Source organism: Burkholderia sp. Cy-637, from assembly GCF_011753175.1.
GTDB lineage: Bacteria > Pseudomonadota > Gammaproteobacteria > Burkholderiales > Burkholderiaceae > Burkholderia > Burkholderia gladioli.
In genome coordinates this window covers 1-56,655 of the sequence record NZ_VWWC01000013.1, presented here as the reverse complement: position 1 = coordinate 56,655, position 56,655 = coordinate 1, and the positions used below count along the sequence as shown (strand labels likewise).

53 protein-coding genes and 1 pseudogene (1 of these 54 only partly in view) are annotated in these 56,655 nt (G+C 68.2%); 39 read left to right on the top strand and 15 right to left on the bottom strand.

From position 1 onward, the window contains the following. The 6 genes from F3J10_RS06430 to F3J10_RS06405 all read left to right on the top strand — a co-directional run. Window positions 1-873: the 3' portion of a sugar ABC transporter substrate-binding protein gene (locus F3J10_RS06430; RefSeq protein ID WP_046579248.1), read on the top strand. The gene continues 363 nt to the left of window position 1, outside the view; 873 of the gene's 1,236 nt are visible here — the last part of the coding sequence; its start codon lies beyond the left edge, outside the window; its stop codon occupies window positions 871-873. A 79-nt stretch (window positions 874-952) separates the two neighbouring features. Beyond that, window positions 953-1,825 (top strand): sugar ABC transporter permease, encoded by an 873-nt coding sequence (locus tag F3J10_RS06425; RefSeq protein ID WP_167241717.1) that lies wholly within the window; start codon window positions 953-955, stop codon window positions 1,823-1,825. Further along, window positions 1,822-2,667, top strand: a complete 846-nt coding sequence (locus F3J10_RS06420) for a carbohydrate ABC transporter permease (RefSeq protein ID WP_025098402.1) — start codon at window positions 1,822-1,824, stop codon at window positions 2,665-2,667. The genes F3J10_RS06425 and F3J10_RS06420 overlap by 4 nt, the downstream gene beginning before the upstream one ends. Further along, window positions 2,664-3,815 (top strand): lactonase family protein, encoded by a 1,152-nt coding sequence (locus tag F3J10_RS06415; protein WP_167241705.1) that lies wholly within the window; start codon window positions 2,664-2,666, stop codon window positions 3,813-3,815. The genes F3J10_RS06420 and F3J10_RS06415 overlap by 4 nt, the downstream gene beginning before the upstream one ends. Before the next feature lie 137 nt (window positions 3,816-3,952). Further along, on the top strand, window positions 3,953-5,947 hold the full coding sequence (locus F3J10_RS06410; RefSeq protein WP_240155411.1) for a beta-galactosidase: 1,995 nt from the start codon (window positions 3,953-3,955) through the stop codon (window positions 5,945-5,947). Between the two features lie 66 nt (window positions 5,948-6,013). Then, window positions 6,014-7,831 (top strand): RICIN domain-containing protein, encoded by a 1,818-nt coding sequence (locus F3J10_RS06405; RefSeq protein WP_167241704.1) that lies wholly within the window; start codon window positions 6,014-6,016, stop codon window positions 7,829-7,831. Window positions 7,832-7,885: 54 nt separating this feature from the next. On the opposite strand, the gene F3J10_RS06400 is transcribed toward F3J10_RS06405, so the two are convergent. The 3 genes from F3J10_RS06400 to F3J10_RS06390 form a co-directional block, all read right to left on the bottom strand. Further along, window positions 7,886-8,869: a hypothetical protein gene (locus F3J10_RS06400; RefSeq protein ID WP_167241702.1), complete on the bottom strand. Its 984-nt coding sequence runs from the start codon at window positions 8,867-8,869 to the stop codon at window positions 7,886-7,888. A 157-nt stretch (window positions 8,870-9,026) separates the two neighbouring features. After that, window positions 9,027-9,626 carry a TetR/AcrR family transcriptional regulator gene (locus F3J10_RS06395; RefSeq protein ID WP_167230776.1) on the bottom strand — a complete coding sequence of 200 codons (600 nt, stop codon included), beginning with the start codon at window positions 9,624-9,626 and terminating at the stop codon, window positions 9,027-9,029. Window positions 9,627-9,727: 101 nt separating this feature from the next. After that, window positions 9,728-10,642 (bottom strand): LysR family transcriptional regulator, encoded by a 915-nt coding sequence (locus F3J10_RS06390; protein WP_167241700.1) that lies wholly within the window; start codon window positions 10,640-10,642, stop codon window positions 9,728-9,730. A gap of 132 nt (window positions 10,643-10,774) precedes the next feature. On the opposite strand from F3J10_RS06390, the gene F3J10_RS06385 reads away from it, so the two are divergent. Next, on the top strand, window positions 10,775-11,968 hold the full coding sequence (locus F3J10_RS06385; RefSeq protein ID WP_167241697.1) for a M20 aminoacylase family protein: 1,194 nt from the start codon (window positions 10,775-10,777) through the stop codon (window positions 11,966-11,968). Window positions 11,969-12,018: 50 nt separating this feature from the next. On the opposite strand, the gene F3J10_RS06380 is transcribed toward F3J10_RS06385, so the two are convergent. Continuing rightward, on the bottom strand, window positions 12,019-12,918 hold the full coding sequence (locus F3J10_RS06380) for a LysR family transcriptional regulator (RefSeq protein ID WP_167241695.1): 900 nt from the start codon (window positions 12,916-12,918) through the stop codon (window positions 12,019-12,021). Window positions 12,919-13,099: 181 nt separating this feature from the next. On the opposite strand from F3J10_RS06380, the gene F3J10_RS06375 reads away from it, so the two are divergent. Then, entirely contained in the window at window positions 13,100-14,062 is a 963-nt protein-coding gene (locus tag F3J10_RS06375) for an aromatic alcohol reductase (RefSeq protein WP_167241693.1), read from the top strand. Between the two features lie 16 nt (window positions 14,063-14,078). On the opposite strand, the gene F3J10_RS06370 is transcribed toward F3J10_RS06375, so the two are convergent. Next, entirely contained in the window at window positions 14,079-14,255 is a 177-nt protein-coding gene (locus F3J10_RS06370; protein ID WP_025100145.1) for a DUF1328 family protein, read from the bottom strand. A gap of 419 nt (window positions 14,256-14,674) precedes the next feature. Between F3J10_RS06370 and F3J10_RS06365 the strand changes: the two genes are divergently transcribed. The 4 genes from F3J10_RS06365 (at window position 14,675) to F3J10_RS06350 (ending at window position 19,314) form a co-directional block, all read left to right on the top strand. Continuing rightward, on the top strand, window positions 14,675-15,430 hold the full coding sequence (locus F3J10_RS06365; RefSeq protein WP_166913440.1) for an SDR family oxidoreductase: 756 nt from the start codon (window positions 14,675-14,677) through the stop codon (window positions 15,428-15,430). 139 nt (window positions 15,431-15,569) lie between these two features. After that, the gene (locus tag F3J10_RS06360; protein WP_167241690.1) at window positions 15,570-16,100 is read left to right on the top strand and encodes a sugar dehydrogenase complex small subunit; all 531 of its coding nucleotides are present in this window, start codon (window positions 15,570-15,572) and stop codon (window positions 16,098-16,100) included. Window positions 16,101-16,187: 87 nt separating this feature from the next. Further along, window positions 16,188-17,861: a GMC family oxidoreductase gene (locus tag F3J10_RS36515; RefSeq protein ID WP_167241688.1), complete on the top strand. Its 1,674-nt coding sequence runs from the start codon at window positions 16,188-16,190 to the stop codon at window positions 17,859-17,861. Window positions 17,862-17,871: 10 nt separating this feature from the next. Next, window positions 17,872-19,314, top strand: a complete 1,443-nt coding sequence (locus F3J10_RS06350) for a cytochrome c (RefSeq protein ID WP_240155409.1) — start codon at window positions 17,872-17,874, stop codon at window positions 19,312-19,314. Window positions 19,315-19,377: 63 nt separating this feature from the next. On the opposite strand, the gene aldA is transcribed toward F3J10_RS06350, so the two are convergent. The 4 genes from aldA to F3J10_RS06330 all read right to left on the bottom strand — a co-directional run bounded on the left by aldA (window position 19,378) and on the right by F3J10_RS06330 (window position 24,282). Continuing rightward, window positions 19,378-20,814 carry an aldehyde dehydrogenase gene (gene aldA, locus F3J10_RS06345; RefSeq protein ID WP_166915737.1) on the bottom strand — a complete coding sequence of 479 codons (1,437 nt, stop codon included), beginning with the start codon at window positions 20,812-20,814 and terminating at the stop codon, window positions 19,378-19,380. A gap of 93 nt (window positions 20,815-20,907) precedes the next feature. Continuing rightward, complete coding sequence (locus tag F3J10_RS06340) at window positions 20,908-21,738, bottom strand: HpcH/HpaI aldolase/citrate lyase family protein (protein ID WP_275691669.1); 831 nt, start codon at window positions 21,736-21,738, stop codon at window positions 20,908-20,910. A 19-nt stretch (window positions 21,739-21,757) separates the two neighbouring features. Next, the gene (gene rhmD, locus F3J10_RS06335) at window positions 21,758-22,942 is read right to left on the bottom strand and encodes an L-rhamnonate dehydratase (RefSeq protein WP_025100140.1); all 1,185 of its coding nucleotides are present in this window, start codon (window positions 22,940-22,942) and stop codon (window positions 21,758-21,760) included. Between the two features lie 23 nt (window positions 22,943-22,965). Continuing rightward, window positions 22,966-24,282: an MFS transporter gene (locus tag F3J10_RS06330; protein ID WP_167241684.1), complete on the bottom strand. Its 1,317-nt coding sequence runs from the start codon at window positions 24,280-24,282 to the stop codon at window positions 22,966-22,968. Between the two features lie 378 nt (window positions 24,283-24,660). Here F3J10_RS06330 and F3J10_RS06325 point away from each other — a divergent pair, with 378 nt between their 5' ends. Next, window positions 24,661-25,443: an SDR family NAD(P)-dependent oxidoreductase gene (locus tag F3J10_RS06325; protein WP_025100138.1), complete on the top strand. Its 783-nt coding sequence runs from the start codon at window positions 24,661-24,663 to the stop codon at window positions 25,441-25,443. On the opposite strand, the gene F3J10_RS06320 is transcribed toward F3J10_RS06325, so the two are convergent. After that, entirely contained in the window at window positions 25,430-26,413 is a 984-nt protein-coding gene (locus tag F3J10_RS06320) for a LysR family transcriptional regulator (RefSeq protein WP_025100137.1), read from the bottom strand. The genes F3J10_RS06325 and F3J10_RS06320 overlap by 14 nt on opposite strands. Before the next feature lie 147 nt (window positions 26,414-26,560). On the opposite strand from F3J10_RS06320, the gene rhaM reads away from it, so the two are divergent. From rhaM to F3J10_RS06285, 7 genes are all read left to right on the top strand, one after another. After that, window positions 26,561-26,875, top strand: a complete 315-nt coding sequence (rhaM, locus tag F3J10_RS06315; protein WP_167241682.1) for an L-rhamnose mutarotase — start codon at window positions 26,561-26,563, stop codon at window positions 26,873-26,875. A gap of 17 nt (window positions 26,876-26,892) precedes the next feature. Beyond that, on the top strand, window positions 26,893-27,789 hold the full coding sequence (locus tag F3J10_RS06310) for an amidohydrolase family protein (RefSeq protein ID WP_167241680.1): 897 nt from the start codon (window positions 26,893-26,895) through the stop codon (window positions 27,787-27,789). 86 nt (window positions 27,790-27,875) lie between these two features. Further along, a complete protein-coding gene (locus F3J10_RS06305) occupies window positions 27,876-29,411 on the top strand; it encodes a sugar ABC transporter ATP-binding protein (protein ID WP_167241679.1) in 1,536 nt (511 codons plus the stop codon). A 17-nt stretch (window positions 29,412-29,428) separates the two neighbouring features. Then, window positions 29,429-30,451: an ABC transporter permease gene (locus F3J10_RS06300; protein WP_240155412.1), complete on the top strand. Its 1,023-nt coding sequence runs from the start codon at window positions 29,429-29,431 to the stop codon at window positions 30,449-30,451. After that, entirely contained in the window at window positions 30,444-31,439 is a 996-nt protein-coding gene (locus F3J10_RS06295) for an ABC transporter permease (RefSeq protein ID WP_167241674.1), read from the top strand. The genes F3J10_RS06300 and F3J10_RS06295 overlap by 8 nt, the downstream gene beginning before the upstream one ends. 108 nt (window positions 31,440-31,547) lie before the next feature. Next, on the top strand, window positions 31,548-32,576 hold the full coding sequence (gene rhaS, locus F3J10_RS06290; RefSeq protein ID WP_025100131.1) for a rhamnose ABC transporter substrate-binding protein: 1,029 nt from the start codon (window positions 31,548-31,550) through the stop codon (window positions 32,574-32,576). Between the two features lie 116 nt (window positions 32,577-32,692). Beyond that, window positions 32,693-33,007: a zf-TFIIB domain-containing protein gene (locus F3J10_RS06285; RefSeq protein ID WP_025100130.1), complete on the top strand. Its 315-nt coding sequence runs from the start codon at window positions 32,693-32,695 to the stop codon at window positions 33,005-33,007. Window positions 33,008-33,066: 59 nt separating this feature from the next. Here the strand turns inward: F3J10_RS06285 and F3J10_RS06280 are convergent, their stop codons facing one another. Next, window positions 33,067-34,791: a DUF3300 domain-containing protein gene (locus F3J10_RS06280; protein ID WP_167241672.1), complete on the bottom strand. Its 1,725-nt coding sequence runs from the start codon at window positions 34,789-34,791 to the stop codon at window positions 33,067-33,069. Window positions 34,792-35,066: 275 nt separating this feature from the next. Here F3J10_RS06280 and F3J10_RS36190 point away from each other — a divergent pair, with 275 nt between their 5' ends. From F3J10_RS36190 to F3J10_RS06240, 8 genes are all read left to right on the top strand, one after another. Next, entirely contained in the window at window positions 35,067-35,636 is a 570-nt protein-coding gene (locus F3J10_RS36190) for a DUF4148 domain-containing protein (protein WP_240155408.1), read from the top strand. A 72-nt stretch (window positions 35,637-35,708) separates the two neighbouring features. Further along, window positions 35,709-36,329, top strand: coding sequence for a reactive chlorine resistance membrane protein RclC (rclC, locus tag F3J10_RS06270; protein ID WP_167241670.1), 621 nt, complete (start codon window positions 35,709-35,711; stop codon window positions 36,327-36,329). Between the two features lie 217 nt (window positions 36,330-36,546). After that, window positions 36,547-37,197: a hypothetical protein gene (locus F3J10_RS06265; RefSeq protein ID WP_167241668.1), complete on the top strand. Its 651-nt coding sequence runs from the start codon at window positions 36,547-36,549 to the stop codon at window positions 37,195-37,197. A 541-nt stretch (window positions 37,198-37,738) separates the two neighbouring features. Continuing rightward, window positions 37,739-38,119, top strand: a complete 381-nt coding sequence (locus F3J10_RS06260) for an SH3-like domain-containing protein (protein ID WP_205200179.1) — start codon at window positions 37,739-37,741, stop codon at window positions 38,117-38,119. Between the two features lie 9 nt (window positions 38,120-38,128). Next, entirely contained in the window at window positions 38,129-38,764 is a 636-nt protein-coding gene (nthA, locus tag F3J10_RS06255; protein WP_166914918.1) for a nitrile hydratase subunit alpha, read from the top strand. A gap of 14 nt (window positions 38,765-38,778) precedes the next feature. Beyond that, window positions 38,779-39,114 carry an SH3-like domain-containing protein gene (locus F3J10_RS06250; protein WP_025100123.1) on the top strand — a complete coding sequence of 112 codons (336 nt, stop codon included), beginning with the start codon at window positions 38,779-38,781 and terminating at the stop codon, window positions 39,112-39,114. A gap of 97 nt (window positions 39,115-39,211) precedes the next feature. Next, window positions 39,212-40,267, top strand: coding sequence for a HoxN/HupN/NixA family nickel/cobalt transporter (locus tag F3J10_RS06245; RefSeq protein WP_167241664.1), 1,056 nt, complete (start codon window positions 39,212-39,214; stop codon window positions 40,265-40,267). 195 nt (window positions 40,268-40,462) lie between these two features. Further along, window positions 40,463-41,209 (top strand): haloacid dehalogenase type II, encoded by a 747-nt coding sequence (locus F3J10_RS06240; protein ID WP_167241662.1) that lies wholly within the window; start codon window positions 40,463-40,465, stop codon window positions 41,207-41,209. An 81-nt stretch (window positions 41,210-41,290) separates the two neighbouring features. Here F3J10_RS06240 and F3J10_RS06235 read toward each other — a convergent pair whose 3' ends face one another. Together F3J10_RS06235 and F3J10_RS06230 are read right to left on the bottom strand one after the other, a co-directional pair. Further along, entirely contained in the window at window positions 41,291-42,232 is a 942-nt protein-coding gene (locus tag F3J10_RS06235) for a DMT family transporter (protein ID WP_025100120.1), read from the bottom strand. Window positions 42,233-42,413: 181 nt separating this feature from the next. Then, window positions 42,414-42,650, bottom strand: a complete 237-nt coding sequence (locus F3J10_RS06230) for a hexameric tyrosine-coordinated heme protein (RefSeq protein WP_025100119.1) — start codon at window positions 42,648-42,650, stop codon at window positions 42,414-42,416. Between the two features lie 506 nt (window positions 42,651-43,156). Here F3J10_RS06230 and F3J10_RS06225 point away from each other — a divergent pair. The 8 genes from F3J10_RS06225 (at window position 43,157) to F3J10_RS06190 (ending at window position 50,705) form a co-directional block, all read left to right on the top strand. Then, window positions 43,157-44,185 (top strand): chitosanase, encoded by a 1,029-nt coding sequence (locus F3J10_RS06225; RefSeq protein WP_167232908.1) that lies wholly within the window; start codon window positions 43,157-43,159, stop codon window positions 44,183-44,185. A 305-nt stretch (window positions 44,186-44,490) separates the two neighbouring features. Next, window positions 44,491-45,507 (top strand): LacI family DNA-binding transcriptional regulator, encoded by a 1,017-nt coding sequence (locus F3J10_RS06220; RefSeq protein WP_167241660.1) that lies wholly within the window; start codon window positions 44,491-44,493, stop codon window positions 45,505-45,507. A 20-nt stretch (window positions 45,508-45,527) separates the two neighbouring features. Then, a complete protein-coding gene (locus tag F3J10_RS06215; protein ID WP_166914911.1) occupies window positions 45,528-46,481 on the top strand; it encodes a substrate-binding domain-containing protein in 954 nt (317 codons plus the stop codon). 16 nt (window positions 46,482-46,497) lie between these two features. Beyond that, window positions 46,498-47,280, top strand: a complete 783-nt coding sequence (locus F3J10_RS06210; protein WP_063617792.1) for an ATP-binding cassette domain-containing protein — start codon at window positions 46,498-46,500, stop codon at window positions 47,278-47,280. Next, entirely contained in the window at window positions 47,280-48,287 is a 1,008-nt protein-coding gene (locus tag F3J10_RS06205; protein WP_167241658.1) for an ABC transporter permease, read from the top strand. Before F3J10_RS06210 ends, F3J10_RS06205 begins: the two co-directional genes overlap by 1 nt. Beyond that, window positions 48,284-48,931, top strand: a complete 648-nt coding sequence (locus F3J10_RS06200; protein WP_043278644.1) for a TenA family protein — start codon at window positions 48,284-48,286, stop codon at window positions 48,929-48,931. The genes F3J10_RS06205 and F3J10_RS06200 overlap by 4 nt, the downstream gene beginning before the upstream one ends. 38 nt (window positions 48,932-48,969) lie before the next feature. Then, the gene (locus tag F3J10_RS06195; protein WP_025100112.1) at window positions 48,970-49,815 is read left to right on the top strand and encodes a BtpA/SgcQ family protein; all 846 of its coding nucleotides are present in this window, start codon (window positions 48,970-48,972) and stop codon (window positions 49,813-49,815) included. After that, a complete protein-coding gene (locus F3J10_RS06190; RefSeq protein WP_167241656.1) occupies window positions 49,812-50,705 on the top strand; it encodes a PfkB family carbohydrate kinase in 894 nt (297 codons plus the stop codon). The genes F3J10_RS06195 and F3J10_RS06190 overlap by 4 nt, the downstream gene beginning before the upstream one ends. Window positions 50,706-50,756: 51 nt before the next feature. On the opposite strand, the gene F3J10_RS06185 is transcribed toward F3J10_RS06190, so the two are convergent. Beyond that, window positions 50,757-51,347 (bottom strand): TetR/AcrR family transcriptional regulator, encoded by a 591-nt coding sequence (locus F3J10_RS06185; protein ID WP_105827340.1) that lies wholly within the window; start codon window positions 51,345-51,347, stop codon window positions 50,757-50,759. 102 nt (window positions 51,348-51,449) lie between these two features. Between F3J10_RS06185 and F3J10_RS06180 the strand changes: the two genes are divergently transcribed. Continuing rightward, window positions 51,450-53,708 (top strand): molybdopterin-dependent oxidoreductase, encoded by a 2,259-nt coding sequence (locus tag F3J10_RS06180; protein ID WP_167241654.1) that lies wholly within the window; start codon window positions 51,450-51,452, stop codon window positions 53,706-53,708. Window positions 53,709-53,998: 290 nt separating this feature from the next. Here the strand turns inward: F3J10_RS06180 and F3J10_RS06175 are convergent, their stop codons facing one another. Further along, window positions 53,999-54,313, bottom strand: a complete 315-nt coding sequence (locus F3J10_RS06175) for a hypothetical protein (protein ID WP_025102016.1) — start codon at window positions 54,311-54,313, stop codon at window positions 53,999-54,001. Window positions 54,314-54,547: 234 nt separating this feature from the next. On the opposite strand from F3J10_RS06175, the gene F3J10_RS06170 reads away from it, so the two are divergent. Then, entirely contained in the window at window positions 54,548-56,023 is a 1,476-nt protein-coding gene (locus F3J10_RS06170; protein ID WP_167241652.1) for a TolC family protein, read from the top strand. Between the two features lie 49 nt (window positions 56,024-56,072). Next, window positions 56,073-56,655: pseudogene (locus tag F3J10_RS06165) on the top strand (efflux RND transporter periplasmic adaptor subunit); the annotation flags it as partial.

The window sequence follows — 56,655 nt, the reverse complement described above, 5'->3', positions numbered from 1 at the left end:
TTCATCGGCTCGCTGCTCGCGCCCGGCGAAGTGGGCGGCAAGCTGTACGGGCTGCCGATCGCGGGATCGGCACGCGCGCTGTACTACAACAAGACCCTGCTCGCGAAAGTCGGTTATCCGAACGGACCGGCCAGCTGGGACGACGTGGTGGCCGCCGCGAGGAAGCTGAAGGCCCAGGGCATCGCGGGCTTCGGCCTGCAGGGCAAGGAGATCGAGACCGACGTGTATTTCTATTACGCGCTCTGGTCGTACGGCGGCGAGGTGGTCGGCAAGGACGGCAAGGCGGCCTTCAACGGCCCCGCCGGCATCAAGGCCGCCCAGCTCTACCGCTCGATGATCGATGCCGGCCTGACCGAGCCGGGCGTGACCGGCTACAACCGCGAGGACGTGCAGAACCTGTTCAAGCAGGGGCGCGTCGCGATGGTGATCTCGGCGCCGTTTCTCGCCCGGCAACTGAACAAGGAGGTGCCGAACCTGAAGTACGGCATCACCGGGATCCCCGTCGGCACCGTGCACGCGACCTATGCGGTGACGGACTCGATCGTGATGTTCCGCAATTCGAAGGTGAAGAAGAGCGCGTGGAAGTTCCTCGACTACCTGTTCACCAAGGGCCCGCGCGTGGAGTTCACGCGCACCGAGGGTTTCCTGCCCACCACCAAGGCCGAGGCGGCCGACCCCGCGCTGGGCGATGCGGATACCCGGGCCTTCGTCGCGCTGCTGCCGAGCGCGCATTTCGCGCCCACCATATCCGGCTGGGAAGACACCGCCCGGGCGGTCACGAACGCGGTGCAGGCGATCTACCTGGGACGCGCGCAACCGGCCGCCGCGCTGAACGCAGCGGCCAGCGAGGCGAACCATGCGCTCGGACACTGATGCGCGCGCCGCGGGGCTGGCTTCGGGCGAGGCGGTGCTCACGCGCCGCGCGCCGGTGAGGCGCCGGGGCGGCAGGGCCATGCCGCGCTCCACGCTGCCCTGGCTGCTGATCGTGCCGAGCCTGTTGCTGGCGCTGCTGATCATCTCCTATCCGGTCTTCAACATCGTCTACCAGTCGCTGCATGAGGTCTCGCGCTTCGGCACGGTTCGCGGCTTCAGCGGGCTCGACAATTTCCGCGCCGTGTTCGCCGATCCGGTCTTCATCGGCTCGCTGTGGCGCACCGTGTACTGGACCGCCTGCGTGGTCGGCGGGACCGTGCTGGTCTCGGTGCCGGTGGCGCTGGTGCTGAACCAGGATTTCCACGGGCGCGGCCTGGCGCGCACCATCGTGATGCTGCCGTGGTCGGTCTCGCTGACCATGACCGCGGTGGTCTGGCGCTGGGCCTTCAACGACGACTACGGCATGGTCAACGTCACGCTGCAGCGCCTGCACCTGATCGGCGCGCCGCTGCACTGGCTCGCCACGCCCGGGCTGGCCTTCACCGCGGAAATCCTGGTCGGCATCCTGGTCTCGATCCCGTTTACGGTGACGATCCTGCTCGGCGGGCTGTCCTCCATCCCGGCCGACATCTACGAGGCCGCGCAGATCGACGGCGCCGGCGCCTGGCAGCGTTTCCGGCGCCTGACGCTGCCGCTGCTGCGGCCGTTCATCAACATGGCGATCCTGCTGAACGTGATCTACGTGTTCAATTCCTTCCCGATCATCTGGGTGATGACGCAGGGCGGCCCCGACGAGAGCACCCATATCCTGGTCACCTACCTCTACGAGCTGGGCTTCCGCCTCGGCCACCCGGGGCAGGCGGCGGCGGTGTCGCTGATCATGCTGGCGATCCTGTTGCTGTTCTCGATGATCTACCTGCGCATCCAGCCGAAGCACGAGGAGGCCGCATGAACGCCAAGGGCAAGCGCACGCTGTGGTGCTGGCTGGTCCTGTCGCCGCTGGTGATCGTGATCCTGTTCCCGTTCGCGGTGATGCTGTTCACCGCGCTCAAGCCGGCCGACGAGGTGTTCGTCTACCCGGCGCGCTGGCTGCCGAACCACTGGCGCTGGCAGAACTTCGTCGACATGTGGCAGGCCGCCAACTTCGGCGTGGCGCTGCGCAACAGCCTGGTGATCAGCTTCCTGTCCACCGCGCTGGCGCTCGCGGTCAGCCTGCCCGCCGCCTACGCGCTGGCGCGCCTGCCGTTTCGCGGGCGCGGCGCCTATCGGCAGTTCCTGCTGCTCACCCAGATGCTCTCGCCGATCCTGCTGGTGGTCGGGCTGTTCCGGCTCGCCGCGATGATTCCCTACGGCGACGGCAACCTGGTCGACTCGAAGATCGGCGTGATCGTCTCGTACGCGGCGTTCAACATCGCCTTCGCGGTCTGGATGCTGTCCTCGTACTTCGAGACGGTGCCGCGCGATCTCGAGGAATCGGCCTGGCTGGAGGGTTGCGGGCGCGGCGCGGCGGTGCTCAAGGTGTTCCTCCCCCTGACCGTGCCGGCGATGGTGGTGGCCGCGATCTTCACCTTCATCAATGCCTGGAACGAGTTCGCCGTGGTCTACACGCTGATCCGCTCGCCCGAGAACAAGACGCTGACCGTGCAGGTAACCGACATGGTGGCCGGCAAGTACGTGGTCGAGTGGCAACTGGTGATGGCGGCGACGTTGTGCGCCACGCTGCCGGTGTCGATCGTGTTCGCCTGGCTGCAGCGCTTCATGGTCAAGGGCCTGGCGATGGGGGCCGTGAAATGACAGGCCCGGCGGAAAGCCGCCGGCGCGCCGCGAAGCCCGGCGCCAGGCCGATGCTGCTGGTCGGCAGCTATGCCGAGGGTGGCGACGACGGGATCCACGTCTACCGGTTCGATACGGCATCGGGCGCGCTCGAGCGCGTCTTCGCGATCCCCGCGGCGAATCCGTCCTATCTGGTTGCGAGCCGCGACGGCCGCCATGTCTATGCGGTCAACGAACTGCCGGGCGGCGGCGCCTCGCCCGGCATCGCCACCGTGACGGGGATGGTCAGCGCCTACGCGTTCGACGCCACGAGCGGCACGCTCACGCTGCTCGATCGCGTGTCCTCGCATGGCCAGGATCCGTGCCACCTGAGCCTGTCGCCGGACGGTCGCCACCTGGCGCTCGCCAATTACTCGGTCGCCGCCGATCCGGGCGGCAGCGTGACGGTCCTGCCGATCACCGCCGACGGCCGGTTCGGTGCCGGCGCGGCGAGCGTGCGCCTCAAGGGCAGCGGCCCGGTAAGCGGGCGGCAGGACAGCGCGCACGCGCATTCGGTGGTGTTCGCGCCGGACGGCCGTCATCTGTTCGCGCTCGATCTCGGCGCCGACCGGATCCTTCGCTGGCGCTTCCAGGGCGAGGCGCCGGACAAGCCCGCGCAGCTGGTCGATCCTGTCTGGCTGCAGGTCCGGCCCGGTTCCGGGCCGCGGCATCTGCGCTTCGGCCCGGAGGGGCGTTTTGCGTACGTGATGAACGAGCTGGACGCGAGCATCGATGTCTATCGCCATCACGACGGCCTGCTGAGCCTGGCCCAGCATGTGCCGATGACGGAGCCCGGCTTCGGCGGCGGCGTGGCCGGCTCGGCGCTGCACTTCTCGCCGGACCGGCGCTTCCTGTATGCCAGCAACCGCGGCGATGCCGACCAGATCCTCGTCTACGCGGTCGATCCTGCCAGCGGAATGCTGAAGGAGGCAGGGCGCCAATCCTGCCTCGGCAGGACGCCCCGGGAGTTCGCGATCGATCCGGGCGGCGGCTGGCTGATCGTCGGCAACCAGGGAAGCGACGCGTTGCGCGTCTTTCGCCGCGACCAGGAATCGGGACGGCTCGATCCCGAACCCGGCAAGGTCACGATCGGCAGGCCGGCGGGTTTCGCGTTCGTGTCGTCCGGGTAGATTTTTTCGCCGTTTCACTTAGTTTTGCTAATAAAAAATAACGAATCGGATGGGCTGGATCCCGGGCCGATCGCGTCACGGCCTTGAATAACAAGACTGGCGGCAACCACATCGCCGCCGATATCACGAGGGCAGGTATGGCTACGAGTCGAAGAAACTTCCTGGCATTGACGAGCTTGATGCCGGTGCTGGCCGCATGCGGTGGCGGCGATGATGGAAACGACGGCGGCGCGACACCGTTATCGGCCGGATCGACGGGAAGCGCGTCGTCATCGGCCGCCGCGATCGAGCCGCGGCCGAGCGTGCGCGCACGGCACACCTTCTCGTTCAGCAGCGACGGCGCGCAATTCCTGCTGGACAAGCAGGCATTCCAGATCCGCAGCGGCGAGATGCATCCCGCGCGCATCCCGGTCGAATACTGGCGTCATCGCATCCGCATGGCCAAGGCGATGGGGATGAACACCATCGCGCTCTACATCATGTGGAATTACCACGAGTCCGAACCCGGAGTATTCGACTTCCAGACCGACAACCGCGATATCGTCGCCTTCATCCGGCTCTGCCAGGACGAGGACATGTGGGTGCTGCTGCGCCCGGGGCCCTATGTCTGCGGCGAGTGGGACCTCGGCGGCCTGCCGTCCTACCTGCTGCGCTACTCCGATATCCAGCTGCGGGTCGATTCGGCCACCGACGCGCGCTACATGGCGGCCGTCTCGCGCTACATCGCGCGCCTGGTGCCGATGATCGCGCCGCTGCTGGTGTCCAGCGGCGGCCCGATCCTGATGATCCAGATCGAGAACGAGTTCGGCTCCTACGCGAGCGATCCGGCCTACATGGAGGAGGTTCGCCAGCTCTGGGTGCAGGGCGGGATCAACGGGCCGTTCTATACCGAGGATGGCCTGACGCAACTCGAGCAGAACCAGTCCAACGTGAAGGGCGGCGCGATCGCGCTCAGCGACGGCACCGCCGACGGCATCGCCGCGGCCCGCGCGCGTTATCCCGACGTGCCGGCGATGGCGGGCGAGGTGTACCCCGGCTGGCTCACGCACTGGGGCGATCCGGTGCTGCAGGGCACCGCCACCGACATCTCGGCCACACTGGACGCCCTGATGAGCCGGAAGCTGTCCTTCAACCTGTACGTGATCCACGGCGGCACCAGCTTCGGTTTCTTCTCCGGGGCGAACACCGATACGGGCAGCGGCGAGTATCAGCCGGACATCACCAGCTACGACTACGCCGCGCCGATCAGCGAGCAGGGCGTGGCCACCGAGCACTACACGCGCTACCGCAAGCTGATCGGCGGCTATCTTCGCGCGCCGCTGCCCGCCGTGCCCGATCCGGTGCCGACCCTGGCGCGCACCGACACGATCACGCCCGCGCCGTTCGCCTCCTTGTGGGACAACCTGCCGGCCGCCTTGCCGGCGGCCTCGACCGAGCGGCCCCAGCCCTTCGAGATGTACGGCCAGGCATTCGGCCTGGCGCTCTACCGCAAGACCTTGCCGGCCTACGCCGGCGGCGTGCTGACGGTCAGCGAGGTGCACGACTACGCGACGGTCTTCGTCGGCGGGCAGTATGCCGGCGGCATCTCCCGCGCGGCGCTGCCGGCCGACTACGCACGCAGCTTCAATCTCACGCATCACCAACCGCTGAGCCTGCCGGCCGGCCCGGCGAATTCGCCGGCGCCGGTCCTCGACCTGCTGGTCGAGGGCATGGGCCGGGTGAACTACGGCCATGCGATGGTCGATCGCAAGGGCATCCTCGAGTCGGTCTCGCTGCAATCCGGCGGCGGCAGCCAGGAACTGCTGGGCTGGGAGGTTCGCCTGCTGCCGCTCGACGCCGGGTTCCTGGCCGGCTTGCGGCCCGTCGTCAGCGACTCGCGCCGCGGCGGCCTGTTCTTCAGGACGACGTTCCAGCTCGACGCGAGCGCCGATACCTATCTCGACATGAGCCGCTGGACCAAGGGCCATGTCTGGGTCAACGGCCGCCATCTGGGGCGCTACTGGGCGATCGGGCCGCAGCACCGGCTCTATTGCCCGGCGCCCTGGCTGCGCCAGGGCAGCAACGAGGTGCTGGTGTTCGACCTGCACCAGACCGACAGCCAGCCGATCGCGTTTGCCGCCACGCTGGCCTGAGCACCCCGGCTGCCGGCCGCGGCCGGCGCTGGTTCGATCCGTTTCCAATCGAGAGGGAAATCCATCATGAAATCGATGCAAGGCCGGCTCGCGACGATCGCCGGCACCAGCCTGTTGTGCATGGCCGCGAGCGCCCAGACGGCGAGTTTCAGCGTAGGCCCGTCGGTGGCCGCGAGTCCGGTGTCGGATAGTCCGAACTCGCTGTTCATCGATCGCGACGGCAGCTTCTATGCGCAGAACGCGCTCTCGCAATACGACGACAATCCCGACAACCATTACTGGAAGTTCTACAGCGGCGCCGATGTCGACAATCTGAGCGAGGCCAGGGCCCATTCGCAGTACGACACGCGCGTGCTCTGCAACGACCGGAACCCGGTCGCGATCGCGCTGTTCGGGCAGCCCGTGACATCGCGCACCGGGTATACGCAGGCCGACTACTGCGACCTGGTCGGCGTGTGGGTGGATCCCGATTCGGGCAATTGGTACGGTGTGGTCCATAACGAACTGTTCGGCAACGATCCACGCGTCGACGCCATCTCGTACGCAATTTCCACCGACCAGGGCGCGAACTGGACGCTCCAGGACCCGATCCTGAGCTCGCCCTACGGCCGCGGCGACCCAAAGACGCCGTATTACTACTACGGCGACGGCGACCCGCGCCTCTACGTGGACAACGTGGGCGGCTATTTCTACATCTTCTATACGAGCCGCATCCAGGGGCAGAACGGCAATCCGGGCGGCTTCGACAACTACATGTGGGCACACGCGGCGCGCGCGCCGATCAAGGACAAGATGAAGCCCGCGTCGTGGCAGAAGTTCTACGCCGGAAAGTGGCAGCAGGTGCCCGGCACGAACTGGACCTGCGATGCCGCCACGGCCGCCGCCACGCCCTGCACGACGGCGCCGGTGTCCAGTTCGCTCGAATCCAACATCGCGGGACCGACCAGCGATCTCGCCGCGCAAGGCGGGCCGGCCGCCGACGGGACCGGCAGCGAGCGCTTCGTGCCACCGGCGCAAGGGGCGGGCGACCTGCTGTCCGCCGGCTACACGAACGGCACGATGCGCGTCATGAACGTGGCTTGGAACCTGTATCTGCAGAAGTACGTCGCCGTGGCCGAGGATCGCGCGATCACGAAGCCCGGCACGCGCGATTTCGACTACAACGGCCCCGCGTCGACCCTGAAGTTCTACGTCTCCGACGACCTGGCGACGCAGCAGTGGCGCTTCGCCGGCAGCGTGCCGTACCAGACCGCCTCCTGGTATCGCTGGTTCACCGACAGCGTCTCGAAGACCGCCTCCGACACGCTGGGCAATCGCTTCCGCACGTATTGCGTGTACGGCAAATGCCAGACCTACGGCGCGGAATATGCCGACGTGACGATCACGCCTGACGCGAGCCGCGATGCGGCGTCGCTCGCTTACGCCGATGCGGGCGGCATGCGCCTCGCCGTCAAGTCGGCCCCGGTGCAGGCCTACGTCGTGCATCCCGGCAACGGCGGCACCAACCTGCCCGCCGCGGCCTCGGGCGCCTGGACCTTGGGCGCGCTCGGCGACGGTTTCTTCACGCTGCAACTGGGCGGCCGCTATCTCGGGGTGGGGAACGGCAATGCGGGAAGAGCCTGGGGCGCGGCACCGATCTGGTCGTCCTCGGCCGGCGGCGCGCAGCAGCAGTGGTACTTCCAGAAGATCGGCAGCGGCGGCTCGGGCGGCTATCGCATCGTCAATCGCTACAGCGGCCTGGCGCTGAACGTGTCGGGCACGGCGCTGACATCGGACCTGGCCGGCGTGAGCACGGTGCCGATCCGCAACTGGGATGCCGCCGCCGGCGCATCGATCCCGGTCTGGCCGCAGGCGGGGCAGGCCTTGCGGCTGGTTGCGCGCTAGGCTTGCGATTGGCCTGCGCCATGCTTCCCGGCGCAGGCCCGATCGCTGCTGCCGTTACCTGCCGGCCGCGGACGACCGGGAGAACGGCGAGACCAGGCTCGACGCGGCGGTCGAACGGCGTTCGCTCAGGACTTGCGAGAGAAACAGCGCTTGCGGGTAAACCGACTTGATGAAGTCGACATACTGCGAGGTCCGCGCGCCGGTGGACAGGCTATCGCTGCCGCCGTTGGTGTCGGCGATGATGGTCCAGATACCGCTATGCAATTGCCACCACGCCGATCCGCTGTCGCCCGACGCGGTCCGGGTCCAGGCGTCGATGCCCTTGGACGGGTCTCGGCCGACCGATGTCTTGAACGCTGCGCCGATCCCGTGATCGTTTTCGAAGATCGACGAAATCGTCGCCGCCCCGGCGGCGCGGCGCGGGCCCGACTTCGGGAAATAACCGCCGTTCGAGCCGCCGGTGCCGGTTCCCCAGGAGCCATAACCGGCAAACCAGACTTCCTTGTTCAATTCGCCTTCGTTATCCGACAGGTCGTAAAGAACCGGGCGTGCCACCTTGCTGCCATTTTGATCGAGAATATCCGCGATCTTGGGCAATTGAATCAATGCAATGTCGGTGGAAGCGCCGCCGAAACCCGGCGTATTGGAAAAACGATATGGCCCGGTGGTATATGAGCCTTGACCCGAAGCGATGGTTCGCTCTTTCCAGTCGGTGAACTTGAAATTGCCCTTGCCCGTTTGCTGGGTCCCCTCGGTGCAATGCGCGGCCGTGAGCAGGAATACCGACTTGCCGTCCGCGGAATCGCCGAGCCAGGTGGCCGTGCAGGCGCCCCCGGGCGTGTCCAGGTGCCCGGCGGAAAGGAACTGCGGCGCATAGCTCTGTACGCGCTGGGGTTCCAGCGCCGTGGCGATGGTGCCCGGAATGTCCTTCAGGTTGCCGCCGTTCGCGGTAAATACGTCGTCGCTGATGACAATTGCCTGCGCCTGGGAAAGCGAGAGAAAACCCAGGGTTGCCAGTGTGAGCTTGGGAATATTCACAATAAATTCTCCGAATTGATAATTGCGAAGACTTCGCCAATGGAATTGGCGAACGCAATCTATCACGGGATATCGTGAATGTAATTCTTCGTAAAAATCGACATCAATTAATTAATTTATTATCGAGCCTTTGATAATTCGATCATTGCGGGGCATATCAGGCGTGGCCGCCATGCCGGGCCGCCACCGGCCAAACCCCCATCGCCACCTCGATCATCCGCTCCAGCACCTCGCGCCCGGCCCCCGCCTGGGGCAAGCCCAGCACCGCCTGGAACACGCCGAGGAAGTGCCAGGCCAGCGCCTCCACGTCCGTCTCGGCCGGCAGTTCGCCGCCGGCCACCGCCTCGTTCAGCAAAGCCATCAGCACCTCGCGCTGCCGCCGCGCGCCGTCGAGCGCGGCTTCCTGCCCGGCCGGCGGCAGGTCCACGCGCTCGGCGCAACTGCGCGTCACCAGGCAGCCCGGCGGGCGCTGCGCGGATGCCACCGGCAGCATGCCGCGCAGCAGCGTCTCCAGCTTCTCGCGCGCCGTGCTTCCCTCGGCCGAATTCATGCGGCGCAGCACGCGCTCGGTATAGGTGGCCAGCGCGACCTGGAACAGGCCGTCCTTGTCGCGAAAGCGCTGGTAGAGACTCGAGCGCGACAGGCCCGTCGCCTCGGTCAGGTCGCTGATCGAGGCCGCCGCGTAACCATGGCGCCAGAACACCTGGATCGCCGCGTCGATGACCACGGCCTCGTCGTATTGGGGCTTGCCGCTCATGAGCTTCTCTTTCGTGATGGGGAAGGCGCCGCGTGGCGCATCCGCTAGATGGATCGATCGTTCCATCATATAGCGAAACGATGACGATCGCCGCGCGCCGCTCAGGCCGCCGACAGCACGCGCACGATCTCCTTCCACAGATGATTGCCGGCGGGCGGCAACCGCCGGCCCGCGCGTGTGATCACGTAGCGGTCGAAGCCGCGCGCGATCGGGTGGTTGAGCGGAATCGCGCGCACCTCGCCGCGCGCGATCTCGCGGCTGGCGGCGCGCCGCGTCATGAAGGCGATGCCGAGCCCCTCGGCGGCCAGCAGCAGGGTGGTCGAGAAACGATCGCAGCGGAATCTGGGCGTCAGCACCAGCCGCTCGGCATCGAGCATCGCGTCGAGATGCTGTTGCACCGCGAACTGCGGCTCCAGGAACACCAGGTCCTGGTCCGCCAGATCGCCGATCGCGATCGTGTTGCGCCGCGCCAGGCGATGCCCGCGCGGCACGATCGCGCACAGCGGATCGCTCTGGATGCGCCGCATCTGCAAGGCCGGGTCGCGCTGCAGGCCGACCGCGAGGCAGATGTCGACCTGGTCCTCGCGCACCAGGCGGATCAACTCCGAGAGCGGCGCGCTGCGCAATTCCAGCGTGATGTCGGGAAAGCGCTGGCTGAAGGGCTTGAGCACGCCGCCGACGAATTCGGCCACGAAGCCCTCGGCGATGCCGATCGTCAAGCGCCCGCGCCGCAGCGCGCGATAGTCCTGCAACTGTTGCCGGAAGCGCCGCGCATTGCGTTCGCGCTCGCGATGGTAGTCGACCATCGCCAGGCCGACCTCGGTCAGCGCCACCGAGCGGCCCTTGCGCGATACCAGCGGCAGGTGCAGTTGGCGCTGCAGCAGCGCGATCTGGCGGCTGACCGTGGAGACGTTGACGTCGAGCGAATCGGCCGCGCCGCGCATGCTGCCGTGGGTGGCGACGGCCTCGAGATAGGCGAGGGTGCGTTCGCTGATGAGCGGATCGTCGTCGAGCAAGGCGGCTCCGTCTGTTGCAGGAAAAGCAACATACTCGCATGTGACGGCACCGCCTTCAAGGCGAGGCCGCGCGCATAATCGCGGCTCGTACCGCCGACAAGGCCATCATTTTCCGCCCGCAAGAGGCCGCTCATGAACCGACTGTTCTCCAGCCTGACCGAACTCGAACCGCTCGACGAGGACATGCGCTACCTGCGCCACGCGCTGCACCGCCAGCCCGAGCTGGCCTTCGCCGAGGAGGAAACGGCGCGCGAGGTGGCCGCGCGCCTGCGCGACTACGGCTACGAGGTGCATACCGGGATCGCCGGCACCGGCGTGGTGGGGGTGTTGCGCGCGGGCGGCGGCACGCGCTCGATCGGCCTGCGCGCCGACCTCGACGCCTTGCCGATCACCGAGGAAAACGGCTTCGCGCACGCGAGCTGCGTGCCGGGGCGCATGCACGCCTGCGGCCACGACGGCCATACCGCCATGCTGATGGGCGCGGCCCGGCACCTGGCGCGAACGCGTCGCTTCGACGGCACGCTGAACCTGATCTTCCAGCCGGCCGAGGAACGCGGCTACGACAGCGGCGCGAAGCGCATGATCGAGGCGGGACTGTTCGAGCGCTTCCCCTGCGATGCGGTGTTCGGCATGCACAATCATCCGGGCCAGCCGCAAGGCCGGCTGATGTTCCGCGCCGGCGATTTCATGGCGGCCGGCGATCGCGTCTTCATCACCATCGAGGGCAAGGGCGGCCACGCCGCGCGCCCGCACCAGACGCACGATCCGGTGGTGGCGGCCGCCGCGATCGTCACCGCCTTGCAGACGGTGGTGGCGCGCAACGTCGATCCCTCGCGCGCGGCGGTGGTCACGGTGGGCATGCTCAATGGCGGCCACGCGCCGAACGTGATCCCGCATCGCGTGCAGATGAGCCTGAGCGTGCGCTCCTTCGATGCCGACACGCGCGCGCTGCTGCGCCGGCGCATCGAGACCCTGGTTTCGATGCAGGCGGCCAGCTTCGAGGTGGAGGCGAAGATCGACTATGTCGAGGGCTACCCGGTGGTCCACAACCACGCGGCCGAGACCGCCTTCGCGATCGAGGTGGCGAGGGAGGTGGTGGGCGAGGCGAACGTCGAGGCCAACATGGAGCCGCTGATGGGCAGCGAGGATTTCGCCTACCTGTTGCAGGCCCGGCCCGGCTGCTTCCTGCGCATCGGCAACGGCCCCGCGACGGGCGGCCGTGTGCTGCACAGCCCGACCTACGATTTCAACGACGACAACCTGGTGGTGGGCGCCGCGTACTGGTCGCGGCTGGTCGAGCGCTATCTCGACCCCGCGCGCGCCTGAGCCGCGCGTCTCGGCAGGCCTGGTGGCGGCCAGGAGGAACGCGCCGGCGGCTAGGCCGCCAGGTCGGCCGTCACGGCTGACGACACCCAGTCGATGAAGGTGCGCACCGCCGCGTTCACGCGCGCCTGCGGATAGACGATCGAGACCGGCACGCTCGCGCAGCGCAGGTCGGCCAGCACTTCCCTGAGCCGCCCGCTGCGCAGGTAGGCGCCGGCCGCGAAGGCCGAGATCTGGATCAGGCCCAATCCCTCCAGCGCGCATTGCAGATACGCTTCGGTTTCGTTGACGGCATAGCGGCTCGGCAGCGTCATCGCACGCGCCTCGCCGTCCACCCGGAAACGCCAGTCGAGCGGCCGCCCGGTCGCGTTCGACAGGTAGTTGACGATGCGGTGCTCGCCCAGGGCATCGATCGAAGCCGGCTCGCCGTGGCGCTCCAGGTAGCGCGGCGAGGCGCAGGTGATCCACGCCAGCTCGCCGAGCCGGCGCGCCACCAGCGAGGAATCGGCCAGTTCGCCGGTACGGATCACGCAGTCGATGCCCTCGTGGATCAGGTCGGCCGGCCGGTCGCTCAGGCCCAGCACCAGCTCGATCTCGGGGTAGCGCGCCTCGAACTCCGCCAGCCGCGGCAGCACGCAGGCACGGCCGATCACGCCGGGCAGGTCGACGCGCACGCGCCCGCGCGGCGCGTGCGCCTCGCTCAGCAGGGCGCGCTCGGCGCTGGCGATCTCGCCGAGGATCGCGCGGCACGAGGCCAGGTAACGTTCGCCGGTCTCGGTCAGGCTCAGGCTGCGGGTGCTGCGCCTGAGCAGCGGCGTGCCGAGGTAGGCCTCGAGCTGCTTGACCGTGGTGGTGACCGAGGAGCGCGGCAGCGACAGCGTTTCGGCGGCCTTGCTGAAGCTGCGCGCCTCGACGACGCGCACGAAGGTCGTCATCGCGTGAAGTTTGTCCATGGGAGCCGGGCAGACGGGGAGGTTCCGCCACTCTAGCCGAAGATGGCCGCTACGCGAATCGCGCCGCCCCGCGGTTCCTCGCCCACGCGTTCTGTGTTCAAGCCGGCCGAACAATGGCCGGGCCGCCCGCCGCTAAGCTTCGCTCCTGTCCCGATACGGGCTTTGCGAATGGAGAACGAAGATGGCGAACACCGGCAATATCCAGCATGACGAAACGATCCTGGTCCTGGGCGCGGGCGAACTCGGCATGGCCATGCTGCGCGCGCTGGCACGGCGGGCAGCGGCGACCGGCGGTGGCACGCGCTTGAGCGTGCTGCTGCGCGCGGCCACCCTGGCCTCGACCGATCCCGCCAAACAGCGCGACCTGGCCGAACTGCGCGCGCTCGGCATCGCGATCGTGACGGGCGACCTGGCCAGCCAGTCGCGCGAGCAGCTCGCGGCGCTGTTCCGGCCTTACCACACGGTGCTCTCGTGCACCGGCTTCGTCGGCGGGCCGGGCGTGCAGCGCAAGCTGGCCGGCGCCGCGCTCGATGCCGGCGTGCAGCGCTATTTCCCCTGGCAGTTCGGCGTCGACTACGACCTGATCGGCCGCGGCAGCGCCCAGGACCTGTTCGACGAACAACTGGACGTGCGCGAGATGTTGCGCGCGCAACGAGCCACCGAGTGGGTGATCGTCTCGACGGGGATGTTCACGAGCTTCCTGTTCGAGCCCGGGTTCGGCGTGGTCGACCTGGCGACGCTCGCCGTGAATGCGCTGGGCAGCGAGGACACCGCCGTGACCCTCACCACGGCCGACGACATCGGCGCGCTGACGGCCGAGGTGCTGTTCGCCGAGCCACGCATCGCCAACCAGGTGGTTCGCGTGGCGGGCGACACCGTTACCTACCGCGAGCTGGCCGATGCGCTCGAACGCTGGAGCGGCCGGCGCGTCAGGCGCGAGACCTGGAGCGTGCCCGAGCTGCAGCGGCAACTGGCCGAGGCGCCCGGCGACGCGCTGCGCAAGTATCGCGTGGTATTCGCGCAGGGGCGCGGCGTGGCCTGGGACCAGCGGCAAACCTTCAACGCGGAGCAGGGCATCGCGGTGACGGGGCTGGAGGCCTGGATGAAAGCGCAACTGCCGAGCCCCGTCGCGACGCCGCGCTGAGAGCGGGCGCCGCGCGCTATTTGACGACGCGTTTGGCCACCACCACGCCGATCACCAGGAACACGATGCACAGCAGCAGGAACAGGCCGAACAGGAACTTGGCGATCGCGGCCGAACCGGCCGCGATACCCGTGAACCCGAACAGCCCCGCGACGATGGCGACCACCGCAAAAATCAATGCCCATTTCAGCATGTCGATCAGCTCCCGATAACGAATTGGTTGATTGGAATGTCGAGGATGGGTATCGACGACGGCCGCAAGCGGGTGCATGACGCGTTGCGGCCTGTTTTGCCGGCGCGAGGCCGGCGGGCTTCTCATGCAAATGGCGGGCCAGCTCGCGCGAATCGGCCGTCGGCGCGCTGCGCCGTCGATCCGGCGGGATCCTGCGGATGCGGCCCGACGGGTATATCGGGCGCCGGGGAAAGTCTGGAACAGGTAAATGTTACAAATTTCCATAACCCGAATTGCAGGAATGTTAGGACCGGAATTCGGACTGGGACGATGAGAAAAATTCACGTTACTCACGCAAAAATGTCGTAATTCCGGCGTGCAACACGGGCCCGCCTCCATGGAATAATTCGTGGCTCCTCGAATTGAATGGAGCCGTCGACATGTTCGATCTCGCCGCCAAAGTCGCCGTCGTCACGGGTGGAACCAGTGGAATCGGCCTGGGCATCGCCCGGGGTTTGTTGCGCGCGGGTGCGCGAGTGGCCCTGGTCGGGCGCGACGAGACGCGCGGCGCGAAAGCCCTGGCGCAGCTCGAGGCCGGCGACGCGGCCATCTACGTGCAGGCCGACATCTCGGTCGGCGAGCAGTGCAATCGCATGGTGGACGACGTCGAGCGGCATTTCGGCCGCGTCGACATCCTGGTGAACAATGCCGGCATGAATATCCGCCGACATGCGCAGGACTATTCGCACCAGGAGTGGCACCGGATCGTCGACACCAACCTGAGCAGCGCCTTCTACTGCGCGCAGGCCGTCTATCCGGCCTTCCTGCGCGCCAAGGGCGGCAAGATCGTCAATATCGGCTCGATGCTGTCCCTGTTCGGCACCACCCACGGCGCGGGTTATGCCGCGAGCAAGGGCGGCATCGTGCAGTTGGGCCGCGCCTTGGCGGTGGAATGGGCGCCGAGCAACATCCAGGTCAATACCCTGCTGCCGGGATGGATCGAGACCGAGCTGACGGCCGAGGCCAAGCAACTGTTTCCCGATCTCGAGGCAGGCATCCTCGCGCGCACGCCGCAAGGCCGCTGGGGACGCCCCGAGGACCTGGCCGGCATCACGGTGGCCCTGTGCTCGTCGGCTTGCGACTTCATCACCGGCACCGCGATTCCTGTCGACGGCGGTTATTCGATCCAGGGCTGAGGCGCCCGGCCGTCGCCGCCTGCGACGGCGCAGGATTGCGCCGAGGCCACGGCCCGCCGCGCCACCCGCGATTCGGTATCCTATGCGATGCATTCGACGTGTCGCCAAACGCGATCAAGAAGCCAGAGAGGCCATCGTCATGACTACCCCACATCACCGGGACGACTACGTTCCCTCGCAGGCCGGCCGCCGCTGCTTCGTGTTCGGCATGCTGTCGCTGGCCTCCTTGAGCGTGGTCGATCTGTGGACCGAGGTCCACGCCTCGTCCGCCACCGACCACGCAGGGCTCGACCGCTTCATGCAGGTCTCCAGGCTGGTGTCGCCGAGGGCGGCCGACCCGGCCACCGGCGCCGCGCTCTACCAGGCGCTGCGCGAGCGCGAGCGTGGTTTCGATACGAACCTGCAGGCCCTGGCCGAGCGGATCGCCGCGCGGCCCGGCATCGATGTCGACACGTTGGCCGCCGATCTCGATCGCAGCCGCCTGGGCGCGCTTCGCCAGACGCTGAATGCCGTCACCTCGGCCTGGTACCTGGGCGTGGTCGGCTTCCGCACCTATGCCTACCAGACGGCGCTGATGTTCGGCGTGGTCGCCGACGTGCTGAGCCCGCCGAGCTACGTGCGGCGCGGCCCGCTCTACTGGGCGACGTCGCGCGTGCTGCCGGCTGCCTGATTCGCGCTCGCGGACCCCGGCGGCACGAGGCGGCCTCGCGTCCGCCCATCGCCCTAATAACAAGCTATCCCCTCGGAAATCGCACCCATGAATCCCACATCGCTATCGGCCGACGTCGTGATCGTCGGCGCGGGCGCCGCCGGCAGTGTCGCGGCCCTGGAGCTCGCGAGCAGCGGGCTGTCGGTGCTCGTCCTCGACGCCGGGCCGCGCGTCACGCGCGGCGAGATCGTCGAGAACTTCCGCAACGCGCCGGTCACCACGCGCGCGCTCACCACGCCCTATCCGCCCAAGCCCTGGGCGCTGGCCCCGACCTTCTACGACACCGAGGGCAAGGTCCAGGACTACCTGCAGGTGAGCGGCCCCGACGGCGAGGCCTACCAGACCGATTACCTGCGGCTGGTCGGCGGCACCACCTGGCACTGGGCGGCTTGCGCGTGGCGGCACCTGCCCAACGACTTCCGGCTGCGCTCGACCTACGGCGTGGGCCGCGACTGGCCGATCGCCTATGAGGATCTCGAACCGTATTACTACCGCGCCGAGCTGATCTGGGGCGTGTGCGGCCCCGATCCGCTGAACGGGCCGGGACAGGAATACCTGGGTTCGCCGCGCAAGCAGAAATACCCGATGGACCTGATGCCGTGGACCTACACCAGCCGCGTGGTCGACGAGGCCGTGCGCCGCCATACGCAGTGCCGCGTGGTGCACGAGCCGGAAGGGCGCAACACGCGGCCCTACGCCGGCCGCCCGACCTGCGCCGGCAACAACAACTGCATGCCGATCTGCCCCATCGGCGCGATGTACAACGCGATCGAGACGGTCGTCGCGGCCGAGAAGGCCGGCGCGCGCGTGATGGAGAACTCCGTGGTGTACCGGATCGAGACCAATCCGGCCAACGACGAGGTGGTGGCGGTCCACTTCTACAACCCGGACAAGCAGAGCTTCCGCGTCACCGGCAAGCGCTTCATCCTCGCCGCGCACAATATCGAGACCGTCAAGCTGATGCTGTTCTCGAAGGACGAGAAGAATCCCCGCGGGATCTCTAACAAGACCGACCAGGTCGGCCGCTACATGATGGAGCACGCCGGCACCGAGGTGCAGTTCACCTGCGAGAACCCGGTCTGGATGGGGCAGGGGCCGCAACACAACGCGGCCATCGATACCTGGCGCGACGGCCCCTGGCGCACGGACATGGCCGCCTCGATCCATCGCGTCGACGAGATGAACATGACGGCCCAGGTCACCGCCGCCGCGCTCAAGCAGGGCCTGGTGGGCAAACGGCTGGAACAGGCGATCCGCCATGGCGCCGCGCGCCGCATCGAGATCTCCTCGCATCACGCGGTGCTGCCGAATCCCGGGAACCGTCTCACGCTGTCGGACAAGAAGGACATGCTGGGCATCAACTTCCCGAGCGTCCATTACACGATCGACGACTACACGCGCCGCAGCGCCGTGCGTACCGTGAAGGAGCTCTACGAGCCGCTGATCGCCGGGATGGGTGGCACCGACGTGAGCTACATCCCCGACGCGAACAATCCCTACCAGTTCTCGGCGGAGGATCATCCCGCCGGCGGCGCGCTGATGGGCAACGACCCGAATACCTCGGTGGTGGACGCGCAGTGCCGCTCGCACGAGTTGAAGAACCTCTACATCGCCTCGAGCGCGGTGTTCGTGAACACCGGCACGGCCAACCCGACCCTGACGATCGCCTCGCTGAGCCTGCGCGTGGCCGATACGATCAAGGCCGAACTGGCGCGCGCCTGAGGAGATGTCGATGAAGCAAGCTGGATTCCTTCGAGCGCTGCTGATCGCCGCGACGCTGCTGGCCGGCGGCGCGGCCTTGCCGGCGCACGCCGCCGATGCGGCCACCGCGCCGCCTTCGGCCGAGCTGCTCGCGCGCGGCGCCTATCTCGCCCGGGCGGGCGACTGCGCCGCCTGCCATACCGCGCCGGGCGGCAAGCCGATGGCGGGCGGCCTGCCGATCGATTCGCCGTTCGGGCAGATCTGGTCGAGCAACATCACCCCCTCGGTGCGCGGCGGGATCGGCGCCTACACGCAGGCGCAATTCGCCCGCGCGCTGCGCGAGGGCGTGCGCGCCGACGGCACGCATCTGTATCCGGCCATGCCCTATCCGTCCTACGCGGGCATCAGCGATGCCGACGTGACGGCGCTTTACGCCTACTTCATGCACGGCGTCGAGCAGGTGGACGTCGCATCGCCGGAAACGCGGCTCGGTTTTCCGTTCAACCAGCGCTGGCTGATGGGCGGCTGGAACCTGCTGTTCGCCAGCGGCCGGCCGGGCGCGCCAGTCGAGGGCAAGAGCGCGGAGTGGAACCGCGGCCGCTACCTGGTCCAGACGCTCGGGCATTGCGACGCCTGCCACACGCCGCGCAACACGGCGATGGGGGAAAAGCCCGGCCTGGAACTGTCCGGCGGGCAGGTTGGGGCCTGGCGGGCGCCCAACATCACCTCCGATCCGGTCAGCGGCATCGGTGGCTGGACGCACGCGGAGTTGGTGCAGTACCTGCGCACCGGGGCGGTGGCCGGCAAGGGCCAGGCGGCCGGCGGCATGGCCGAGGCGGTCGAGAAGAGCCTGCAATACCTGAGCGCCGAGGACCTCGCTGCGATCGCCACCTACCTCAAGGATTCGCCGCCGGTCCGGAACCCGAAGGATACGCGCGCGGCCTACGACTACGGCGGCAACGGCCAGGATTACGAGGCCGCCCTGCGCGCCGACAATCCCGGCATCGGCTTCGGTCGGCCCGGCCCCGGTTACGTCGCGCTGAACAGCGGCGCGCAGTTGTACAGCGCGAACTGCGCGAGCTGCCACCAGTCGCGCGGCGACGGCACGCCGGACGAGGCCTTCCCGTCGCTGACCCACAACTCGGTGCTGGGTCGCGACAACGCCGACAACCTGGTGATGGTGATCCTCGACGGCCTGCATATCTCGACGCAGGGCAGGGAGCGCCTGATGCCCGGCTTCGCCGATGAACTGAGTGACGCGCAGGTCGCCACGCTCGCGAGCTTCGTGATGCAGCAATACGGCAACCCGGCAGTGAGCGTGAGCGCCGAACGGGTCGCCGTGCTGCGCAAGGGCGGGCCGCCTTCGCTGTTGTCCTACGCGCCGGCCGCGGCGACTGCCGCGATCGCCGGCATCGCGGCCATCGTCGTGCTGATCGCCGGGATGCGCTGGTCGCGCCGCAGGCGCGGGTCCTGACGGGCCGCGCGCCGGGCGGGCACGCCTGATCGTTCGCGCGTGCCCGCCCGGCGATCCTGCCGCTCAAGCCTGCAGATACACCGCCTGCGTATGCGTGTACTCATACACGCCATGCTTGCCGTCCGCGCCGCCGATGCCGCTCTTGCGCACCCCGGCGTGGAAACCCTGCATCGCCTCGAAGTTCTCGCGGTTCACATAGGTCTCGCCGAACGACAGCCCGCGGATCGCGTGCATCGCCCGGTTCAGGTTGGCGGTATAGACCGAGGAAGTGAGGCCGTATTCGCAGTCGTTGGCCAGTGCGATCGCCTCGTCGAGGTCGTCGACGATCTGGATCGGCAGCACCGGCCCGAAGATCTCCTCGCGCATGATCGCCATGTCCTGGCGGCAGCCCGCGATCACGGTCGGCTCGTAGTGGAAGCCGCGGCCCAGGTCGGCGCGCTTGCCGCCCGTCACCACCGTGCCGCCTTGCTCGACGGCCTTCGCCACCTTGGCTGCCACCTTGTCTAGCCCGCCCTGGTTGATCAGCGGGCCCATCTCCACGCTCGCGTCGGCCACCGGATCGCCGTAGCGCGTCACGCGCATCGCCTCGCTGATGCGCTCGATGAAGGCATCGGCCACCTTGCGCTCGACGTAGACGCGCTCCGCGCAGTTGCAGACCTGCCCGGTATTGATCACGCGCGAATTGCGGATCGCCGTGACGGCCAGGTCGAGGTCGGCATCGGCCAGCACGATGGCCGGCGCCTTGCCGCCCAGCTCCAGGTTCAGCTTGGTGAGGTTGTGGGCGGCCGCGGCCATGATGCGCTGGCCGGTCGCCACGCTGCCGGTGAAGCTGATCATGTCGACGCCGGCATGCGCGCTCAGCTTCGCGCCGACGTCGCCCTTGCCGCTCACCACGTTGAACACCCCGCGCGGCAGGGCGGTCTTCGCCACCAGCCTGGCGAACTCGAAGCAGTTGTTCGGCGTCTCCTCGCTGGGCTTGATCACGATGCAGTTGCCCGTCACCAGGGCCGGCGCCATCTTGCGGGCGATCAGGAAGAACGGGAAGTTCCAGGGCAGGATGCCGGCCACCACGCCCATCGGCTTGCGGAACAGCAGCAGGGTCTCGCCGGCGCGGTCGCTGGGGATGATCTCGCCCTCGATGCGGCGCGCCCACTCGGCCATGTAGTCCAGGTAGTCGGCCGTGAAGTTGACCTCGACCTCGGCCAGCGCGCGAATCTTGCCGCCCTCGTTGACGATGCCGTCGGCCAGCCGCGCCACGTCGGCGCGCAGCAGGTCGGCCAGCTCGTGCAGCAGGCGCGCGCGCTCGATCGCGGGCCGCGCCGCCCAGGCCGGCTGCGCGCGCCGCGCGGCCTCGACGGCGCGGGCCAGGTCGGCCTCGGTGGCGACCGGCGCGTGCGAGAGCAGGGCGCCGGTGGCGGGGTTGCGGACCTCGAAATGCTCGGACGAGGCGATGAATTCGCCGTCGATGTATTGCTGGTACTGCGTCGGGGTGCTGGACATGCTCGTCTCCTGGCTGGGATCGGGATGCGTCGGATGTCGGGGGTGCTGCAATGCGGTGCAATGCGGTGCGATGCGCGATGCGCGATGCGGGGCTCAGTATGCGCCCGATGCGGCGGGGCCCGCGGCGGCGGCCGGGTCGCGAAAACGCGCCAGCGCCGCGTCGAGCGCCTCGCGCAGCAGCACGATGTCGATCGCCACCGCCACGAAGCTGGCGCCCCAGCCGAGGTAGCGGCGCGCGGCGTCCTCGGCCGGCGCGAGGATGCCGGCCGCCTTGCCGGCCGCGCGTGCCGTCTCGATGATGTGGCGGATCGCCTGCTGCACCTCGGGATGGCCCGCGTCGTCGGGATGGCCGAGCGCGCAGGACAGGTCGGCCGGCCCGACGAACAGGCCATGCACGCCTTCGGTGGCGGCGATGGCCGCCACCTTGTCGAGCCCGGCGCGCGATTCGATCTGCACGGTCAGGCACAGCGCCGCCTCGGCGCGCGCGAGATAGTCGCTCACGCGCCCCCAGCGCGTGGCGCGCGTGAGCGCCCCGCCGATGCCGCGAAAACCGCCCGGCGGATAGCGCATCGCGCGCACCAGCGCGGCGGCCTGCCCGGCGCTTTCCACCATCGGCACCATCAGCGTGGTGGCGCCGATGTCGAGCAGTTGCTTGATGCGCGCCGGATCGTGGTCGACCGTGCGCACCACGGGCCGCGTGCGATAGGGCGCGAGCGCCTGCAACTGCCGCAGGATGCTGTCCACCGCGTTCGGCGCATGCTCGCCGTCCACCAGCATCCAGTCGTAGCCGCTCTGCGCGATGATCTCGGTGGTGTAGCTGCTGGCGAAGCTGTTCCAGGTGCCCAGTTGCGGCGTGTGGTCGGCCAGCGCGCGCTTGAATGGGTTGTCGAGCGGGTCCATCGGTTCGTCTCCGGAAGAAGTCATGGGGCGTTCGGTGCGAGCCTCAGTGCGTGTAGGGCCGCTCAAGCTTGCAATCGGGGTTCAGGCGCACCCCGAAGCCCGGCTTGTCGAGCGCCGAGGCGCGCATCCGGCCGCGTTCCGGCACCGGCTCGTCGAGCAGTTGCGGGTGGAACATCGGCACCACCTGGTCGGCCTTCGGCGCCATCATCAGGAACTCCGAGAACGGGCTGTTGTGGCGCGTGATCACGAAGTGATAGCTGTAGACCGAGGAGCCGTGCGGCACCACCAGCGCGCCGTGCGCGTCGGCCAGCGCCGAGATCTTGATCAGCTCGGTGACGCCGCCGCACCAGCCCACGTCGGGCTGCAGCACGTCGCAGCAGCCCATCTCGAGCAGCATCCGGAAGCCCCAGCGGGTCGCCTCGTGCTCGCCGGTATTGACCAGCATGCCGGGCGGCACGGCCTTTCGCAGCGCCGCGTAACCCCAGTAGTCGTCGGGCGGCAGCGCCTCCTCGATCCACTTGAGCCCGTAAGGCCGGGCCGCGTGCGCGAGGCGCGTGGCGTAGTTGAGGTCGAGGCTCATCCAGCAGTCCCACATCAGCCAGAAATCGGGGCCGACGCGCTCGCGCATCTCGGCCAGTTCCTCCAGGTTGCGGCGCAGCCCTTCCTCGCCCTCGGCCGGGCCGTGGTGCAGCGGCATCTTCCCGCCGATGAAGCCCATCTCCTTGGCCAGGTCGGGGCGCGCGCCGGTGGCGTAGAACTGCAGCTCGTCGCGCACCGCGCCGCCGAGCAACTGGTGCACGGGTTCGTCGCGGATCTTGCCGAGCAGGTCCCACAGCGCCAGGTCCACGCCCGAGATGGTGTTGACCACCAGCCCCTTGCGCCCGTAGTAGAGCGTGCCGAAATACATCTGGTCCCAGATCTTCTCGATGTCGGTCACCTTGGCGCCTTCCACGAAGCGCGCCAGGTGCTTCTCGACGATAAAGGCGGCCGGCTCCCCGCCGGTGGTGACGGCGAAGCCGACCGTGCCGTCGCTGGCCTCGACCTCCACCACCAGGGTGCCCAGCACGTTGATGCCGAAGCTGCGGCGGCTCGCGCGGTACTCGGGATAGCGGGCCATCGGCGTGGCGATGTGGTCGTCGATCCAGTGGCCGTCGCCCTGGTCGTGATAGTCCGCGCCGCCGCCGCGAAGCGTGTAGGCGCGAATCTGCTTGATGGTCGGTACCGACATGGTGTTCCTCCGGAATGACGAGGCTAGGAAGACGAGTGGCGCGGCTGCGCATGGCGCTCGCCGCCGGCCGCGCCCGGGGCGCGCGCGATTAGCAGCGCGGCCGCGAGGGTGGTGGCCGCCAGCGTGTAGAGCCCCGCCGACGGCGAATGGAAGGCGGTTTCGGCCGCCTGCCTGAGGTTCGGCGCGACGAAGCCGCCCAGCGCGCCGAACGAGTTGATCAGGCCGAAGCCGGCCGCGGCCGCGCTGCCCGTCAGGCTGGCCGCGGGCAGCACCCAGAACACCGGCTGCACGGCGATGAAGCCGGCCGCCGCGAAGCACAGCGCGGCGAGCGAGAGCACCGGCTGCGAACTGGCCACCGAGGCGGCGATGCCGGCCGCGCTGATCGCCAGGGTGGCCGCCGCGATCGCGCGGTGCCGGCCGTGGCGGTCCGCCTGGACGGGTACCCAGTAGGCGGCCAGCAGCGCGCACAGCCAGGGCAGCGCGGCCACCAGCCCGACCGTGAAGCCGAGCTGGCGCCCCATCAGGCTCGCCACCTGGCTCGGCAGGTAGAACACCACGCCATAGACGCTCATCTGGATCAGCAGGTAGATCGCGCCGAAGCCGAGCACGCGGCGATCGGCCAGGGCCTGGCCGACCGAGGCCGGGCCGTGCTCGCGCTTGAGGCGATCCTCGGCTTCCAGCGTGGCGGCCAGCAGTTCGCGCTGCGCGGGCGGCAACCAGCGCGCGTCGCGCGGGCGGTCGTCGAGTCGGAACCAGGCGGCCACGCCCACCAGGCTGGCCAGCAGCCCCTCCACCAGGAACAGCCATTGCCAGCCGCGCAGGCCGGCCGCGCCGTGCAGCTCGAGCAGCAGCCCCGAGAGCGGCGAGCCGAGCACCAAGGCGATCGGCGCGCCGAAATAGAACAGGCCCAGCGCCTTGCCGCGCGAGCGCTGCGGAAACCAGTAGCCCAGGTAGAGGATCACGCCGGGGAAGAAGCCCGCCTCGGCCACGCCGAGCAGGAAGCGCAGCAGGTAGAAGGCGGTCTCGCCGCGCACGAAGGCGGTGGCGGCCGACACCAGCCCCCAGCTCACCATGATCCGGCACATCCACAGCCGCGCGCCGAAGCGTTCCAGCATCAGGTTGCTGGGCACCTCCACCAGCGCGTAGCCGATGAAGAAGATGCCGGCGCCGAACGCGTAGGCCGCGTCGGACAGGCCCGTGTCGAGCTGGAACTGGGATTTGGCGAAACCGAGGTTGGCGCGATCGAGGAAGGCCATCACGTACATCAGCAGCAGGAACGGCAGCAGCCGGCGCGTGACGCGCCGCACCGCCTGGCCGAGCAGGATTGCCGGGTCGTCCATCCATGTCTCCGTGTCTGTCGTGTCTTGTCGGCCGTGCGTCGTGCCTCGGCCGGTGCCCAGGGCATGCAGCACTGTAATCACGGCGGCGATGCGTGACCAATACCAAAATCGGCGCCCGCGATGCGATTTCCGGATCGATGCGAGGCGGCGCGCCGCTTGCGCGAGGCGCCGAGCCGGGAAGGCGATCCGGAACGCGGATCGCGCGATGTCGATTGCGGATTGTCGGCGCCCGGGCGGCGACCCTATATTGGGCCGCGCGGGGGCGATGGCCCGCGGCGCATCGACGGACGCAGCGCCGCGCGGCGGCCGGCGCGAGCCGTGTGCCGCGTGCCGTGGCCGGCCCACGCGCTGCGCACAACCGGGAACCAGGAGGGCGAGGTGCTGCTGAAAGACAAGGTGGTGATCGTGACGGGCGGCTCGCGCGGGATCGGCCGCGCGATCGCGTTGGCGAGCGCGCGCGAGGGCGCCGACGTGGTGATCAATTACTGGGGCGACAACGACGCTTCCTACGGACGCGGCACGGCCGTCGACGAGGTGATCGGCGAGATCGGCAGGCTCGGGCGCCGCGCCATCGCGGTGGAGGGCAACGTCGCCCAGCCGGGCACCGGCGCCGAGCTGGTGCGCCAGGCGGTGCGCGGCTTCGGCCGCGTCGACGTGCTGGCCAGCAATGCCGGCATCTGCCCGTTCCACGCCTTCCTCGACATGCCGCCGGCGGTGCTGGAGCGCACCGTCGGCGTGAACCTGAACGGCGCCTTCTACGTCACCCAGGCGGTGGCGCGGCAGATGCGCGAGCAGGGCACGGGCGGCGCGATCGTCGCCACCAGCTCGATCAGCGCGCTGGTGGGCGGCGGGATGCAGACCCACTACACGCCCACCAAGGCGGGCGTGCATTCGCTGATGCAGTCCTGCGCGATCGCGCTGGGGCCTTACGGGATCCGCTGCAATTCGGTGATGCCGGGCACCATCGCCACCGATCTCAACGCCGAGGACCTGGCCGACACGGAAAAGCGCGCCTGTATGGAGAAGCGGATTCCGCTCGGCCGCCTGGGCGCGCCGGAGGAGGTGGCCGACTGCGTGGTGTTCCTGGCCTCGGATCGCGCGCGCTACGTGACGGGCGCGGCCCTGCTGGTGGACGGCGGCCTGTTCGTCAACCTTCAGTGACGATCACGGGCGTGTCCGGGGGCGGGATGTCGACGGCGGGATCGGAGAAGCGCCGCAGCAGGCCGACGAAGTATTCGGCCGCCTCCGACAGCGGCTCGTCGCGGCGCGTGAGGATGCCGTAGCCGGGCAGGCGCTTGCCGATCTCGAGCGGCAGCGCCACCAGCAGGCGGGCCTTGACGTGGTCGCGCACCACCGATTCGGGCAGCATCGCGATCGCATCGAAAGTCTCCACCAGTTGCAGGGTGGCGAAGATCGAGCCGCATTCGGTCAGGTTGGCCGGCGTGGCCAGGCGCGCCCGCGCGAATTCGTTCTCCAGCAGCACCCGCGCCGGGCTGGTGACGGGCTGCGCCACCCAGGGCCACTCGGCGGCCTCGGCCAGGGTCAGCTCGCCGCGCGCGGCCAGCGGATGCTGGGCGCGCGTGACCAGCACCAGGGTTTCGGAGGCGATCGGTTCGAAGTGGAAATCGTTGTGCTGCAGCGCATTGGTGAGGCGCCCGAGCGCGAGATCGACCTCGCGCCGATACAGCAGTTGCACGATCTGGTCGCTGGTCTCGCCGAGGATGCGCACGTTCAGCAGCGGGCGCACCGTCTTCAGCGAGGCCACCGCCAGCGCCAGCACGTCGGGCGCGGCGCCCATGATCGCGCCCACCGTCAACTGGCCGTGGCCGCCGCGGCGCTTCACGTCGAGATCCTCGGCGAAGCGCGTGAGGTCCGACAGCGCGCGCCGCGCATAGGCCAGCACCGCCTGGCCCAGCGCGGTGGGCGCCATGCCTTTCGCATTCCTGTCGAACAGGCGAAAGCCGAAGGCGTCCTCGATGTCGCCGAGCATGCGGCTCGCGCTGGGCTGCGCGACGTTGATCTCGCTGGCCGCCTGGTGCACGTTGCGGCAATCGTCGAGCGCCACCAGCAGGGCGAGATGCTTGAACTTGAGCCGGTTGACGAGCGACAGCGCGGTGGTGTGCAGGGTCATGGGCAGGTGATTCGTTTTCTGGATCGCCCAATGATGATAACGGATTGGTTGGCTATCGCGAGCCGTTTATAGTCGCTGCATCCCGTGGGACGGGGCGCCGCCGAGGCAGCGCCCGCCGATACGACAACGAGGGAGACAGACAGGATCATGGAGACGATCGCCTTCCGGATGAAGCTCGATCCGGGGCAGCGCGAGGAATACTCGCGCCGCCACCGCGAGATCTGGCCCGAGCTGGCCGCGCTGCTGCGCGAGGCCGGCATCCGCGATTACCGGATCTTTCTCGACGAGAGCACCAATCACCTGTTCGCCGTGCTCACGCGCGAGCACGCGCATCGCATGGCGACGCTGCCGGCCGAGCCCGTGATGCGCAAATGGTGGGATTTCATGGCCGACATCATGCAGACCGGGCCCGACGGCTCGCCCATGCAGGTGCCGCTCGAACCGATGTTCCATCTGCCCTGAGCGCGAGGAGAGCGAGGATGCGAGTGGTCGATCCGCATGTGCATTTCTGGCGGCCCGGCGGCGGCGACTATCCGTGGCTGGCGAATCCGGGCATCTCCTTCGTCGGCGACGCGCGCGAGCTCGCGCACGACTACCTGCCGGCGGACCTGCTGCGCGAGGCCGGCGAGATCGAGATCGCGAAGGTGGTGCATGTCGAGGCCAACTACGATCCGGCGCGGCCCGTCGACGAGACGCGTTGGCTGCAGTCGCTGGCCGAGGGCGAGGGCGCCGCGCATGGCCTGCCGAACGGCATCGTCGCCGCGGCCGATCTGTCGGCGCCCGATGTCGAGGCGACCCTGGCCGCGCATGCCGGGCACGCCAACACGCGCGGCATCCGCCAGATCCTCAACGTCCACGCCAGGCCGCTCTACAACTACGTCGATCGCCACTACCTGCACGATCCCGCCTGGCGGCGGCAGTTCGCGCTGCTCGGCCGCCACGGCCTGTCCTTCGACCTGCAGCTGTATCCCTCGCAGATGCCCGAGGCGGCGCGGCTCGCGCGCGAGCATCCGGAGATCGCGATCGTGCTGAACCACGCCGGCATGTTCGTCGACCGCGATACGCCGGCCGGCTATCGAGCCTGGCGCGAGGGGCTGCGCGAGCTGGCGGCCTGCCCGAACGTGTCGGTCAAGCTGAGCGGCTTCGCGATGTTCGATCACGACTGGAGCGTCGAGAGCCTGCGCCCCTACGTGCTCGAGGCGATCGACACCTTCGGCGTGGCGCGCGCGATGTTCGCCTCGAACTTCCCGGTGGATCGCCTGTTCGGCGGCTACCAGGCGCTCTGGCATGCCTATGCGCGCATCGTCGGCGGCGTGAGCGAGGGCGAGCGGCGGCAGTTGTTCGCGGCCAACGCCGAACGCATCTACCGGATCTGAGGGATCCGGATCGACGGCCGCGCCGCGCGCAGCGAGCGACCCGCGCCGGCCCCAGCCTCATTGGCAACACCAACAAGGAGACGATCTTGGCGACACCGGTACAGGCGGCCCCGCCGCCGCGCCTCGAACTGCGCGGCGCCAGCAAGTCCTTCGGCGCGGTGCGCGCGCTGACCGGCGGCGAGCTGGTGCTGCGCGCGGGCGAGGTGCATGCGCTGCTCGGCGAGAACGGCGCCGGCAAATCGACCCTGGTGAAGATCCTGGCCGGCGTGCACGCGCCCGATGCCGGCGAGCTGCGCGTGGACGGCGTGGCCCGGCGCTTCGCCTCGCCCTCGGCGGCGCGCGAGGCCGGCATCGCGGTGATCTACCAGGAGCCCACGCTGTTCTTCGACCTGTCGATCGCCGAGAACATCTACATGGGGCGGCAGCCGCTGGACCGGCTCGGGCGCATCGACAGCGCGGCGATGGAACGCCAGGTGGCGGCGCTGCTCGCCTCGCTGGGCGTGAACCTGAAGCCGCGGCAGCCGGTGCGCGGGCTCTCGATCGCCGACCAGCAGGTGATCGAGATCGCCAAGGCGCTGTCGCTGGAAGCCGGCGTGCTGGTGATGGACGAGCCGACCGCGGCGCTCTCGCGGCCCGAGGTCGAGCGCCTGTTCGCGATCGTGCGCACGCTCTGCGAGCGCGGCGCGGCGGTGCTGTTCATCACGCACCGGCTCGAGGAGGTATTCGCGCTGAGCCGGCACGTCACCATCATGCGCGACGGCGCCAAGGTGCTGGACGCGCCCACCGCCGAGCTGGACACCGCGCGCATCGTCGCCACCATGGTGGGCCGCGACCTGGCCAGCTTCTACCCGAAGGCCGAGGTCGAGCGCGGCGCGGTGCGCCTGGCGGTGCGCGGGCTCACGCGCGTGGGCGTGTTCAAGGACGTGTCCTTCGAGGTGCACGCGGGCGAGATCGTCGCGCTGGCCGGGCTGGTGGGCGCGGGGCGTAGCGAGGTGGCGCGCGCCGTGTTCGGCATCGATCCGCTCGATGCCGGCGAGATCGTGGTGGCGGGCCGGCGGCTCGCGCCGGGCGACCCCGGCCGCGCGGTGCGCGCGGGCCTGGCGATGGTGCCCGAGGACCGCCGCGAGCAGGGCCTGGCGCTGGAGCTGAGCATCGCGCGCAATGCCTCGATGACGGTGCTGGGACACCTGGCGCGCTTCGGGCTGGTATCGGCCGCGCGCGAGCTGGCGCTGGCCGCCGACTGGGGCGCCAGGCTGCGCCTGAAGGCCGGCGACCTGCGGCTGCCGGTGGGCACGCTGTCGGGCGGCAACCAGCAGAAGGTGGTGCTCGGCAAGTGGCTGGCCACCGGGCCCGCGGTGCTGATCATCGACGAACCCACGCGCGGCATCGACGTGGGCGCCAAGGCCGAGGTCTATGCCGCGCTGGCCGAGCTGGTGCGCGAGGGCATGGCGGTGCTGATGATCTCAAGCGAGCTGCCCGAGGTGCTGGGCATGGCCGACCGCGTGCTGGTGATGCACGAAGGGCGGATCCGCGCCGATATCCCGCGCGCCGAGGCCGACGAGGAGCGCATCATGCGCGCCGCGCTCGGCGGGCGCGACCCCTCCCTGGAGCGCGCCGCATGACCACCGGAACCCCTGCCATGAATCGCGCCGAGGCGCCGGGCCGGCACCCGCTCGCGGCGCTGGCCGCCGCCATCGCCCGCAGCCGCGAGACCACGCTGTTCGTGGTGCTGCTGTTGCTGGTGGGCGGCACCGCGCTGGCGCGTCCGCAGTTCCTCAACCTGCAGAACCTGCGCGACGTGCTGCTGAACGTGTCGATCGTCGGCCTGCTGACGGCCGGCATGACGATCGTGGTGCTGATGCGCCATATCGACCTGTCGGTCGGCTCGGTGGTGGGACTGGGCGCCTACGGCGTGGGCAGCCTCTACGTGGCCTTCCCGCAGTTGCCGGTGCCGCTCGCGCTGGCCGCCGGCCTCGCCATCGGGCTCGCCGCCGGCGGCCTCAACGGCCTGCTGGTGGCCTTCGGGCGGGTGCCCTCGCTGGTCGCCACGCTGTCGATGCTCTACATCCTGCGCGGCGCCGACTACGCCTGGGTGCACGGCGGCCAGATCAACGCCTCGAACCTGCCCGACGCCTATTCGCGGCTGGCCACCGGCTCGCTGCTCGGCGTGCCGGTGCTGGTGCTGCTCACCGCGCTGCTGCTGGCGGGCCTGTCGCTCTACCTGAAGCGCTACCGGGCCGGCCGCGAGCACTACGCGATCGGCTCGAACCCCGAGGCCGCGCGGCTGGCCGGGATCCGCGTCGAGCGCCGCGTGATGGCCGGCTTCCTGATCTCGGGCGCGCTGGCGGGGCTGGCCGGCGCGCTGTGGCTGGCGCGCTTCGGTACCGCCGACGCCAGCACCGGCAAGGGCATCGAGCTGCAGGTGGTGGCCGCCGCGGTGGTGGGCAGCGTGGCGATCAACGGCGGGGTGGGCACCATCCTCGGCGCCGCGCTGGGCGCGCTGGTGCTCGGCGTGATCAATATCGCGCTGGCCGTGCTGCATGTCTCGCCGTTCTGGGAACAGGCGATCGAGGGCGCGCTGATCGTGGCCGCCGTGACGGCCGACACGCTGCTGGCCCGCTCGGTGGCCAAGCGCATGATGAGGAAACGCGACCATGGCTGAACCGATCCGTGCCGCGCGCCGGCGCGCGGCCCTCGGCTGGGAGGGGCTGCTGGTGCTGATCCTGGCCGCCTCGCTGGTGCTGGGGCGGGTGCTCTCGCCGGTGTTCCTGGAGAGCGCGAACCTCGCCAACATCCTGCTCGACATCGGCGAGATCTCGCTGATGGCGCTGAGCATGACCCTGATCATCGTGACCGGCGAGATCGACCTGTCGGTGGCCTCGATCCTGGGCGCGTCCAGCGCGCTGATGGGCGTGCTTTGGCACCTGGGCCTGCCGATGCCGCTGGTGATCGCGCTGGTGCTGGCGGCCGGCATCCTGGCCGGGCTCGTCAACGGCTGGGTGATCGTGCGCTTCCGGCTGCCCTCGCTGGCGGTGACGATCGGCACGCTCGCGCTGTTCCGCGGCCTGGCCTACGTGCTGCTCGGCGACCAGGCGATCGCCGATTTCCCGCCCGCCTACACGGCCTTCGGCATGGACAACCTGGGCGGCAGCTTCCTGCCCCTGCCGTTCCTGATCGTGATGGCCGCGGCGCTGCTGTTCACGGTGCTGCTGCAGGCCAGCGCCTTCGGCCGCAGCCTCTACGCGATCGGCGCGAATCCCGCCGCCGCCACCTTCTCGGGCATCGCCGTGGCGCGCATCAAGCTGCGCCTGTTCGTGATGTCGGGCCTGATGAGCGCGCTGGCCGGGGTGGTCTACACGCTGCGCTTCACCAGCGCGCGCGGCGACAACGGCGAGGGTTTCGAGCTGGCCGTGATCGCGGCCGTGCTGTTCGGCGGCGTGAGCATCTTCGGCGGGCGCGGCTCGCTGTATGGCGTGCTGCTGTCGCTGCTGATCGTCGGCGTGCTGAAGAACGCGCTGACCCTGGTGGACGTGTCGAGCGAGGCGCTCACCATCGTCACCGGCGTGCTGCTGCTGTCCTCGGTGCTGATCCCGAACCTGCTCGGCGCCTGGCAGGCACGCCGGCTGCGGCGGCGCATGCGGGCGTCCTGAAGCCGGGCGGCTCCCCCTTCGTGCCGCGCGGCAGGCATCGCGCGGCAGCTCGAACCCCTGCATATCAACACGGCCGGACGCTCGCTTCGGCCCAACCTGGAGACAAGCATGCATCGATTCCCCAATCCGGCCGCGCGCGCGGCCGCCGGCGCGCTGCTGGTCGCGCTTGCCGCGCTGTCTGCGCTCGCCGCGCCGGCGGCCACCGCGGCCGGCGTCAAGGAGGGCCTCAAGATCGCCTTCGTGCCCAAGCAGATCAACAACCCCTACGAGGTGATCGCCGACGACGGCGGCCTGGCCGCGATCAAGGAGCTGAAGGGGCAGGGCAAGGTGGTGGGCCCCTCGGACGCGGGCGCGTCCTCGCAGGTGCAGTACATCAACACGCTGACCACCCAGCGGCAGGACGCGATCGTGATCGCCGCCAACGACGCCAACGCGCTGGTGCCCTACCTGAAGCGGGCCATGTCGCAAGGCGTGAAGGTGGTGACCTTCGACTCCGACACGGCGCCCGACGGCCGGCAGATCTTCGTCAACCAGGCCAACGCGGAAAGCATCGGGCGCGGGCAGATCCAGCTGGTGGCCAAGCTGACCGGCGGCGAGGGCGAGTTCGCGATCCTCTCGGCCACGCCCAACGCGACCAACCAGAACACCTGGATCCACTGGATGCAGGAGGAACTGAAGAAGCCCGAATACGCGAAGCTGAAGCTGGTCAAGATCGCCTACGGCAACGACGACGACCAGAAGTCCTTCGTCGAGACCCAGGGGCTGCTGCAGGCCTATCCGAACCTGAAGGCGATCGTGGCGCCCACCTCGGTGGGGATCGTGGCGGCGGCGCGTTATATCTCCACCTCGTCGAGCAAGGGCCGCGTCGCCGTGACCGGCCTCGGCACGCCGAACCAGATGCGCGCCTTCGTCAAGAACGGCACGGTCAAGGCGTTCCAGTTGTGGGATCCGGGCCAGCTCGGCTACCTGGCCGCCTATGCCGCCGCCAATCTCGCCTCGGGCAACATCAGCGGCAAGGAGGGCGAATCCTTCGAGGCCGGCAAGCTGGGGCGGCGCAGCATCGGCAAGAACGGCGAGGTGGTGCTCGGGCCGCCGACCACCTTCGATGCGGGCAATATCGACCAGTTCAATTTCTGAGTCGGGGCGTAAAGGTTCGAAAAAACCGCAGTCGAATTTCGTCGGATACAGGTTTTTTCGAATCGGCCAGATCCTTATGCTGGCTCCATCTTCAAGCCGTTCAAGGAGCCAGCAAGATGAAATGCCCCGTCTGCAAGACCCCGGACCTGCTGATCGCCGAGCGCCGCTCGATCGAGATCGACTACTGCCCGAGCTGTCGCGGCGTGTGGCTCGATCGCGGCGAGCTCGACAAGCTGATCGCGCTCGATGGCGAGGAGCAGGCCAGGGCACCGGCCTCGTCGAACACGCGCGGGCACGACGAGCGCGAATTCGAGCGGCAGCGCGAGGCGCGCCATGACGATCATCGGTACCGGCGCGACGAGCCTCGCTCCGGGCACCCGCAGCCTTATCGCAAGAAACGCTCGCTGTTCGACATGTTCGATTTCGATTGAGCCAAGGAGCCGCCGGCATCGCGCCGGCAGCTTTTTTTGGTTGGCGAGCGGCGACGCGATCAGCGGTGCTGCTGCCTTTCGTGCTCCTGCGGATGCGGTGCCGCGTGCTGCTCGGGCTCATGTTGCGCATGCTCGGCCGGCCGGGGCTGCGCAGCCGGGCGCGGCGCCTCGTGCTGCTGCGGCGGCGCATGCACCTCATGCTGCTGCTGGAAGGCCTCGCGCGCCTGGGGCGGCGCCTCGCGCTGCTGGCGGGGCGCCTCGGCCGGCTCGTTGCGCGGCGCCTCGGGCTCGCGGCGCGGCTCGGCCTGCTGGTGCATCTGCATGCCGGGCATCTCGCGCATCTCGCCGTTCGCCGGATTCGGGCCGTGCATCGCGTTCGCGTTGGCGGGCGGATGCGGGACGTTTTCCGGCGCGCGGCCCTCGGCGGGCGGATGGGCGCCGCCCTGGGCCGCCTCGTTGCGCTCGACGCGCCGCGCCTCACCCGGATGCGGTTCGCCCGGGCCGGCATGCGCGGCCATCTCGTTCGGACGATTCGCGTCGGGATGCGGCTCGGGCCGTTCGCCCGGCCGCGTATCGTTGGCGCCGAAATGCGGCATCGACATCGCCGACGGACCGGGATGCGGCGCCCCCGGATGCTCGCGCATCTGCTGCTCGCGCGCGGCCTGCTGTTCGCGCATCTGCTGCGCGGCGGCCACGCCGGCCGGCGGCGCGCCGCGATTGACCAGGTTGCCGACGTTGTTGGTGGTGTTGCCGTAGTTGTTGGTGACGTTGTTCGTGATCCGCGTGTTGTGGATGTTGTTGATCACGGTGGTCGACTTCGAGATGTAGGTGGTGTGGTTGTACACCACCGCCGGCCGTTCCCGGTTGCCCCAGGCCGGGCCGCCCGGATGCGGCGCGCCCCAGTTCACGCCCCACGAATGCCAGCCCCAGTCGTGATGGCTGAACAGCGCCCCCACGGCGATCCCCACCCCGAACGACAGCACGCCCGCGGTGACCACCGCGCCGGTGTCGTAGCTCGGCCGGTAGGCGTAACCGGGGTAGACCTCCGGCTCGCCGTAAACCACCGCCGGGTTGTAGGCCGGCACATAGACGGTATCGGGCTGGGCCGGCTCGATCACGATGGTCTGGGGCGGCGGCGGCACGATCGGCGGCCCCTCGTAGATCGCCGGGCCGCTTTGCGCCGGCGTGTAGGACGGCGGCGGCGCGGCCTGCGCCACCTGGGTGACGTGCAGCTGGCTGCCCGAACTCAGGTGGCCCGCCTTCTGCGCACGCTGGCGCATCACCTGGATCGCGTTCAGCACGTCGTTCGGATCGTGGTAGTAGGCCTGGCCGAGCGCGGTGGTCCATTCGATGTTCGAGGCCATCTGCGAGAGCACCGCCGGGAAGGCCGTGAGCGCCTTGACCGAAGGGTCCCAGGGCTGCGCGTCGGCGGCGGCCGTCAGGTCGGCGCCCTTGAGCGTCGGATTCTGGCCGAGCCAGGTATTGGCGGCGGTGACCTGGTCGGGGTAGGTGGCGCCGGCCAGGACCAGCGCCACCAGCTTGTCCGGGAACAGCGCGATCGGCGCCACCATCTGGTAGAGCTGGTCGGCGCTCGGCGGCGTGTAGGCGGCCGGTGCCGGCTGCGCGTCGGAAGCGGCCGGCGCGCTCGCGGCGCTGGCCGCGGCGGCCGGCGGCGCGTCATCGCTCTTCCGGTTGCAGGCGGCGAGGCCGAGCAGGGCGATCACGAGCGTGGACGCGACGATCGCGCGAGCGGGGTGGTGACGAGGCGGCAGGGTGTCTTTCATGATCTTGTGCTTGTCGTTCATCGGAGTGAGCCCGGGCTTGCGGCAGCGGTGTTGCCGGGTGGCGGCCATCTCGACCTGACGGAAACGAAAGCCTGGCGCGGCGGCCACAGTGAGCATAACGATCCTCCGCGAGGCTTCGTGCACGAGATGCGGCGCGCTTTATGTAACAGTCTGTGCGCCCCTTGCGTGACGCGGGCTCCAGCCCTCGGCGGCCGGCTTCGTGCCGATCGGCAAAGCCTTTCAATCCGCTGGCGAGCCGCTTCGCCGAAATGAAAATGAAGGGCTCGCACGAAGCGCCGACAGTGCTTTTGCTCCTGATCCTCATCGTGAGACGAACGGGCATCTTGTTGAGCTTGCCCGGCATTCAAGCGCGACGGCCCGGCAACTACAGTGTGCTCATGCGATCACCAAGTACGACGCATCCCGGCAACCCGGCGGCATCGATCCAGCATGTCGAGCCGACAAGCTTGTACGCACACCTAATTTGCCAGATGGAGAAGATCATGAAGAAGCGCTTTATCCCCGTGTTCGTCGCTGCCACCACCCTCGTCGCGGCATTCGCCGCCGGCACCGCCAACGCCCAGGCCGGCACGCTGACGCGCGCCCAGGTACGCGCCGAGATCGTGCAGCTGCACGAGGCCGGCTACAACGCGGGCCGTGGCGAGGACAACAGCTACCCGACGCAACTGCAGGCCGCGGAGCAACGCATCGCCGCCAACCGGCAAGGCGAGGGCGCGGCGGGCTATGGCGCCAACCCGGCCGTGCGCTCGGAAGCCGGCGGCGCGAATCGCGGCATCGCCGCGGACGAGAACAGCGGCCTGAAGCCGGTCTACTTTGGCAGCTGATCCGGGACGGGAGCGCGGCATGGTGGATGTCCGCGCTCCTCTAGACTTTCCTCGCCGTGGTTTGAAACGTACATGAATGCCTATATCCATTTCCTGAAGGTCACCAGCCGCGCCGATCGTTTCGGCGTCAACCTGGTCCGCATCTCGATCGCCATCGTGTTTCTCTGGATCGGCGCGCTGAAGTTCGTGCCTTACGAGGCCGACAGCATCACGCCGCTGGTGGCGCAAAGCCCCGTGATGGAATTCTTCTACAAGCATCCCGAGGATTACGCCCGGCACATGACGAAGGAAGGGCAACTGGTGCCCGAGCAACGCGCCTGGCAGCGGGACAACAACACCTATGCCTTTTCGCGCGGCCTGGGAACGCTGGAGATCCTGATCGGCCTACTGGTGCTGTCGAACGTCGCCTCGCGCAAGCTGGGCCTGCTCGGCGGCCTGCTGTCGTTTATCACGCCCTTCGTCACGCTGTCGTTCCTGGCGAGCACGCCGGAAACCTGGGTGCCAGCGCTGGGCGACGCGCAGCACGGCTTTCCCTTCCTCTCCGAGCACGGCCGCCTGATCATCAAGGACACCGTGATCCTGGCGGCCTCGGTGCTGGTCATGGCGGACTCGGCGAAACGGCTGCTCGCCGAGCGCGAGAGCCGATGCGAGGTGGGCGGCTGCGGACAATCCCGGGCACGGGCCGTGCGCTGAGAAGCGGGCGGGGACCTCGCAGCCGGGCGCTCGGCGCCGTGTCCCCGCCCGGTGCCAAGCCATTCTTCTACGCATCTCGGCCCCACCGAGGCCGGCAAGCCGGTAATATGCGTGCAAAATGGCGCTTCGGGCCCATTCGGGCGCCCGTAAAAAGGGGCGCGGTGCCGGTATCCGGCACGGGCCCGAGGTAATCGAGATCGTGGCACAAAAAGAACTGATGAAAAAAGGAAAGACAAAACTGACCCGACAGGACGCCGAGCGTCTCTTTTCGGGCTTACCCGGTGGCAGCATCAGCACGAGCGCGTCGAGCCGGCCGGTGAATCCCTTCGAAGGCAGCGGATTCGAGACCATCGAGCGCGCCGCCGACGAAAGCCGGCTCTGGAAGGACAGTCTGGTCACCCTGCCGATGGCGGTCGAACTGCCGTCCGGCTACGAGTCGGCGGCCCGCCTGCGCGAGGCGATGGCACGCGCCTGGCGCGTGAAGCTGGTGCGCGAAGGCGGCCACGAGATCGTCGTCGAGTTCCCGGAAGGCTGGAAGGCGATTCGTCCGGCCAGCGGCCCGATCGAGCTGCGCGACCCCGCGAACACGGTTCGCGCCGTCTACGGCTGGGCCGAGGACGCCGAACTGCGGATCCTGCCGCGCTACCAGGTCGAATCGCAGACCAACAGCTCGAGCGGCCTCGGCAGCCTGCTGATCCGCGATCGCGCGAGCGGCAAGATCCTCGAACGCTCGGAGATCTGGTCCTCGCTGATCGGCTCCCGCCACCCGGAATGGAACCGCCTGACGGGCTGGCTCAACGAGCGTTATCCGCAGCACCGCGATCCGCTGCGGTACTGGGAAGATTGCGAAACCAACCTCGGTCACTGACACGGGCACGCCATCCGGCCGTGCCATGGCCCACGCCCTCGCGCCGTCCTCGCCTGACTCTCCCGCCGCACCTTCCCGCCAGCCCTGATCCTTGATTCGCGGCCGCGCCGATCACTTCGCGCGCGGCCCGCGGGGCATTTTCCGAACCGATTCCAGCGGCCATTCCCAGGCCGCCGCCGGGCCATTTCCGCGCTTGGTCCGACTTAGACGCTGCTTCCAAGATTCGTGCCTTGTTTCGACATGGCAAATCTGAAAATATCGATTCGGAAACAATTTCCAGCTGGAAATCGAAAAACGCATCGAATCGAATCCGCCGCTTGCCGACGATATCGGCAATGGCGGTTTCGATCGAGTTCCCATACCAATCATTACCGTCGCGCCTGGATTCCGGATTTTGCGTCATTAGCGGTAAACAGGATTTTCAGGCCTGTATCCTCGAAAGGTGGCAGCCATGTCGATCAATGATTCTCCCTCGCTTCATCCCGCCCATTCGGCGAACCACGAAAGCTCGCCGGCCCGCAGGACGCTGCTGAAGTCGCTGGTGGCCGGCGGCGCGGCGATCGCGTTCGGCGCCCCGGCCCACGCCGCCGCGGCTTCGCACATCGCCAGGATTCCCGGCATCGTCAATCGCGAAGGGCGGGTGTCGCCGTTCCAGGTGGGCGACCACGTCAGGGTGTCGGTCCGCTATCCGATCGGCCATTACCGCACGCCGTTCTATTTGCGCGGCAAACCCGGCCAGGTGGTGAGGGTGGTCGAGCAATACATCAATCCCGAGCAGGAGGCATTCGGCCATAACGCCGGCAGCCAGCTCTGGCTTTACCAGGTGCGTTTCTCGCAAAAGGATCTCTGGCCGGAAAACGAAGGCGCGCCGTCGGACACGCTGCAACTCGAGATTTTTGAAAATTGGCTTGAAAAGGCATAAGGGCGAAACATGGCAAACGATCATACGCACGACCATTCGGACCATTCCGAGCACGCGGCCATCGAGAACAACGAGCAACCGGGTTATTACGAAATCCTGGAAATCGCGATTCGCGAGTTGCTGATCGAGCGCGAGCTGATCACGGCGGACGAGGTTCGCCACCAGATCGAGGTGCTCGACTCGCGCTCGCCGATCCTCGGCTCGCGCCTGGTGGCGCGCGCCTGGGTGGATCCGGCCTTCAAGGCCCGGCTGCTGGCGGACGGCAACGCGGCGGCCGAGGAGATGGGCATCTCCATGTACGACGACACCACCTTCACGGTGCTGGAAAACACCGAGACGGTGCACAACCTGATCGTCTGCACGCTGTGCTCCTGCTATCCGCGCCCGGTGCTGGGCCTGCCGCCCGACTGGTACAAGAGCAAGCCCTACCGCTCGCGCGCGGTGCGCGAGCCGCGCGCCGTGCTGGAGGAATTCGGCACCCGGATTCCCGAGCACGTCGAGGTGCGCGTCAACGACTCGACCTCGAACCTGCGCTACCTGGTGCTGCCGCTGCGCCCCAAGGGCACCGAGCATTACACCGAGGAGCAACTCGTCAAGCTGGCAACGCGCGATACGATGATCGGCGTGTCGGTACCGCGCATCTAACAGGAGAGACACCCATGACCGATACCTCGATGCTGGTGAAGAAGCTGCCCAACGACTTCGGCGGCACCGGCGCCCACGAGCCCGTGCAGATCGTCGAACATCCGCTGCTGCCCTGGGAGAAGCGCTGCCACGCGCTGCTGGACGTGCTCGATTTCCACAAGATCGTCAATACCGAGGAGAAGCGCCGCGGTACCGAGGAAATCGGCACCGAGATGGCGGCGAAGCTGACCTACTACGAGAAGTGGATCGTGTCGGCCTCGAATTGCCTGATGCAGAAGGGCATCCTCAACCCCGACGAAATCGGCCGCAAGCACAAGGAAGTGTCGCTGCGGCTCGGCGTGCCGGTCTGAGCGGCATGCGCGGCGCGCTCGTGCGATCGGCATGGCCGCGCCGCTTCGAACCTCGAGTTCGCCCGTCGTCGCCGGGCGACGCAAACAAGGACGCAGCATGATCTCGCGATTCATCGGCATCGTCAGCCAGTCGGATGAAACGGTAAGGCGCAAGCTGCTTGCGACCTATGCATTCCTGATCGGCCTGAACCTGCTCGCGTGGCTGTGGGCCTTCATGGCGTTCCGGCATCATCCGGTGGTGCTGGGCACCGCCTTGCTGGCCTATGGCTTCGGCCTTCGTCACGCGGTGGACGCGGACCACATCGCGGCCATCGACAACGTCACGCGCAAGCTGATGCAGGACGGCCAGCGGCCGGTGACGGTGGGGCTGTTCTTCTCGCTCGGGCATGCCAGCGTGGTGATCCTGGCCTCGGCGGCGGTGGCGGTGGTCGCCACGGCGCTGAACGGGCGCTTCGCCCATTACAAGGCGATCGGCTCGATCGTCAGCACCTCGGTGTCGACCGGCTTCCTGCTGGCGATCGCGGCGATGAACCTGATCATCCTGCGCTCGATCGTCAAGACCTGGATTCGCGTGCGCAACGGCGGCGCCTACCACGACGACGATTTCAACGCGCTGCTGGCCGAGCGCGGTTTCTTCTCGCGCATGTTCCGGCGCGTGTTCCGCGTGATCGGCGCGAGCTGGCACATGTACCCGCTCGGTTTCCTGTTCGGGCTGGGCTTCGACACCTCGACCGAGATCGCCTTGCTGGGCATCTCGGGCAACCAGGCGGCGCAAGGGCTGTCGCCGTGGGCGATCATGGTGTTCCCGATCCTGTTCAGCGCGGGCATGTCCCTGATCGACACGCTCGACGGCCACCTGATGCTGGGCGCCTATGGCTGGGCCTACATGAAGCCGCTGCGCAAGATCTACTACAACATGACCATCACGCTGATCTCGGTGATCGCGGCGGTGGTGGTCGGCGGCGTGGAGGCGCTGGGGCTGGTCGCCAACCACGCCAAGGTGAGCGGCGCCTTCTGGGATGCCATCGGCGCGCTCAACGACAACTTCGGCACGCTCGGCTACGCCATCATCGGCATCTTCATCCTGAGCTGGGCCGTTTCCGCGCTGATCTATCGGCGCCAGTCGTTCGACACCATCGAAGTCCGGCGTTAAGGCCCAAACCCAGGCCACAGCCCAGGTCCAAGCCCAGGCCGAAACCTTTCCTTTTCACCGACGTACCGGGGCCGATTCGCGAACCCACGCGAATCGGCGCGCCGTCGTGCGCGCCGCGCCTTCGCGCCGGCAAGCCCGCTTCCGGTTCGTCCCATCCAATCCTCCACCGATGTTCGACATCAGCAAAGGCAAACCATGAATCGACGCAACTTCGTGACCGCGGCCCTGGCCAGCGCGGCAAGCACGGCAATCCCGGCCTGGGCGGCAAGCAACGGAATCAAGGCAGTGGGCTTCGACGGCCTGGCGCTGTTCGATCCGCGCCCGATCTTCGCCATGGTGGAGCAGTTCCTGCCGGGCCGGGGCGCCGCCTTCGTGGCCACCTGGCGTGCCCGGCAATTCGACTACACCTGGCTGCGGACCCTGATGGGCAGCTATGTCGATTTCGTGCAGATCAGCGCCGACGCGCTGCAGTTCACGGAAGAAGCGGAGAAGGCCAGCCTCGCGCCGGAGCAGCGCCAGCAGTTGCTGGCCGGGTTCCTGAACCAGAAGGTCTGGCCGGACGTGGTGCCGGCGCTGAAGCAGTTGAAGGCGCACGGCATCGGCCTGGCGCCGCTGACCGACTTCTCGCTGCCGATGCTGGAGGCCGGCGTCAGGAACAATCCGGAGCTGCGCGGCGTGTTCGACCACCTGCTGTCGACCGACCTGGTCAAGGCCTACAAGCCCGATCCGCGCTCGTACCAGATGGGCATCGATGCCTTCGGCCTGCCGCGCGAGCAGATCGCCTTCGTCGCCTTCGCGGGCTGGGATGCCGCCGGCGCGAAGACCTTCGGTTTTCCGACGCTGTGGGCCAATCGCCTGAAGGCACCCACCGAGCAACTGGGCGTCATGCCGAACCAGATCGGCGCCGACTTCAAGCCCTTGCCGGCTTTCGTGGGCCTCTAAGTGCCGTGCCGGGCTCGGGCGTCCCCGGTTTCTGGCGGGGGACGTTCGAGCCCGAGTCGGGAGCGAGCCGGGCGCGAAGCTCTACTTGCGCGAGGCGGCCGCGCCTGGCTGGATCTCGAGCGAGCCGGCCGGCGCCGGCTTGAGCGGCGAGGGCGCCGCGGCCCGGCGGGCGAGCACCACGCCGGCCAGGGCGAGCACGAAGCCCAGCATCTGGAGCGCGCTCAGCTTCTCGCCGAACAGGGCCCATGCCTCGGCGGCGGCCAGGGCCGGCACGGCAAGCAGCAGGGTGCTCATCCTGGTCGCGCCGTGCACGCGCACCATCCACACCAGCAACAGCACCGCGCCGACCGACAGGCCCACCACCGACCAGGCCAGGCCCAGCCACAGCGTGGGCGTGCCGTCCCAGCGATACCCGCCGCCCAGCAACATGCCCGCGAGGGCCACCATCGCGCCGCCGGCGTTCTGCACGCTGGCCGACACGCGCACGCCGTCGCCGGCGAGCCGGCCGCGCTGGATCATGGTGCCGGCGGTCATGCCCGTTACCGAGACGATCGCGACCGCCACGGCCAGCACGCCGAAGTGCTGCGCCGTCGTGCCGGTGCCCGCCACGGCCGGCATCAGCACGCACACCACGCCGGCAATCGCGATCGCCAGGCCGGCCACGGTCCGCGGCGCCGGACGTTCGCCGAAAATGAAGAACATCGCGAGCACCGTCACGATCGGCTGCATGCTGCCGATCAGCGACATCACGCCGGCCGGCATGCCATGCCCGACCGTCCAGTAGGCCGCGCTCAGGTAGACGCCGTGCAGCAGCGCACCGGCCAGCAGGTGGCTCGCCAACTGCCGGCCACGTGGCCAGCGCTCGCGGGCCGCCAGCGCCAGCGCGCCGAGCAGGCCCGCGCTCAGCAGCATGCGCACCAGCAGGAACAGGTCCGTCGAGGCATGCGGCACCACCGCTTTCGCGACGACGAGCCCCGTGGACCAGATGAGCACGAAGAACAACGGTGCCAGGCTTGAAAACATCTCGAATACGCTCCGATGGACAGGTTCGAACGTCTTGTCGGAGGGAGGTTTTCAGATTTGCCGTGGCGGGACAAGGCAGCAAGCTTGGACGCTGCGTCCAGGCGGCAGAGGGGACTGCCGTCGATGTCGAGGTGTCACGCGGGCCGGCCCGCGGCGAGCGGGTGCCGGCCATTCATGCCGTTCAGGCGCGCCAGTAGTTATTGGCCGCGGCGATCGTCGCGAATTCGGCGGCAACGATCTGCCCCACTTGCAGCAGCATCGCGGCGTCGTTCGCATAGACGTCGCGGAGCTGGTTGCGCACGGCCTCGTCGGGCTGGGTCGCCTTGATGACGAGGCGCGCCATTTTCATCGCGAGCTGGCGCCCTTCCTCCGGGGATGGCGTGATGAGCGTATTGCCGGGGATTAATGTCGTGGTCATTTATGGATTTTCCTGGAAAGGTGGGGATATCTCACGCCGGATCGCGCGACCCGGGTTGGAAATGGTAAATCCATCGTCGTGCGCGGTCGAGCGCGTTCTTTGAAGCGAGTGCTTATGAGTTCGTGGCGCCGGGCTGCGGAGGCGGGTGATTCCGCGCCCCTGGCGCCGAATCATAATCAATTTCAACCAGCGATGGACTGACTGGTTTATCTCTCCCTGGAAATTCGAATCAACTAAAGCATCGCCACACGGCATCTTGATCGGGAATCGTCGCCTTTCGTTTTTTGATACATTTTTTCGCAAAATCACGGAATGAACTTTGCAATTATTACGATAATTAAATTCGGATTCTCAATAATAAAAACGAATCCGGCAGCGACGGACAGGGCGGAAATTGATAAATAAAATCCACCCTTCCGATAACACACAACGATTATTCAAAGATCATAGATATGAAGTCCATTCCGCGTGGTTTGGGGGCCGTTTTCGCGCCGTGCGCAGCCATCATGTTGCTGGCTTCCTCGTCGGCGTCGGCGCAGCAGTCGGCCGCGACCAAGGTCGAGGTCTGCAATTCACCGTGGGCGGCAACGGCCACCTACGATACCGGTAACGTCGTCAGCTACCAGAACCGCAACTACATCGCGGCCTACCGCAGCCAGGGCAATACGCCCGACACGGCGAGCGGGGCCGACGGCAGCGGCCAGCCCTGGGTGATCGGGGCGGCCTGCAAGCCCGCCAAGCTGACGCCGGACGACCTCGACCACAATGGCCATTTCTCGCCCGCGACCTTGCAGTTCCTGCAGACGTCGACCGGCCTCGACGGCGAGCAGTGGGACAACATCATGAAGCTGGTCAACAAGTCCGAGCAGGACTCCCTCACGTGGACCAACGTGTACGGCTACTGCGAGGACATCGGCGACGATCGTGGGTTCACGATCGGCATCTTCGGCGCCACCACCGGCGGCCCGAATGACGGCGATCCCGACGGCCCGACGCTGTTCAGGAACTTCGACGCGGCGAGCGGCGCCGCGACGCCGTCGGTCGAAGGCGGCCTCGCGCGCATCGGCGCGACCGGCACGATGTCGGGACCGATCCTGAAGATCGACGGCAAGAAGAAGGATTTCTGCGCCAAGGTCAACGGCTTGCAGAACAACCCGGCCTGGCGGGAGGCGATGTGGCGAACCTTCTACACGGTCTATATCCAGCCCAGCGTCCAGGAAGCGCGCAACCGCGGCTTCGGCAGCGCCCTGACGATCGGCTCCTTCGTCGACACGGCGCTCAATCAAGGGGTGGACGCCAGCCCCAATGCCTTGTTGGGGCTGCTCAAGCGGGTGCCGAACAGCGCCGACGAAAAGACCTTCATGAATGCCTTCCACGCGGAACGTTCGAAGGTCGTCGATACGAGCCATTTCAACCAGGCGCCGAATGGCCTGAATCGCGTCAAGCAATGGGACAGCCTGCTCAACGAGGGGCTCTCGAACCTCAGGAACTGTGACGCGGATATCGTCAAGGCCACCAGCTGGAAAATGAAGTAAGGCAGCAAACCCGCGCTCGCCGGCACCTCCGGAGGCGAGCGCGGCCTGGATACGTCTCCCTTCCAAGAGCCGACCTGGAGGCCGGCGCCCGGCTCATCTCCAGGGCCAGGCCACGCCTTGCATCGCGACGGCGAGCGTCGCGTCGAGGCTTTCTCCCCCTAGTTCTCCCCGGCTGCACAGCTTCAGCCCATCCGCCACCGCTCGAGGCCGGCGCCATTCTCCAGACAAGGATTCTTCTTGACACGGCGATTATGGCCAATTCGAATAGGAAAGCGATTTAGTAAAGCGTTTTCCTAGAGGGAACCTTGGCAAAAACGAAGTACGGAGCCAGTCTCAGCGATGTCGCGACGGCGGCGGGAGTGTCCCCGTCCACCGTGTCGCGCTATCTCAACGCCGGTATCAAGCTGCCGGCCGCCACCACGGCGCGTATCGACGCCGCGATCGTCGCGCTGCGCTATACGCCGAACCCGTTGGCGCGCAGCCTCGGGCGCGGGCGTTCCGACACCATCGGCCTGGTGATTCCGGAGATCGCCAATCCGTTCTTCGCGGCGCTGGCCTCGGCTGTCGAGCAGGCCGCCGACGAGCGAGGGCAGGGCGTGCTGCTGAGCGCGACCTCCAACAGCGCCGCGCGCGAGGTCGCCTATGTGGACCGGATGCTGCGCAACCGGGTGAGCGGGCTGTTGTTCGTCAGCGGCCATCACGACACGGCCGAGTTGGGCGAGGCCCTGCGCAACGCGCCGAGCCTGGTGCTGATCGACGAGGACGTGCCGGGTATCGCCTGCGCGAAAGTGTTCTGCGACAACGAAGGCGGCGGCCGCCTGGCGGGCGACTATCTCGCCTCGCTCGGCCATCGGCGCCTGGCCTTCGTCGGCGGCCCGCGGCGCCTGCGCAGCACCGCGGAGCGCCTGAAGGGCCTGCGGGACGCGGCCGGCGCCGGCGGGGCCCAGGTGGTGATGGAAAGCTTCGGCGCCTATTCGCCGGAATTCGGCAGGCAGGCGGCGGCCGAGCTGCTGCAGTCGCCCGAGCGCCCCACCGCGGTCTTCATCTCCAGCGGGGAAATCGCCTTCGGCCTGCTGGAAGCCCTGCAGGCGGCCGGCGTGTCGGTGCCGGGCGAGCTGTCGCTGATCGTGTTCGACGATGCGGGCCCCCTGCATCTGTTCAACCCGCCCCTGACGGCCATTCGGCAGCCGATCCGGGAGATGGGCAGGAAAGCCGTGGAATTGGCCCTGGCCGAGCCGCAAGCCGCGGCCGGGCAGGCGGAATGCAGGTTGCCGGTCGAGCTGATCGTGCGCGGCTCCGTTTCGTCACCGGTAAACCGATAACCCTTACCCTGGAGGTCGTCATGAAAAGCATCGTCGGCGGGAAGCGTTTTCATCATTTTATATTAGGACTGCTACTATCTTCGTCGGCCGTGGCCGTCACGGCCGTGGCGGCGCCCACCTACAGCCTGATCCTGATCAATCAGCAGGCCACCTACTTCAACCAGATGCGCGAGGGTGCCCAGAAGCAGGCCGACAAGCTGGGCGCGAAGCTGGTGGTGTTCAACGCGAACGACGCGCCCAGCGCGCAGAACAACGCGATGGACGACTACACGCAGCAGAAGGTCAACGGCATCGCCGTCGACGCGATCGACGTCAACGGCCTGCGCGCCTCGATCAAGGCGGCCACCGATGCCGGGATCCCGGTGGTCGGCATCGACGCGGTGCTGCCGCCCGGGCCGCAGAAGGCCCAGGTAGGCGTCGACAACGCCGTGGGCGGCGGCATGATCGCCGATTTCACCACCGCCTACGTGAAGCGCCAACTGGGCGGCAAGGCGAGGATCGGCGTGATCGGCGCGCTCAGCTCGACGATCCAGAACGCGCGCCTGAAGGCCGCCGTCGGCCAGTGGTCGAAGACGCCCGGCATCTCGATCGCCGGCACCGTCGACGGCCGCAACAGCCAGGACGTGGCGCTCGCGGCGGCCGAGAACCTGATCACGGCCAATCCCGACCTGAACATCATCTATGCCACCGGCGAGCCGGCCATGCTCGGCGCGATCGCCGCCATCAACGCGCAGGGCATGAACCAGAAGATCAAGGTGGTCGGCTGGGACCTGGCGGCCGAGGTGATCCGCGGTCTCGACAGCGGCGTGGTGCTCGGCGTGGTGCAGCAGGATCCGGCCGCGATCGGCGCGGCGTCGATCCAGGCGCTCGACGACATCCAGCACGGCAAGCCCGTCCAGCCCGTCATCACGGTACCGGTCGCGATCGTGACCAAGGCCGGCGTCGATCCGTATCGCGCCCAGTTCAGGAAGTGAGACCGAGATGAGCGACATGGACCCCCTCGAACCGGCGGCCAGCCCGGCGGGTTCGGCCAGCGCGCCGGCGCGGCAGCCCGTGCTGTCGCTGCGCGACATCCGCATCTCCTTCGGTTCGTTCCAGGCGCTGCGCGGCGTCGATCTCGATCTCTATCCGGGCGAGTGCCTGGGCCTGATCGGCGACAACGCGGCGGGCAAGTCGACGCTGACCAAGATCATGGCGGGCACCTACATTCCCGACAGCGGCGAGATCTTCGTCGGCGGCGAGGCGGTCAGGCTGGCCGACCCCGCCGACGCGCGGCGACGGCACATCGAGATGGTCTACCAGGATCTCAGCCTGTGCGATGCGATCGACGTGGCCGGCAACCTGTACCTGGGCCGGGAAATCAGCAGCAGGGGGTTTCTCAGGCGTCGCCAGATGCTGGAGGAGGGCGAGCGCCTGCTCGCCAACCTGAAGATCCGCATTCCCGATCTCGGCGCGAACGTCGAGCAACTGTCGGGCGGCCAGCGCCAGGCGATCGCCATCGCGCGCGCCGCCTCGTTCGAGCCGCGCGTGCTGATCATGGACGAGCCCACCTCCGCGCTGGCGGTGGCCGAGGTCGAGGCGGTGCTGGCGCTGATCGATCGCGTCAAGGCGCAGGGCGTGTCGGTGGTGCTGATCACGCATCGCCTGCAAGACCTGTTCCGCGTGTGCGACCGCATCGCGGTGATGTACGAAGGGACCAAGGTCGCGGAGCGGCGCATCGCCGATACCTCGCTCGAGGAACTGGTCCGGCTGATCGTGGGAGGACGGCACTGATGGATACCTCGACCTACACGGAGCGGCAACGCGGCGCCCGCTACCAGGACTATCTGCTCTCGCATGCGCAGGTGGCGTCGATCGCGGTGTTCTTCGTGCTCTGCTGCCTGCTGTTCGGCGCGAGCACGCCGGTGTTCCTGACCGGCGCCAACCTGCTGAACATCCTGCGGCAACTGGCGCCGATGATGATCGTCGCCGTCGCCATGACCTTCGTGATCGCGACCGGCGGCATCGACCTGTCGGTCGGCGCGATCGTGGCGCTCACCAATTCGCTGGCCGCCCTGGTCATGCAGGCGGGGCTGCCCTGGCCGCTGGCCTTCGTGCTCACGCTGCTGGCCGGCGCCGGCATCGGCTGGGTGCAGGGCTGGTTCTCGGCCAGCCAGGCGATACCGTCCTTCATCGTCACGCTGGCCGGCCTGACCACCTTGCGCGGCATCGCGCTGTACGCCACCCAGGGCTTCTCGATCCCGATCGCGCCCGGCACCGGCTTCGACGTGTTCGGCGCGGGAACGCTGGCCGGCATTCCGGTGTCGGCCCTGATCGCGGTGCTGGCCGCCGTGGCCGGCTACGTGACGCTGAACCGGACGCGCTACGGACGACAGGTGATCGCGGTCGGCTCGAACAGCGAGGCGGCGCGGCGCGCGGGCATGCCCGCGCTGGGCATCAAGACCTCGGTGTTCGTGATCTCGGGCCTGGCTTCCGCGCTGGCCGGCCTGGTGCTGGCCTCGCGGCTGGGCTCCGGCTCCTCGAACGCGGCCTCGGGCTTCGAGCTCGACGTGATCGCCGCCGTGGTGCTGGGCGGCACCTCGCTGATGGGCGGGCGGGCCACCGTGGTCGGCACCATCCTCGGCGCGCTGACCATCGCCACGCTCGGCAACGGCCTGATCCTGCTGCACGTCTCGCCGTTCTTCACGCAGATCGTGACCGGGATCATCATCCTGCTCGCCATCTGGTCCAACACGCGCGTATTCGGCAAGCTGCGCTCGGCGCGCAAAGGAAGGAAATGATGGAGCATCCGTCTCATTCGGCGCGCCTGCGCGCCCACAACCTCGCGCATTGGGATGCCATGCAGGCGCACCGCTTCGTGGCCGACATCCAGGCCGACGCGCTGCCCGACGCGGTATTCGCCAACTACCTGCGCTACGAGCACCGCTTCGTCGAGACCGCCGTCACGATCTTCGGCCATGCCCTGGTGAAGGCGCCCGATTTCGCCAGCAAGCGCTGGCTGGCCGGCGTGCTGCACGCGCTGGCCACCGAGCAGATTCCCTATTTCGAGGCGATGTTCGCGCGGCTCGGCATCACCGCGCTGCCGCCCGAGGCGGTGCTGCCGGAGCCGGTGCGGGCCTTCGATCGCGGCATGCTCGAGATCGCCGCGAACGGCAGCTACCACGACGCGATCGTCGCCATGATGTGCGCGGAATGGATGTATTCGGAATGGTGCGGCGCGGCCGCGCGCAAGACCATCAGCCATCCCGGCATCCGGGCCTGGGTGGACCTGCATGCCGACGAGGCCTTCACCCGGCAGGCGCTCTGGCTGCGCGAGCAGATCGATTCGATTCCCGACGAACACTTCGATTTCGCCGGCGCGAACGCGGTGTTCGCGAAAGCCCTGGCGCTGGAGATCGATTTCCATAGTGCCGCCTACCAATAAGCCCTCGTCCTAATCATCGGAATCAGGAGCCACGGATCATGCAGAAGAAGCTGGTGCTCGACCAGAAACCCAATGTCATCGAAACCCTGTTCGGCCGCCGCAAGGCCGTGATCGGCATGCTGCACTGCCTGCCGCTGCCGGGCTCGGCGCGCTACCAGGGGCAGGGCATCGAGGAGATCGTCGCGTTCTCCGTCAACGAGGCGCGCCTGCTGGTGAACGGCGGCGTCGACGGGCTGATCGTCGAGAATCACGGCGACATTCCCTTCGCCAAGCCCGGCGATATCGGCCCGGAAACGGTGGCGGCCATGACCGTGGTGGCGGCCGCCGTGAAGCGCGCGGTGTCCTGCCCGATCGGCATCAACGTGCTGGCCAACGGCGCGATCCAGGCGCTGGCGATCGCCAAGGCAGCCTCGGCCTCGTTCATCCGCGTCAACCAGTGGGCCAATGCCTATATCGCCAACGAGGGTTTCGTCGAGGGGCCGGCCGCGCAGGCGACGCGTTATCGGTCCTGGCTGCATGCGCGCGAGGTGAAGATCTTCGCCGATGTCCATGTCAAGCACGGCGCGCACGCGATCACCGCGGATCGCTCGATTCCCGAGCTGGCGCGCGACGTGGAATTCTTCGACGCCGACGCGGCGGTGGCGACCGGGCAGCGCACGGGCGACTCCGCCAGCCTCGACGAACTCGAGGCGATCGGCGCCGGCACCTCGCTGCCGGTGGTGGTCGGCTCCGGCGTGACGCCCGAGAACGTCGGCGACATGTTCGGCATCGCCGATGCCGTGATCGTCGCCAGCTACCTCAAGCATGACGGCCTGTGGTGGAACGACGTCGACACCGCGCGGCTGCGCGAATTCATGAGCGCGGCCGACAGGGCACGCTCATGACGCGTGTCTACGTGCTCGGCAATGCCGTCACCGACGTGAGCTTGACGATCGAGCGCGCGGCGCGGCGCGGCGAGTCGATCCTGGCCCGCTCGATCGTGCGCGCGCCGGGCGGCAAGGGCTTGAACCAGGCGGTGGCGGCCGGCCGCGCCGGCGCCGAGGTGGTGTTCGTGTCGGCGCTCGGCACCGACGCGAGCGGCAGCGAGCTGGCCGGCGCGCTGTCGCGCGAGCCCTTCGCCGCGCTGCGCATGCTGCAGTTGCCGGTAGCCACCGACATGTCGATCCTGACCGTGACGGCGGACGGCGAGAACGCCATCGTGACCACCGTCGGCTGCCTCCAGGCCGTGCCGCCGGAAGCATTGCAGGACCATCTGCACGATCTGCGGCCGGGCGACTATCTGCTGATGCAAGGCAATCTTTCCTCCGCCGTCACCGGCGCGCTGGCCGAGCACGCGCGCGCGCGCGGCGCCCGTGTGGTGGTGAACGCCGCGCCGTGGCATTGGGACGGCCCCGAGGTTCTGCAACGGTGCGAGGGCGTGATCGCGAACGAAGGCGAGATGATCGGCATCTCGGGCATGGCGGACGTCGAGGCCGGCGCGGCCTGGCTGCTCGCGCGCGGGCCCGCCTGGGTGATCGTCACGCTTGGCGCTCGCGGTTGCTTGTTGGTGGATGCGGCGGGCAGTACGCGCCATGGCGGGGTGCCGGCGAACGTCAGGGACACCTCGGGCGCGGGCGACGTGTTCTGCGGTGTGCTGGTCGCCGGCCTAGCAGCGGGCGAGCCCCTGGCGCGGGCGATCACGGCGGCACAGGGCGCGGCGGCGCTGACGGTCGAGCGCAGCGGCACCTATCTGGCGATTCCGTCGGTCGAGGAACTGGCCGCGGCGATGGGCTGAGCCGAGGCAAACGGGCTCTCGCCCATCCAGGATGTCGGCCCCGGGGCCGCCTCAATCGGCTTGGGTCGGCGCAGGCGCGGCCGGCGCCGCCTCGATCAGGCCGCGGTTCGCGGCCTGGACCGCGTTCAGCAGTTCGCGCTGCCTGTCTTCATCGAGCATGGCTCGCGCGATCATGACCGCGCCGACGTTTTGCGCGATCAATACCCACGCCGCCTGATCCGAGCCGGCCAGTTCGCTCATGATCGATTTGAGGCTCAGCATGCCTGCCTCGAACGCCGCGCGGACCTCGTCGGACGAGCGCGCCACCTCGGCGCTGAGCGCGGGAAGCATGCAGCCTTCCGCCGGCTGCCGAAGGTGGTCCATGCTCGCATAGGACGTCAGTACCTTGCTCAGGGCGGGGGCGCCGCGCTCTCGCAAGCTCTCGAACCAGGCGATGGTGCGCCCGATCTCCATCTCGACGATGCTGGCGAACAACGCATTCTTCGTACCAAAGTGCTTGTAGAGCGAGCCGATCGTCACGCCGGCCGATGCCGCCAGGGCATCCACCCCCGAGGCGGAAAACCCGTTCTTCTTCGCATGCCTGCCGCTGCTGGCCAGGAGCCGGCGACGCGACTCCTCCTTGTGTTCCCGCGAGTAGCGCATGGTGAAAAAATTTGAGGTTGGCGACGTTGACCAAATGCTACAGGCTTCATAGGATAGCGAAAGCTATCCAACTTGGGTAGCGCTGTTTCCTCAGGAGAACTCATGTCTACCCTACATACCGCCTGCATCCTGTGCTCGCGCAACTGCGGCTTGTCGGTGGAAACCGAGGCAGGGCAGTTCAGGAAAATCCGGGGAGACGAAGCCACGCCCAGCAGCAAGGGCTATATCTGCCAGAAGGCCGCGCGACTGACCCATTACCAGTCGCATCCCGACCGCCTTCACCATCCGCTCAAACGGCTGGCCGACGGCAGCTTCGAACGCGTGAGCTGGGACCAGGCACTGGACGAGATCGCGGCGCAGCTCAATGCGATCCGCAAGCAGCATGGCGGCACCGCCTTCGCGTTGTATGGCGGGGGCGGGCAGGGGAATCATCTCGGCAGTCCTTATAGCCGGCAATTGATGAAGGCGATGGGAAGCTGGTATGCCTACAACGCCCTGGCGCAGGAAAAGACCGGCGACTTCTGGCTGAACGGGCGCATGTTCGGCAAGCAGAGCTGCCATACCACCGAGGATGTGGAGCACAGCGATTACCTGCTGGTGATCGGCGCCAATCCGTATCAGGCGCATGGCATTCCCAACGCGCGCGATACCTTGAAGCACATCCATCGCGATCCGAACCGAACCCTGGTGGTGATCGATCCTCGCCGCACCGAAACCGCCAAGCTGGCCGACATCCATCTTCAACTTCGGCCTGGAACGGATGCTTATCTGATGGCCGCGATGCTGGCCATCATCATCGGGGAAGGGCTGCACGACCGGGATTTCCTGCGCGCGCATTGCGATGGATTCGACGAGGTGGAGCAGGCGCTGCGCGCCGTCCCGATCGAGCAGTACGTGGCGCTGGCCGATGTTTCGCTGGCTGACGTCCAGGCGGTCGCGCGCGGCTATGCACGCGCGTCGCGCGCCTGCCTGCGCATCGACCTCGGGTTGCAGCAGAGCCGCAACAGCACGCTCAACTCCTGGCTGGAAAAACTGCTGTTCCTGGTGACGGGCAATTTCGGCATCCAGGGCGGCAACAACCTTCACGCGTCACTGTTGCCTGTCATGACGGATACCGACGAGCGCAATCCCAGGATGGTGCGCTCGGTGCGTCACAAGATGTTCGCGGTGTCGGGCTTCTTTCCGCCCAATATCCTGGCCAGCGAAATCGACAACGATGGCGACCAGCGGATTCGCGCGATGTTCGTCGACAGCGGCAACCCGGCCCTGACGGTTTCCGACACGGGAGCGCTGGAGACGGCCTTCGCGAAACTGGACCTGCTGGTGGTGGTCGACGTCGCCATGACCGAAACGGCCCGTCACGCGCATTACGTCCTGCCGGCGGCGTCGCAATTCGAAAAATGCGAGGCGACCGGATTCAACCTGGAATTCCCGGAAAATTATTTCCACTTGCGCCAACCGCTTTTTCCCGCAACGGGCGAATCGCTGCCCGAGGCGGAGATCTACACGCGATTGCTGGAGAAAATGGGAAAGCTTCCCAAGCGCCTGCCGTTGCTCGAGTTCGCCAGCCGTCATAGCCGGCGAGGTGGCCACTACATGTTTTTCATGGCGGCGCTGGTTGCCACCTTGCGACGCCGTCGCGACCTGGCGCCTTACGCCGCCAGCATCGTCTACCGGACCTTGGGCCGGCGGCTGGGAGCGCTCGCGTCGGCCGCGCCGCTCCTGGCGCTGACGATCGATTTCGCGCGCAAGCACCGCGATGCCGTGTTGCGGACCGGCCTGGAGGGCAACAAATTCACGCTGGGCGCGCGTCTCTTCAATCACATCCTGGACAACCCCCAGGGCATCGTGCTGAGCCGCCATCGAATGGAGGATGTGTGGTCCTTGATCAAACATCCGAGCGGACGCATCCAGCTGGCCGTAACGGAAATGATCGAGCAATTGCGGGCATTGCCTGATGACGGAGGAACGGCGGCGAACGCGGAATTTCCGCTCGTGCTGATGGCCGGCGAGCGTCGAACCTACAACGCCAACCAGATCTATCGGGATCCCGGTTGGCGCAAGCAGGACCCGCATGGCTCACTGCGCATTCATCCGGACGACGCTCGAACCTTCGGCGTGAGCGATGGAGGACGCGCCATGTGCCGCTCGCGGGTTGGGGAGATCGAGGTGCATGTCCAGATCGATGCCGATACGCGCGTCGGATTCGTTACGCTGCCGCACGGTTACGGGTTGCGATTCCAGGGCGAGAAACCGGTCGGCCCGCAGATCAATCGCCTGACGCCCGGCGACAACTGCGATCCGCTGATCAGGACGCCGTTTCACAAGCATGTTCCGGTTAGCCTGACGGCGCTGACATGATGTGATGCGATGGAGGTGAAGGCACGCAGGCTCGGCAAGGGTGTGTGCCTTCCACGTTATTTGACATAATCCTAATTAACGACAATTTGTCTGTCAGGGCTATTTAGTAATGTCCGGTTTGGGCCAGTTAGAAATGTCCGGTTCAGGCCTGCCGCAGGCGCATGCTGTCGAGGCGTAACGCGGTGGAGCCTGCCATGAACAAGCCCGGCCGGGTCACGATCGGCATGAACGAATACAGGTGAGATCGGCCGCGCGGGCGCCCATCCCATGGACACCCGCGCGGGCTCCGCTCACGCGGTCCGGTTGGCTTGCTCCCTCGCCAGCAGGTGTTGCGCCTGCAGGTCGCCGTGACCGGCTTCCTGCGCCGTCTGCACCGAGGTTTCCGAGGCTTCCGCCAGCGCCGCATGCGCGGCCTGGCTGATCCGGACCGTGTACGACGCGGTGCCGGCACTTGCACCGTTCGTCGAGGCGCTCGCCGCGCGCGCGCTGCCGCTCGTCTCGGTGGTCTCCGCGGTGCTGCCGGCGCGCGAGGCCGTGCCGGCTTGCGGATTCGTGCCGGACGCGGGCACGCCGGCAGCCTGGCTGGAAATCGCCTGAATGGCCATGAATCATTCTCCTGAGTGAATGCCGGAATTCGGCAGTTGCTTATCGGCCAGGCCGGCTGACGCCTTGAGCACAATATTTTTTCGCCGCGCGCCCGGTTTTAAGCCTGCCATAAGCCAAGCCCCGATCCATTCCGGATGCCGCGCGGCGAGCCGATCCGCAGGCAATTAAGCCTCCCTTAATGCCCGGGCCTGGAGAATCCATCGCTCGTCATTCTGGAGTCCAGGGAGCTTAGATTGCCTCGCATTTTCCATCGCGTGTCGCGCCGCCGCGCCGCGTTCGCCCCGGCCCTGCTGGCCGCGCTGGCCGCCTCGTGCGTACTGCTGACGGCGGGCTGCCAGTCCTACCGGCCGCAGCCGTTGGCACGGCATGCGAAGCCGACCGGCGCGGCCGACCTGGCACGCCTGAGCGTCGATCCGGCCAGCATGCCGCTGCCCGCGCTGGCCGCCCATCGTTTCGATCCGTCCGACGGGTTCGACATCGACGAGGTCGCGATGCTGGCGGTGACGAACAACCCCGACTTGCGCCTTGCCCGCGACGATCTCGGCATCGCGCACGCGCAGGCCTTCGCCGCCGGCTTGCTGCCCGACCCGCAGATCAGCCTGTCGAGCGACTACCCCGGCCAGCTCGGCCTGGCCCGCGCGTTCTCGTATGGGCTGGCGATGGACGTGATGGCGATCGTCACTCGCGGCGCCAACCGCGCGGCCGCCGATGCCACGGTCCGCAAGCTCGATCTCGCGCTGCTGTGGCAGGAATGGCAGGTCGTGACGCGGGCCCGGCAGTTGTTCGTGAAGGCGCGTTTCGAGGAGGCGATGCTGCCGCTGCTCGATACGCAGTGCGAACTGAATCGCGCCAGGCTGGCCGCCTTGCAGCGCGCGCTGGCGCGACAGGATACGACCGAGGACCTGGCGAGCGCCGCCCGGCTGGTCCTGGCCGATGCCGAGCGCCAGGCCGCGGAGATGGCCCATGCGCGCGAACAAACCCGCCATGACCTGAACCTGCTGCTCGGCCTGGCGCCCGAGGTGCGGCTCGACCTGACCGGCACCGATACCTTCGCCGCGCTGCCCGACGCGACGCTCGACGCAGCCCTGGCCGCCCTGCCCGAGCGGCGGCCCGACCTGATCGCGCTGGAGGCCGGCTACGAGGCCCAGGAGCAGCGGTTGCGCGCGGCGATCCTGAACCAGTTCCCGAGCCTGCAGCTCGGCTTCACCCGCGCGCGCGACACCTCGGAGATCTACACGAGCGGCCTGCAGATCAACTTCTCGCTGCCGATCTTCAACCGCAACCGCGGCAATATCGCGATCGAGACCGCCACCCGGCAGCGGCTCGCCGACGAATACGCGGCACGCCTGGCCTCGGCCCGCGCCGACCTCGCCCAGCTGCGCGCCGATACCGCGCTGTCGGCCGCGCAGCTGACGCGCTCGGAACTGGCGCTGCCCGCGCTGGCCGCCGCCGCCCGTCATGCGCGCGCGGCCTACGCCGCGCACGACATCACCCTGCAGCAGATGAGCGATGCCGTCGCCGCCGAGCTGGCGCGCCGCATCGATATCGCGACCCAGCGCGAGGCGCTGGCCGAACAGCGGATCGGCCTGCAGGCCCTGCTCGGCGGCGCCATCCCCGACACCGACGCCGCGCCTGATGCCCAGGCGGCAAACCGGCCGGGCGAGGCTGCTGCCGCCACGCCCACCGCCCGCGCGCTCGCTTCCCGTTGATCCCCGCGCGACATCGCCCGCGTCGCGCCGCCATTGCCCTTCCATTACCATGCCTACCCTGCCCCTTGCCCGCCTCACGCAGCCAGCCCTCGCGCTGGCGATCGCCATCGCCCTGCTTCCGGTCGCCGCGCAAGCCGACGCCGGCGCCTCCGTCGCGGTCCAGCTCGCGCCCGTCTCGCGAGGCCCTGCCGCCGAGCTGATCGTCGCCTACGGCATCGTCGCCGCCTCGGCCGGCAGCGCCTTGACCGTGAGCCTGCCCTACATGGCCCGCGTCACGCGGGTGCTCGCCCAGCCGGGGCAGCGCGTCTCGCGCGGCACCGCGCTGCTGGTGGTCGAAGCCGATCCGGCCGCGGTGATCGCGCTGACGCAGGCGCAAAGCGCGGCGGCGCTGGCGCGCGACGAACTCGCGCGCACCGTCGCGCTGCTGAACGACGGGCTGGCCACCCGCTCCCAGCTCGCGGCCGCGCGCAAGGCCGAGCTCGACGCGCGTCAGGCGCTGGCCGAGCAGGCTCGCCAGGGCATCGTCGCGGGTCCGCGCACGATCGTCTCGCCGGCCGATGCGGTGGTTTCGCAGATCGGCGTCACGCCCGGCGACCAGGTCCAGGCCGGCGCCGCGCTCGCCCAGCTGGTCA

Coding starts and splice junctions, on each gene's coding strand:
- F3J10_RS06425 (WP_167241717.1), top strand. CDS start 953: ATGCCGCGCTCCACGCTGCCCTGGCTGCTGATCGTGCCGAGCCTGTTG.
- F3J10_RS06420 (WP_025098402.1), top strand. CDS start 1,822: ATGAACGCCAAGGGCAAGCGCACGCTGTGGTGCTGGCTGGTCCTGTCG.
- F3J10_RS06415 (WP_167241705.1), top strand. CDS start 2,664: ATGACAGGCCCGGCGGAAAGCCGCCGGCGCGCCGCGAAGCCCGGCGCC.
- F3J10_RS06410 (WP_240155411.1), top strand. CDS start 3,953: ATGGCTACGAGTCGAAGAAACTTCCTGGCATTGACGAGCTTGATGCCG.
- F3J10_RS06405 (WP_167241704.1), top strand. CDS start 6,014: ATGAAATCGATGCAAGGCCGGCTCGCGACGATCGCCGGCACCAGCCTG.
- F3J10_RS06395 (WP_167230776.1), bottom strand. CDS start 9,626: ATGAGCGGCAAGCCCCAATACGACGAGGCCGTGGTCATCGACGCGGCG.
- F3J10_RS06385 (WP_167241697.1), top strand. CDS start 10,775: ATGAACCGACTGTTCTCCAGCCTGACCGAACTCGAACCGCTCGACGAG.
- F3J10_RS06380 (WP_167241695.1), bottom strand. CDS start 12,918: ATGGACAAACTTCACGCGATGACGACCTTCGTGCGCGTCGTCGAGGCG.
- F3J10_RS06375 (WP_167241693.1), top strand. CDS start 13,100: ATGGCGAACACCGGCAATATCCAGCATGACGAAACGATCCTGGTCCTG.
- F3J10_RS06370 (WP_025100145.1), bottom strand. CDS start 14,255: ATGCTGAAATGGGCATTGATTTTTGCGGTGGTCGCCATCGTCGCGGGG.
- F3J10_RS06365 (WP_166913440.1), top strand. CDS start 14,675: ATGTTCGATCTCGCCGCCAAAGTCGCCGTCGTCACGGGTGGAACCAGT.
- F3J10_RS06360 (WP_167241690.1), top strand. CDS start 15,570: ATGACTACCCCACATCACCGGGACGACTACGTTCCCTCGCAGGCCGGC.
- F3J10_RS36515 (WP_167241688.1), top strand. CDS start 16,188: ATGAATCCCACATCGCTATCGGCCGACGTCGTGATCGTCGGCGCGGGC.
- F3J10_RS06350 (WP_240155409.1), top strand. CDS start 17,872: ATGAAGCAAGCTGGATTCCTTCGAGCGCTGCTGATCGCCGCGACGCTG.
- aldA (WP_166915737.1), bottom strand. CDS start 20,814: ATGTCCAGCACCCCGACGCAGTACCAGCAATACATCGACGGCGAATTC.
- F3J10_RS06340 (WP_275691669.1), bottom strand. CDS start 21,738: ATGACTTCTTCCGGAGACGAACCGATGGACCCGCTCGACAACCCATTC.
- rhmD (WP_025100140.1), bottom strand. CDS start 22,942: ATGTCGGTACCGACCATCAAGCAGATTCGCGCCTACACGCTTCGCGGC.
- F3J10_RS06330 (WP_167241684.1), bottom strand. CDS start 24,282: ATGGACGACCCGGCAATCCTGCTCGGCCAGGCGGTGCGGCGCGTCACG.
- F3J10_RS06320 (WP_025100137.1), bottom strand. CDS start 26,413: ATGACCCTGCACACCACCGCGCTGTCGCTCGTCAACCGGCTCAAGTTC.
- rhaM (WP_167241682.1), top strand. CDS start 26,561: ATGGAGACGATCGCCTTCCGGATGAAGCTCGATCCGGGGCAGCGCGAG.
- F3J10_RS06310 (WP_167241680.1), top strand. CDS start 26,893: ATGCGAGTGGTCGATCCGCATGTGCATTTCTGGCGGCCCGGCGGCGGC.
- F3J10_RS06300 (WP_240155412.1), top strand. CDS start 29,429: ATGAATCGCGCCGAGGCGCCGGGCCGGCACCCGCTCGCGGCGCTGGCC.
- F3J10_RS06295 (WP_167241674.1), top strand. CDS start 30,444: ATGGCTGAACCGATCCGTGCCGCGCGCCGGCGCGCGGCCCTCGGCTGG.
- rhaS (WP_025100131.1), top strand. CDS start 31,548: ATGCATCGATTCCCCAATCCGGCCGCGCGCGCGGCCGCCGGCGCGCTG.
- F3J10_RS06285 (WP_025100130.1), top strand. CDS start 32,693: ATGAAATGCCCCGTCTGCAAGACCCCGGACCTGCTGATCGCCGAGCGC.
- F3J10_RS06280 (WP_167241672.1), bottom strand. CDS start 34,791: ATGAAAGACACCCTGCCGCCTCGTCACCACCCCGCTCGCGCGATCGTC.
- F3J10_RS36190 (WP_240155408.1), top strand. CDS start 35,067: ATGAAGGGCTCGCACGAAGCGCCGACAGTGCTTTTGCTCCTGATCCTC.
- rclC (WP_167241670.1), top strand. CDS start 35,709: ATGAATGCCTATATCCATTTCCTGAAGGTCACCAGCCGCGCCGATCGT.
- F3J10_RS06265 (WP_167241668.1), top strand. CDS start 36,547: ATGAAAAAAGGAAAGACAAAACTGACCCGACAGGACGCCGAGCGTCTC.
- nthA (WP_166914918.1), top strand. CDS start 38,129: ATGGCAAACGATCATACGCACGACCATTCGGACCATTCCGAGCACGCG.
- F3J10_RS06250 (WP_025100123.1), top strand. CDS start 38,779: ATGACCGATACCTCGATGCTGGTGAAGAAGCTGCCCAACGACTTCGGC.
- F3J10_RS06245 (WP_167241664.1), top strand. CDS start 39,212: ATGATCTCGCGATTCATCGGCATCGTCAGCCAGTCGGATGAAACGGTA.
- F3J10_RS06240 (WP_167241662.1), top strand. CDS start 40,463: ATGAATCGACGCAACTTCGTGACCGCGGCCCTGGCCAGCGCGGCAAGC.
- F3J10_RS06235 (WP_025100120.1), bottom strand. CDS start 42,232: ATGTTTTCAAGCCTGGCACCGTTGTTCTTCGTGCTCATCTGGTCCACG.
- F3J10_RS06230 (WP_025100119.1), bottom strand. CDS start 42,650: ATGACCACGACATTAATCCCCGGCAATACGCTCATCACGCCATCCCCG.
- F3J10_RS06225 (WP_167232908.1), top strand. CDS start 43,157: ATGTTGCTGGCTTCCTCGTCGGCGTCGGCGCAGCAGTCGGCCGCGACC.
- F3J10_RS06215 (WP_166914911.1), top strand. CDS start 45,528: ATGAAAAGCATCGTCGGCGGGAAGCGTTTTCATCATTTTATATTAGGA.
- F3J10_RS06210 (WP_063617792.1), top strand. CDS start 46,498: ATGGACCCCCTCGAACCGGCGGCCAGCCCGGCGGGTTCGGCCAGCGCG.
- F3J10_RS06205 (WP_167241658.1), top strand. CDS start 47,280: ATGGATACCTCGACCTACACGGAGCGGCAACGCGGCGCCCGCTACCAG.
- F3J10_RS06200 (WP_043278644.1), top strand. CDS start 48,284: ATGATGGAGCATCCGTCTCATTCGGCGCGCCTGCGCGCCCACAACCTC.
- F3J10_RS06195 (WP_025100112.1), top strand. CDS start 48,970: ATGCAGAAGAAGCTGGTGCTCGACCAGAAACCCAATGTCATCGAAACC.
- F3J10_RS06190 (WP_167241656.1), top strand. CDS start 49,812: ATGACGCGTGTCTACGTGCTCGGCAATGCCGTCACCGACGTGAGCTTG.
- F3J10_RS06185 (WP_105827340.1), bottom strand. CDS start 51,347: ATGCGCTACTCGCGGGAACACAAGGAGGAGTCGCGTCGCCGGCTCCTG.
- F3J10_RS06180 (WP_167241654.1), top strand. CDS start 51,450: ATGTCTACCCTACATACCGCCTGCATCCTGTGCTCGCGCAACTGCGGC.
- F3J10_RS06175 (WP_025102016.1), bottom strand. CDS start 54,313: ATGGCCATTCAGGCGATTTCCAGCCAGGCTGCCGGCGTGCCCGCGTCC.